This is a genomic window from Flavobacterium sp. RHBU_24 (assembly GCF_046613695.1).
In the GTDB taxonomy this organism is placed as follows: Bacteria; Bacteroidota; Bacteroidia; order Flavobacteriales; family Flavobacteriaceae; genus Flavobacterium.
Map to the genome: position 1 here is coordinate 57,672 of NZ_JBKJHD010000009.1, position 57,671 is coordinate 115,342.

Genomic DNA, 57,671 nt, shown 5'->3' on the forward strand with positions numbered 1-57,671 from the left:
TCCTTCCTGCCATGGGCCTTGTATCTGAAATTATGACATCAAACGCCCGTAAGCCGATATTTGGCTACCGTGCCATGATTGCTTCAATACTTGCCATCGCGTTCCTTTCTACCATCGTTTGGGGCCACCACATGTTCATCTCAGGTATGAACCCGTTCCTTGGTTCGGTATTTACCTTTACAACATTGCTTATCGCTATACCATCTGCGGTAAAAGCCTTCAACTGGATTACTACATTATGGAGGGGTAACCTCCAGATGAACCCTGCGATGCTTTTCTCTATAGGTTTCGTTTCAACGTTCATCACAGGTGGCCTTACAGGTATCATCCTGGGAGACAGTACGCTGGATATTAACGTACACGACACCTACTTTGTAGTTGCCCACTTCCACCTTGTAATGGGTATATCTGCCCTTTACGGTATGTTTGCGGGTATCTACCACTGGTTCCCTAAACTTTACGGCAGGATGATGAACAAAACACTTGGTTATATCCACTTCTGGGTAACAGCCGTGTGTGCTTATGGCGTATTCTTCCCAATGCACTTTATAGGTATGGCCGGATTGCCACGCCGTTACTATACTAACTCGGCGTTCCCGTTATTTGACGACCTTGCCGATGTTAACGTTATCATTACCATGTTTGCCCTTATCGGTGCAGCCTTCCAGCTGGTATTCCTGTGGAACTTCTTCTACAGCATATTTAAAGGCAAACGTGCGGTACAAAACCCATGGAGGGCTAACACCCTAGAGTGGACTACCCCTGTAGAGCACATACACGGTAACTGGCCGGGCGAAATTCCGGAAGTTTACAGGTGGCCGTATGACTACAGCAAACCGGGCCATGATGACGACTTTGTTCCGCAAACCGTGCCAATGAAAGACGGCGAGGAACAGCTTCACCACTAAGAAATAAACAAAAACAAATACAGTTAAGGGACGGTCGTAAGATTGTCCCTTTTTCTTTTTAGGCATATTACCACAAATAGTATATCTTTAGCGTATTAACCACACTATTATGCACGACGAACACGAAAACACACACTTAAAGCGCGAGCTTGGCCTGCTCGACGGTACCATGCTTGTGGTAGGCTCTATGATAGGGTCCGGAATATTTATAGTGAGCGCCGGTATGGTGCAAAACATAGGCAGCGCCGGGTGGCTTACACTCATCTGGATCGTCTCGGGCTTAATGACTATGATTGCCGCCATCAGCTACGGCGAACTAAGTGCCATGTTCCCTAAAGCGGGTGGGCAGTATGTATACCTTAAAGAATCTTATAACAAGCTCATTGCGTTCTTGTACGGGTGGAGTTTTTTCGCGGTAATACAAACGGGCACCATAGCGGCGGTAGGTGTGGCATTTGGTAAATTTACCGCCTATCTTATCCCTGAACTGGGCGACCAGAACATCTTATATGAGGCAGGCAGCTTTACACTGAATGCCGCGCAGCTGGTTTCTATCGTTACCATAGTACTGCTCACGTTCATCAACAGCCGTGGCGTTAAGAACGGCAAGTATATACAAACGGTTTTTACCATAACCAAGATAGTATCACTTTTTGGGCTTGTTATTTTCGGGCTGATACTTGCCGCTAAAGCCGATATATGGAATGCCAACTGGGCCGATGCCTGGACGGCGCGTTCCTACAACAAAGAGTCGGGCAATTGGTACACCATCGGGGGCAGTGCATTACTTTCGGCCATTGCAGCCAGCATGGTGGGTTCGCTATTTAGCAGTGATGCCTGGAACGGCGTTACCTTTATTTCGGGCGAAATTAAAAACCCGCAGCGCAATGTAGGACTGAGCCTGTTTTTAGGAACCCTTATAGTAACCATTATTTACATCACCGCAAACCTTATGTATGTTGCCGTTTTGCCTATGGAATCAATCGCCTTCGCGCCGTCTGAAAGGGTGGCGGTAGAAGCTTCCCAGCATATTTTTGGCACTACCGGCACGTATATCATAGCCGTTATGATTATGATATCAACCTTTGGCTGCAACAATGGGCTTATACTTGCCGGGGCAAGGGTGTACTACACTATGGCTAAAGACGGGCTTTTCTTTAAAAAAGCGGGCGGGCTTAATAAAGCCAGCGTACCGGGCTGGGGGCTTTGGGCGCAATGCATCTGGGCATCGGCACTGTGCCTTACCGGCAAGTATGGCGACCTGCTCGATTATGTAATGATTATTGTGATGATATTTTATATCCTTACCATATTCGGTATTTTCATTTTACGAAAAAAGCGCCCCGATGCCGAGCGCCCGTATAAAGCATTTGGCTACCCTGTTTTGCCCTTTATTTATATACTGCTCGCTGCCGCGTTTTGTATAGGCCTGCTTGTGGCACGCCCCGAAACGTGCGGATGGGGTGTGCTTATCATGCTTGCAGGCATACCGGTGTATTACTTAACAAAAGGGAAACAGCAAAGTGCCGCCGATATTGACTAATTTTTGTAACTTACAGAAAAAACACACAATGATTATTTCTAATTTTAAGAATAACGAGGCAGAAAGCCAGTTTGAAGTTGAAGTTGACGGAGCGCTTGCTTTTATCGAATATTACACAAAAGACAGCAAACTCTTCCTTACCCATACCGAAGTACCGGAAGCGTTAAGGGGGCAGGGCGCTGCCGGCAGCCTGGTAGAAAGCACCCTTAAATATGCCAGGGAGAACGGCCTTGCTGTAGTGCCGCTGTGTTCTTATGTGGCATATTATGTAAACAACCACCCTGAGTGGGCAAGCGTGCTTTCTGAAGGGTATCAAATGTAAGCTAACGCTATTTGCGTTATATTTGCGTTATGAACCCGAATTTAGACCCTACAGCTAATAATTTTAACCCCGAAGAGCTTGACCTGGAGAAAAAGCTCCGGCCCCTCTCGTTCGACGATTTTACCGGGCAGGAGCAGGTGCTGGAAAACCTTAAGGTGTTTGTGCAGGCTGCCAATATGCGTGGCGAAGCGCTGGACCATACACTGTTTCACGGCCCTCCGGGACTGGGTAAAACCACGCTGGCTAATATACTGGCAAGCGAACTTGGCGTAGGTATTAAAATTACATCAGGCCCGGTGCTGGACAAGCCGGGCGACCTTGCCGGGCTATTAACCGGGCTCGATGAGCGCGACATCCTTTTTATAGACGAAATTCACCGCCTTAGCCCCGTGGTAGAGGAGTACCTCTACTCTGCCATGGAGGATTTTAAGATAGACATTATGATAGAGAGCGGCCCTAACGCCCGCTCGGTACAGATAGGCCTCAGCCCGTTTACGCTGGTGGGCGCTACCACGCGTTCGGGTTTGCTTACCGCGCCTATGCGTGCGCGTTTTGGCATACAAAGCCGCCTGCAGTACTACACAAAAGAACTTTTAACTACTATTGTAGAGCGCAGCTCCGGAATACTTAAAATGCCCATAACCATGGAGGCTGCTATAGAAATCGCCGGCCGCAGCCGTGGTACGCCGCGTATTGCGAATGCGCTCCTGCGACGCGTGCGCGACTTTGCCCAGATAAAAGGCAACGGAAAAATAGACATTGAGATAGCACGCTACTCGCTTAAGGCGCTGCACGTAGACGCTCATGGCCTCGACGAAATGGATAATAAAATACTCACCACTATTATTGATAAATTTAAGGGTGGCCCCGTAGGCTTGTCTACATTGGCGACTGCCGTATCTGAAAGCGGCGAAACCATAGAGGAAGTCTACGAGCCATTCCTGATACAGGAGGGTTTTATCATACGTACACCTCGCGGCAGGGAAGTTACTGAAAAAGGGTATAAGCACCTTAACCGGGTAAGGCCGGGTATACAGGGTGGACTTTTTTGATTTAAGATTTATGACTTAAGATTTAAGATTGAGCTTCGGTTGACGGATGCGTATGTAAATTAATTGAGTAGTTATGACGTCAGATGAGTTGAAATTCAGGACAAAAAGATTCTCCTTAATGATAATTGATTTAGTAGATAAGTTACCAAATACTATAGCGGGACGGGCGGTTGCAAACCAGATTGTAAGAAGCGGAACATCTGTTGGAGCTAATTACCGCGCGGTTTGCAGGGCAAGAAGCGACAGGGAGTTTATTGCAAAGATGACTATTGTTGCTGAAGAATCTGATGAAACATTGTTTTGGCTGGAAATAATTATGGACAAGCAATGGCTAAATAAAAGTGAAGTTGAATTTATTTAGAAAGAAGGAAATGAACTAACAGCAATATTTGTAAGTTCATTAAAGACAATCAAAGCGAAATCGTAACTGCATAGGCTACAGATTTGTTTTTTTATTTGAAGTGGATGTCGGGTCTGAGTGAAGTTCAATCTTAAATCTTAAATCATAAATCATAAATATCAATATTCTGCATTCATAAAGGAAGAAGCAAAACGCCTCGGCTTCATGTCCTGCGGTATATCGAAAGCCGGTTTCCTCGAAGAAGAAGCGCCACGCCTTGAGGCCTGGCTTAACGAAAACCGCCACGGCCAAATGCAGTATATGGAGAACCATTTTGACAAACGGCTCAACCCTACGCTGCTGGTGGAAGGATGCAAAAGCGTAATATCGCTGTTGCTGAATTACTATCCTGAAGAACAGCAAACCGACGACACTTATAAAATTTCTAAATACGCTTACGGGCAGGATTACCATTTTGTGATCAAAGAGAAACTTAAAGAGCTGCTGCATTCCATAAACGAAACTATAGGCGAAGTAGGGGGCAGGGCGTTCGTAGACTCGGCTCCCGTATTAGACAAAGCCTGGGCGGCCAAGAGCGGCCTGGGCTGGATAGGCAAAAACAGCAATTTGCTGAGCAAGCAAGTGGGATCCTTCTTTTTTATTGCCGAACTCATTGTGGACATCGAACTGGAGTACGACCATGCGGTGACCGACCATTGCGGTTCCTGCACCGCCTGTCTTGATGCCTGCCCCACCGGGGCCATTATAGCGCCCTACGTGGTAGACGGCAGCAAATGCATCTCCTATTTTACTATAGAACTTAAAGAAAGCATTCCCGAGAGCATGAAGGGCAGTTTTGGCGACTGGGCTTTTGGCTGCGATGTATGCCAGGATGTTTGCCCGTGGAACCGCTTCTCTAAGCCGCACCGCGAACCGCTGTTTAATCCGCACCCCGATTTGCTTTCCATGACTAAAAAGGACTGGATAGAAATTACCGAGGAAACCTTTAGGGCGGTGTTTAAAAACTCAGCAGTAAAGCGCACCAAGTTTGAGGGGCTGAAACGGAATATCGATTTTTTGAGGTAACTAAACGAAACGACTATTATGGATAATGAAGCCAAATTGAGTAAGCTGATTGAAGAGAGAGATCTTTTGCGAAAGAAACATGGTGATATTTCATTTCCTGATAAAGAAGATATTTTACTTTATATAGAAACTAACAAGGAAGATATTTTAAGGCTAAAAGAGTTAATTAAAAATATTAGAATTCTTGAGTTTGAAATGTTATCTGAAAGAGAAAAAGAGGATTATCTACTGGAACAAGAGAAAATAAAGGAAAAATATTCTGAATAATTTTTTACCTTTTGCAACTCTTCAACTATATAATAGGAAATCGAGATAAAGAGAGATTATTATGACCGAGCAAATGTAGATATGAGGGAGCTGTTTCCTTCTCTGAGAGGGGATAATAGTGTATTATTGGGAATTGCCTGAAAATCATAATCTTTCACTATATATAAAAACACCTGACAGGTTTTAAAACCTGTCAGGTGTTTTTATATAATCAGTGTAAATCCTTTAAATCTGTGTCATCAGTGTTGCTTTTTCTCTATCCACTTATTTATCTTACTCTCTAAAACACTTAGCGGCAGGCAGCCCGCATCAAGCACCTGGTCGTGGAATTCTTTAATGTCAAATTTACTGCCCAGTTCCTTTTCGGCTTTGGCGCGCAGTTCGCGAATTTTAAGCTGGCCTATTTTATACGATACCGCCTGTCCGGGTATTGCCATATAGCGCTCCACCTCGGCGGTAATACTTTCTTCGCTTTCGGCTTCATTATCCAGCGAATATTGTATGGCCTGCTCGCGCGTCCAGCCCTTGGTATGCAGGCCGGTATCTACCACCAGGCGAATGGCGCGGTGCATTTCGGCGCTCAGCATGCCAAAATACTGGTAGGGGTCGGTATACAGCCCCAGCTCTTTGCCCAGCGACTCGGTATACAATGCCCAGCCCTCGCCATAGGCGTTGAACCATATCGTTTTACGGAACTCCGGTAAATCTTTATTTTCCTGTTGCAGCGATATCTGGTAGTGGTGCCCCGGTATGGCCTCATGTAAAAATAGGTCTTCATCGGCAAAGGTGTTATACGTTTTTACATCCGGTATCGGTACATAGAAAACCCCCGGACGGGTGCCGTCTACGCTGCCCTGGTTGTACTCGGCGCTGGCACTGGCCTCACGGAATGCTTCGGTACGCTTTACCTCAAAGCCTGTTTTCGGCTTTTTGCCAAACAGCTTTTCAAGGTTCGGCTTCATGGTTTCGTGTATTTTATTAAAGTGGTCTATAACCTGTTGAGGCTCGGTAAAAGGCATCAACTCTTTTTTAGTACGCACATGGTCAAAGAATGCCTTCAGGTCTCCGGTAAAGCCGGTTTCTTTCTTAATATTTTCCATTTCAGCTTTTATACGTGCCACTTCCTTAAGCCCCAGCTGGTGAATTTCATCGGCGGTCATATCGGTAGTGGTGTAGCCTTTTATCAGGGTTTTGTAGTACTTGTCGCCATTGGTAATGCCCGATATGCCGCTTGTAGCACGGCTCGCAGCAAGATAATCAGTACTCAGGTAGTTATATAAATTTTGGAAAGACGGGATTAGCTTTTCGCTGATTATTTTAGTGTATTTTGCATCAAGGTCTTTTTTCTCGGCATCCGTAAACGTTTTTGGAAACAATTTTATCGGGCTGTAATACAAGTGGCTTTTTACATCGATACCCGTCATGGCTTCCATTTGCGGCAGCACTTTAAGGGTAAGGGCTTTTGGCAGTACATAGCCTTTAGCCACGCCTTCCTTCATTTTTGGTACCGCCATTTGCAGCCAGGTGTTAAAGCCTTCAAGGCGCGCCAGCCAGTCGTTATAATCTTTTACGGTTTTAAAGGGCTGTGAGCTGGTACCGCTTGCCAGCTGCCCCATCATCAGCGGGGTGCTCCAAAACTGGCTTATCGGCATAAGGTCTTCCCTAAAGTTGAGCTGCTCCAGGTTTTTATCGCATTCAAAGGCCAGTACCTGTTTGCTTATCAGGTCGTTTTCGTTAAGTTCTTCGTCTTTATAAGCACTAAGCTCTTTTTTATATTTATTAAAAAAGTCTTTTTGCTCCTGTATGTATTTTTCGTCAAGGTTATTCTTAAAAATATTGTTATAGCGGTTATCGCCGGCGGTGGTGGCATCAAACGGGTACAGCTTCAGGCGTTCCTGGTAGTATTGTTCAAACAGGTTGTTAAGTGCTTTGTTTGGTGTGGTTGCCGCTTCCTCCTTTTTCTGGCAGGACTGCAGTGCAATTGTGCAAATCAGTAATAGTGTTGTTATTTTTTTCATGGCTATGGTTAAAATTCAAAATAAAGGTAATGAATTTAGGTTTCAAACGATTTTTAAAAGAATGTTGTTAAATATTTCCCAGTTAAAAGCATAGCCTTACCTTTGTGGGCTTTACAAATATACCTTGTTATGAATCAATACAGCAAGCGCCGCGAGGCACTGTTATACCATGCCAAACCGCACCCCGGCAAAATACAGGTAGTGCCTACAAAGGCTTATGCTACCCAGCGTGACCTCTCATTAGCCTATTCACCCGGCGTGGCAGAACCCTGCCTTGAAATTGCAAAAGACATAAACAACGTATATAAATATACAGCCAAGGGCAACCTTGTGGCGGTAATATCTAACGGTACCGCGGTGCTGGGCCTGGGCGACATAGGCCCAGAGGCCAGTAAACCCGTAATGGAAGGCAAGGGCCTGCTGTTTAAGATATTTGCCGATATTGATGTGTTTGATATTGAAGTAGACACCAAGGATATCGACAAGTTTGTAGAAACCGTAAAAAACATAGCCCCTACCTTTGGTGGTATTAACCTTGAGGATATTAAAGCGCCGGAGTCGTTTGAAATAGAGCGCCGCCTGGTAGAAGAGCTTAATATACCGGTAATGCACGACGACCAGCACGGTACGGCAATTATATCGTCTGCCGCGTTGCTTAATGCCGTAGAGCTTGCCGGAAAAAAGGTTGAAGACATAAAGATTGTGGTTAGCGGCGCCGGGTCGGCGGCGCTGGCCTGTGCTAATTTATATGTGCTACTGGGTGTAAAGACAGAAAACATTACCATGTTTGACGTAAACGGCATGCTGGTGCAAAGTCGTACCGACCTCCTGGGCTTCCAGATGAAATATGCCCAGCCGGGCGAGGCCAAAACGCTTGCTGAAGCCGTAGCAGGGGCAGATATGTTCCTCGGCCTTTCGGTAGGTAATGTACTAAGCCCCGAAATGCTGCTTAGCATGGCTAACGACCCCATAGTATTTGCCATGGCTAACCCGGTTCCCGAAATTGATTACCATACAGCTGTAAATACACGCCAGGACGTTATAATGGCTACGGGCCGCAGCGATAACCCTAACCAGGTTAACAATGTGCTGGGCTTTCCCTATATTTTCCGTGGGGCGCTTGATGTACGGGCTACCAAGATAAACGAAGCCATGAAAATGGCTGCCGTGCACGCCCTTGCAGAACTTGCAAAAGCATCGGTGCCAGAGCAGGTAAACATAGCATACGGCGAAACCAAGCTTATATTTGGGCGTGATTACATAATACCTAAACCTTTTGACCCACGGCTTATTGCAGTGGTGGCACCCGCTGTAGCCCGCGCGGCAATGGAAAGCGGCGTAGCGCAAAAACCCATAGCCGACTGGGATAAGTATAACGAGGAGCTGTTAGAGCGCCTGGGCAACGATAATAAGATGGCAAGGCTGCTTACTAACCGTGCCAAAAGCGAGCCTAAAAAAGTGGTGTTTGCCGAGGCAGACCAGCTGGATGTGCTAAAAGCAGCGCAGATAGTAATGGAAGAAGGCATTGCCGAACCCATACTGTTAGGCAACCGTGAAACCATTGAAGAACTGAAACACGAAATAGGCTTTGATAATGATGTGCTTATTGTAGACCCGCGCAGCCAGGCCGAAGACGAACGCCTTAACCGGTATGCACATGCGTTCTGGAAGGCGCGCCGCCGCCGTGGCATTAGCGAGCTCGATGCGCAAAAAATGATGACCCAGCGCAATTACTTTGCCGCCATGATGGTTACCCAGGGCGATGCCGACGGTATGATAACAGGCTATTCGCGAAATTATCCGGTAACGGTAAAGCCCATATTGCAGGTTATAAACAGGACAAACGGTGTAAGCCGTATTGCCACAACGAACCTGATGCTTACCAAGCGCGGCCCGCTGTTTTTATCGGATACTGCCATAAACCCGGACCCTACTGCCGAAGACCTTGCAAAGATAGCGCTGCTTACCGCACGCACCGCACGCATGTTTGGCGTAGAGCCGGTAATTGCCATGGTGTCTTACAGTAACTTTGGCTCATCGCAGGAGCCCAGCGCCCTTAAAGTGCGCGAGGCGGTTGCAATATTGCATAAAAACAATCCTGAGCTAATAGTAGACGGTGAGGTGCAGGCAGATTTTGCCCTCAACCAGGAAATGCACCAGGATAAATTCCCCTTCTCTAAGCTGGCAGGTAAAAAGGTTAATGTTATGATATTCCCTAACCTGGAGGCGTCAAACATTACCTATAAACTGCTTAAGGAACTGAATAAAACCGTGTCTATAGGCCCTATAATAATGGGGCTGGAGAAGCCGGTACACATAGTACAGTTTGGCGCCAGTGTAGCAGAGATGGTAAACATGGCCGCGGTAACCGTGGTTGATGCCCAGGAAAAAGAGAAACGCCTTAAAATGGTGCAAAAGTAAGCCGCGCGTTGCACGTAAAATAATTTTGTTATTTTTGGATTTGCTTAAAAAACAGATATGATAGCACACCTTGAAGGGAGAATGGTAGAAAAATCGCCTACCGAAGTGGTAATAGACTGCCACGGCGTAGGGTATTCGGTACATATATCGCTGCATACTTTTTCACTGCTGCCCGATTCTGAAAATGTAAAGCTGTTTACATATTTACAGATAAAAGAAGATGCGCACACGTTGTTTGGCTTTGTAGAAAAGGCCGAACGCGAACTGTTTAAGCTGCTACTTTCGGTATCAGGCGTGGGTGCCAGTACGGCGCGCACCATGCTTTCGTCGCTCGAGCCGCGGCAGATAATCGGCTATATCGGGTCGGGCAATACCGGCGCCATACAATCCATAAAGGGTATTGGCACAAAAACAGCAGCCCGCGTAATACTCGACCTTAAGGATAAAGTGTTAAAACTGTACGACCTGGAAGAAGTTTCGGTTCCCGGCTACAATACAAACCGGGATGAAGCGTTATCTGCCTTGGAAGTACTCGGCTTTAATAAAAAGCTTGCCGAGAAAGCAATAGAAAAGGTGCTGCACGCAACGCCGGCAGCCAATGTGGAGACAATTATAAAACAAGCATTAAAAAACTTATAGTCCTTGAAATCAAAGTACTCAAAAGGCTTTTGTAACACTATCAGATATACCCTCTCAATCCTGTTCTTATTTATAGGCCTGGTTGCCCGGGCGCAGGTTACTGAGGAGGAAGAAGATAGCGAGGCGAGCCAGGATACGGTTAAAGGCTATAATGCAGGCAAAGTGGAACTTAAAAACCCTTCGAGCATTGTAGACGCTTACACGTATGACCCTGTTACCGATATGTATATATTAAATTCCACGTTTGAGGGCTTTAATATTACCTATCCCGTGCTGCTCACACCAGACCAGTACCAGCAGCTGGTACTGCGCGAATCGATGCGCGAATACTACCAGCAAAAAAGCAAGGCCATTGACGCTAAGGATAATAAGGAACAACAGCGCGACCTTTTGCCCCGGTACTATGTAAATTCCAGCTGGTTTGAAAGCATTTTTGGAGGCAATACCATCGATATAAAACCGCAGGGGTCTGTTGAGATGGACCTGGGCATACGGTTTACAAAGCAGGATAACCCCTCGCTGTCGCCACGCAACAGGCGCACCTTTACCTTTGATTTTAACCAGCGCATCAGTATGAGCCTGCAGGGCAAGGTGGGTACCCGCCTTAATGTAAACGCTAACTATGATACCCAGAGCACTTTTGCGTTCCAAAACCTTATAAAGCTGGAGTATGCCCCTACCGAGGATGACATAATACAAAAAATAGAAATAGGTAATGTAAGTTTCCCGCTGAGCAACTCGCTGGTGCGTGGCGCGCAGAGCCTTTTTGGGGTAAAGGCACAGTTACAGTTTGGCAAAACCACCGTAACGGGTATTTATTCTGAGCAAAAATCGCAAACAAAAACCGTAACCGCGCAGGGTGGCAGCACCATTCAGGATTTCTCCATCTTCGCGCTGGAGTATGATTCAGACAGGCACTACTTCCTGTCGCAGTTTTTCCGCAACCGGTATGATGTGGCGTTGCGCAACTACCCGCTTATAGACAGCCGCGTACAGATAACCCGCATTGAGGTATGGGTAACCAATAAGCAAAACCGCATAAACGCCGCCGAAAATAACTCCCGCAACATTATAGCGCTACAGGATTTAGGTGAAGGCCGCCTTACAAAAACAAGCCCGTTAAACGTGCAGGGCAACGGCGAAGAGATAACCCAGTATACTGTGGCATTTGCAGGCGCTGCCGACTTCTTTAAGCAAAACGGCCAGGTGTTAAATGCCTATCCGGATAATAACAACAATAAGCTGGACCCGGAAGATATAGAAACCGGCGCCGGCTACCTTGACCCCAGCATCCGGGAGATAGTTACTACAGCACCGGGCAGCTTTATAGGCCCGCTTGCCGGTACTGCCAGTGAAGGCCGCGACTATGCCAAGCTGGAAAATGCCCGCAAGCTTACCACCAGCGAGTATACCTATAACCCGCAATTGGGCTATATATCATTAAACCAAAAGCTTAATAACGACGAGGTACTCGCCGTGGCCTACCAGTATACGGTGGGCGACAGGGTGTTCCAGGTGGGTGAGTTTGGTACAGATGGTGTAGAAACCACCACTGCTACTACCGACGAAACATCCGGCGCGGTAACTGATGTAAGTACCAAGAGCCTTATGCTAAAGATGCTTAAGAGCAGCCTGGTAAATACCGAAGAGCCTGTGTGGGACCTGATGATGAAAAACATCTACCAGATACCTAACGCCTACCAGTTGAGCCAGGAAGATTTTACCTTCAACATTTTATATACCGACCCTTCTCCGCTTAACTATATTACACCGGCAGCCGATAATAACGGAAACGTTCCGCTTCAGCTTCCTGATGGTTCGGGTTTTCCGTCGCAGGATGAGGATATGTACCGCGTGGCCGATAACCCGCTGCTAAAAGTATTTAACCTGGACAGGCTTACCTATGCTGGCGACCCGCAGGTGGGCGGCGACGGTTTCTTCGACTTTGTGCCGGGCCTTACCATCGACCAGCAAAACGGCCGTATCATCTTTACCACGGTAGAGCCCTTTGGCGAATACCTGTATGATAAGCTGGGCACTAACACGCCCGGGGGTGTAAACCAGGATTATAACAACGACAGCGCCGCAACCCAGGCCCTTTATAACGAGAACCAGAAAAAGTATGTATTCCGCAGGCTGTATAAAAGCACCCAGGCCGATGCATTGCAGGAAAGCAGTAAAAACAAGTTCCAGCTGCGCGGCCGCTTTAAGAGTACCGGCGGCGGGGGCATATCGCTTGGCGCGTTTAACGTGCCGCAGGGCTCGGTTGTAGTAACGGCAGGGGGGCGTACCCTGGTAGAGGGTATAGACTATACCGTAAATTACCAGGCAGGTACCGTGCAGATATTAGACCCCTCGCTACAGGCATCGAGCACCCCTATAGAGGTTTCGGTAGAGAACAACAATACCTTTGGCCAGCAAACACGCCGTTTCGCGGGTATTAACGTAGAGCATAAATTCAACGATAAATTTTTGGTAGGCGGTACCATGATACGCATGTCCGAAAGGCCGTTTACCAGCAAAACAAACTACGGGCAGGAGTCGGTTAACAATACCATTGTGGGCCTTAATACTAACTTTAGTACTGAGGTACCGTTGTTTACCAGGCTGGTAAACAAGCTGCCCAATATGGATACCGATGCGCCTTCAAACCTTTCGTTCCGTGGCGAGATGGCCTACCTGAAACCGGGCGCCAGCAAGGCCGACCAGTTTAACGGCGAGGCTACCACCTATGTTGAGGATTTTGAGGGCTCGCAAACCACTATAGACATGCGTGGTGCACAGGGCTGGTCGCTATCCAGCGCGCCAATAGGCCTGGGAGGTGAAATAGACGGCAATACCACCGAAAGCGGTGCACGCCGTGCAAAACTGGCGTGGTACAGCATAGACCCTGTTTTTTACGCCTCGTCTTCAAGGCCTACCGGCATTAATGCGGGGTCGGTTTCTACAAACCAGACCCGGCGTATTTATTATGACGAGCTGTACCCGGATACCGATGTGGTGCCCGGCCAGAGCCGCGTGGTAACTACCTTAGACCTTTCTTATTTCCCAAGGGAAAGGGGGCCGTACAACTATAGTACCGATGGTATCAGCGGTACATTTACCGAAGCCAGGGCTACGCAAAACTGGGGAGGTATAATGCGCGCCATCAGTTCTACAAACTTTGAACAGACCAATGTAGAGTACATCCAGTTCTGGATGCTCGACCCGTATGTGGCAAACCCAGGGGATGTTACAGACTCTAATAACACCGGTACGCTGGAGATTGACCTGGGCGAAATATCTGAAGATATATTACGGGACAACCGTAAGCAATATGAAAACGGGCTTCCGGGAGCCGATGGCACTTCCCCGGTATTTACTACCGCCTGGGGCAAGGTGCCGGTATCGCAGTCGCTTATCTACGCTTTTGATACCGAGGGAGGCAACCGCGAGTTTCAGGATGTAGGGCTTGACGGCCTTGATGACGCTGCCGAAGCGGCAATGTTTCCCGGTTTTCCGGCAAATGACCCGGCAGCAGATAACTACCAGTTTTACCTGAGTGTAGACGGTGGCATTGTAGACCGGTATAAAAACTATAACGGTACCGAGAATAACTCACCCATAGATGTGGGCGATACAAACCGTGGTAACACCACATTGCCCGATGTTGAAGACATCAACAAGGACAATACCATGAACACCATTGATGCCTATTATAAGTATGAAATACCCATAGGCCCCAATGCCATACCCGGTACGGGCTATGTGGTAGACGCGCGCTATAATGCTTCGGAATCTATGGAAGAAGGTACCACGCCGCGCAGGTGGCTGTTGTATAAAATTCCGGTAAAAAATGCTACCGAAGCGGTAGGGGGTATTAACAGTGTGCGCTCCATCCGTTTTATGAGAATGGTGGTTACCGGCTTCAGGGATGATATTACACTGCGCTTTGGCGCGCTCGACCTTGTAAGGAGCGAATGGAGGCAGTATGAAAACACGCTTGACCTTGATGAAGATAATTCTGATGACGAAGCCACTGCCTTTACCGGCTTTGATGTCGTATCATTAAATATACAGGAAAATGCCCAGCGCAGCCCCATAGGCTACCAGTCGCCGCCGGGTGTAATGCGCGAGCAGCTGTACAGCAACAACGCGGTTATCAACCAGAACGAGCAGGCGCTTTCGCTGCGCGTATATGCTACAAACGGAATCTCGTCTGATTCTTACGGGCTTGAGCCGGGCGACTCGCGTGCGGTATTTAAGAACGTAAATGTGGATATGCGCCAGTATAAAAAACTACGCATGTTCCTGCACGCCGAAGCACTGCCTAAAAACACCAGCGGATCCAGCGATAACTCTAATGTTGTTTTAGAGGAAGACTTTAAATTGCAGGATGACGAAATGAGCGGCTTTTTGCGCTTTGGTACTGACTTTACCGATAACTATTACCAGGTAACCAAGCCGCTTAAGGTAACGCCGTATACTAATGTAACCGCTGAGAGCATCTGGCCGGAGGAAAATGAAATTGTAGTAACCCTTGCCGCGCTTACCAGGCTTAAGCTGATGGCCCTGGGCGGCACTATCCCTCAAAATGAGGATGGCAGCTACAGCATGGATGCTAACCTTTTAGATGCATCGCTGGCGCCGGGCATGATAATATCCGTAAGGGGTAACCCTAACTTTGGCTTTATACGCACGCTTATGGTGGGTGTTAAAAACAACTACGATGCACGCGGTGGCACCGGCAGGCACATTAGGGGCGAGGTGTGGTTTAATGAACTTCGCCTTAGCGATATGGACAGCGAGGGAGGCTGGGCTGCTGTAGCGAGCCTGGATACTAACTTTGCCGATTTTGCCACGCTTTCAGCTACCGGAAATGTAAGTACTATAGGCTTTGGTAATGTAGACCAGGGGCCTAACGAGCGCAGTAGGGAAGATACCAAGCAATATAATGTGGTTACTAATATTAACGCCGGTAAACTATTACCTAAAACATGGCATTTTAATATACCGTTTAACTACAGCGTGGGCGAAACCACCATTACGCCTAAGTACGACCCGTATTACCAGGATATTACCATAGACCAGGCACTGTCAGTAGCGGCTACTGAGGCAGAAAGGGACGGTATACTAAACCGGTCGGTAGATTATACCAAGACAAAGAGTATTAACTTTATAGGCGTTAAAAAAGACCGTGGCCCAGAGCAGAAACCGCACCTGTACGACCCGGAAAACATTACGCTTACCTATTCGTATAACCAGACTGACCACCACGATTTCCAGATTGAAGATTTGCTGGACCAGCAGGTAAGGGCAGGGGCAGACTATAACTATACCTTTAAAAACAAGCCGGTAGAGCCGTTTAAAAACACGGCCTTTATGAAAAAGAGCCAGTACTGGAAAATGCTGAGCGATTTTAACTTTAACTACCTGCCCAGCAACCTGTCGTTTAGCAGTAACATTATACGTCAGTACAACAGGCAGCAGTTTCGTAACATAGATGTAGAGGGTATAGCCATAAGCCCGCTTTACAGGCGCAATTACTTCTTTAACTACCAATATGGCTTTAACTATAACATAACAAAATCGCTTAAATTTAACTACGCGGTTTCTACCAGCAATATTGTGCGGAACTACCTTGATGAAGATGGACGCCCTATAGATGATTATACCGTGTTTGAGGATTTCTGGAACATAGGCACGCCCAATACCCACACCCAGCAGTTTGTGGTAAATTATGACCTGCCGCTTAACAAGCTGCCGTTCCTTAGCTTTGTAAAAAGCACCTATAGTTATACGGCTAATTACAACTGGCAACGCAGTACCGATGCACTTGCCTACGCGCCGGATGGCACCCCGCTGGGCAACACCATACAGAATGCCAATTCGCACAAGCTGAATACCACCCTGAGCATGGATATGTTCTATAAATATATAGGCCTTACCGCAAAGAAAAAACCGGCGGTAAAGAACGCGCCGCCTTCTGGGCCGCCAAAACCGGGAGAAAAAGTTACGGCAGCCCCTAAAGCACAGCAAAGCGGCAACTCATTTGTTAACGGGCTTATAGGTGTGGCTACCAGCGTAAAAACCATACAGGTTAATTATAACGAAACTAACGGTACCGTGCTTCCGGGCTTTTTACCCTCTATAGGGTTTTTAGGTACAACCAAGCCTACCATAGGCTTTATAATAGGCAGCCAGGCAGACGACATCCGCTATGAGGCGGCAAAGCAGGGCTACCTTACTACCTACAACGAGTTTAACCAAACGTTTACACAGGTTAATACCAAGCAGCTTAACCTTACCGCGTCGGTAGATTTGTTCCCTGATTTTAAAATCGACCTTACCGCCGATAAAACATCGTCGTTAAATACATCAGAGCAGTATGATGCTTATGATCAGGACAACGATATATACCGCTACCAGCCGCTTTCGCCAAACACTTACGGTAATTACCAGATATCTACCATACTGATAAAAACTGCGTTCCAGAAAAGCGATATTAACGGCTCTGCTGCGTTTGACCAGTTCAGGGAAAACAGGCTTACGGTAGCTAACAGGCTTGCCGAGCAGTACTACGGCAATACTACATTCGCTCGCTACCAGGCTACTGATACCAATGAGTTTGCACAGGCAAACGCAGGCTACCCGGTGGGCTTTGGCCGCAACAGCCAGGCGGTACTGCTACCGGCGTTTATAGCGGCCTACCAGGGCCAGGATGCCGGCAAAACGAATACCGGCCTGTTCCGCAACGTGCCGCTGCCTAACTGGGTGATGAAGTATACCGGGCTTATGCGCTATAAGTTCTTTAAAGACAGGTTTAAGCGTTTTTCACTGCAAAGTGGTTACAGGGCTTCTTACAACATTAACTCCTATCGTTCTAATTTTGCATTTACAAACCCCGAAATAGATGAGTCTACTAACCTGCCTATCCTCCAGGACAATGGCAACAGGGGTAACTTTTATAATAAATACATTATAAGTAACGTAAACCTTACCGAGCAGTTTAACCCGCTTATCCGTTTTGATGTTGAAATGAAAAGCTCGTTTAAGATACTTGCTGAGGTTAAAAAAGACCGTACCCTTAATATGAGTTTTGACAACAACCTGCTTACCGAGGTTAAGGGTAATGATTATACCCTGGGGCTGGGCTACCGCATTAAAGATGTTATTATACACTCAAGGCTGGCAGATAACCCTACCAACACCATAAAAAGCGATGTAAACCTTAAGGCCGACCTTACCCTGAGGAAGAACGAAACCATTATACGGTACCTGGATTATGACAACAACCAGCTGGGTGGCGGGCAAAACATCTGGACACTTAAGCTAACGGCAGATTATGCCTTCAGTAAAAACCTTACAGCTATTTTCTATTATGACCATTCGTTCAGCCAGGCGGTAATTTCTACGTCATACCCGCTAACCACCATACGCACCGGCTTTACGCTGCGGTATAATTTTGGAAATTAATTTAAATAAAACATTTTTTCAAATAGCCGATAAAAGCTACATTTGCCTAAAAACACACAAACATGAATATTCCTGCTGAACTTAAGTACACAAAAGACCACGAGTGGGTAAAAATTGAAGGCGATACGGCTACCGTAGGCATTACCGATTTTGCACAGAAAGAACTGGGCGATATTGTATATGTAGAGGTAGAAACCCTTGACCAGACCCTGGGTAAAGACGAAGTTTTTGGTACGGTTGAGGCTGTGAAAACAGTTTCAGACCTTTTCCTGCCGCTAAGTGGCGAAATAACAGCGTTTAACGACGCGCTTGAAACCAACCCAGAAAGTGTAAATACCGACCCTTATGGCGCAGGCTGGATGGTAAAGGTTAACATAGCTGACGCTTCAGAAATAGAAAGTTTACTAAGCAGCGAACAATATAAAGCTCTTATTGGTGCGTAAAGTATACTTTTGGGCAGCACTGTCACTTACCGTTTTTATAACGGTTACCTGCCTGATGAGTATGCAAAATTTTAAAAACATGGAGGTTGTAAACAATACTGATAAGTATGTACACCTCTCGTTTTACCTGCTTTTTACTGTAGTGTGGTACCAGTACCTTGTAAGGAAGCTGGAAAACAGTACAAAATTCCGGGTACGGCTTTACACTTTTTTATGGGCCTGCTCTTACGGTATCGGCATAGAAATTTGCCAGGGTGCTTTTACAAAAGACCGAAGTGCCGATTTTCATGATATTATTGCAAATTCATCCGGGGCATTGCTGGCGGTTGCAGTATTATGGCTTGCGGATAAATTAAAAAAATGATAAATAAATCCCGATGTTTTTCGGGATTTATTATTTTTATGGCTATGGATGACATCAGGCAATATTTAGATTCTACCTACCTTAAAACCGCCGCCCAGGCAGGGCTTACCGATGCGCAAAACCGCGAGGTGGTAAGGCATGTGGTTACCGAGGCTATTGAAGAAAATTTTAAGCTCGTTATGGTACGGCCTGATATGGTGGCCATGGCCTGCGAGATGGTGCGGCAGGCAGGCAGCCCGTTATATGTGGGTACGGTTATCGATTTTCCTGAAGGCAGCGGTGGGCTGGAAGCAAAGCGTGCCGAAGCTGCACAGGCTATAAAAGATGGTGCGGATGAGCTTGATTTTGTTGTAGACTATACCGCCTACAAAGCCGGTAACCTCTCAAAAGTAGAGGAGGAGGTAGGCCAGTGTACCCGGCTGGCATTACAGCGGGGCCGGGTAATAAAATGGATAATAGAAGTGGCCGCACTTACTGCCGAAGAAATTAAGGGGCTGTGCGGGCTGGTGCGCGGCGCGGTTACTGCTAATGCTGATGTTACTGATTATGGCAGTGTATTTATAAAATCGTCTACCGGGTTTTACCAGGCTGACGGCGGAAAGCCCAATGGCGCAACGCCTGAGTCCATAAAAATAATGATGGAGTGCGCCGCACCGTTACCGGTTAAGGCTGCGGGTGGTGTACGCAGTTATGATGAGGCCATGGCCATGATAAACCTGGGCGTAAAGCGTATAGGTACATCATCGGCAAAGGCTATAGCGAACGGCAGGCCCGCTACAGAGGGGTATTAAATCAAAAAACCTTCCGCTGTTAACGGAAGGCTCTTCTTCATAGCAATTAATCGATAGTTTTTTTCTTTTTCATAGCACAGTCAAAAACCTTTTCAGGCGTTTGTCTGTTATATAGATGTAAAAAGAAATAAAAGGTTGCGTAGGGTTGCAAAAAAAAATAAAAATATTTTTACGGCAGGTTTTTTCCCGAATAAGGGCTGCCTGCAGCCCGCTAAAAAAATTGGGCAAGAGCGTGTAAATGTTTTTTGATGCAAGATATTTTGGGCTATCTTTGCGGCAGTTTTTAAAACCCATGAAAATCACTTTGAACGCTTCAGATAACGCGATTTCTATCAGGTCAGTTTTTGCCGATTTTAAGTCCATAACTAAATCGGGCCTTGCCATCAGTGTGGTATTTTCCTCTATGATGGCCTACCTCCTTGGGGTGTCTGAGAGCAACCCCTTCAACACCGTTACTTTTATACTGCTGGCCCTGGGCGGCTATTGCATGGTAGGCGCCAGCAACGTGTTTAACCAGGTAATAGAAAGAGACCTCGACGCCCTTATGGACCGCACTAAAAACCGACTTTTGCCTTCAGGTAAAATGTCGGTACGCAATGCCTTTATACTGGGTGTGGCGCTTACCATTGCGGGCCTGGGCATACTGTACAGCATCAACCCTAAAACGGCCATGTTTGGTGCCATAAGCATATTTTTATATACCAGTGTATATACGCCGCTAAAAACCGTTACCCCGCTTGCGGTATTTGTAGGCGCGTTTCCGGGCGCTATACCTTATATGCTGGGCTGGGTGGCCGCCACTAACGATTTTGGTATAGAGGCCGGCACGCTGTTCCTTATACAATTCTTCTGGCAGTTCCCGCACTTTTGGGCCATCGGCTGGTTTTTGTTTGAAGATTACCAGAAAGGCGGCTTCTTTATGCTGCCCACGGGTAAGAAGGATAAAAAAACAGCGCTGCAAATTATACTGTACACTACCTGGTTAATTTTAGCATCGCTATTGCCGGCCACCGGGCTTACCGGCGCGCTGCACCTTAGCTACTGGGCCGCCGCGGTGGTACTGCTGCTGGGCATCTGGATGCTGGTGTATGCCATAAAACTATATAAAAATATGGATGCCGCTACAGCAAAAAAGTTAATGCTTGTAAGTGTTTCTTATATATCGCTGCTGCAGGTTATTTATGTATTAGATAAATTTTTACGATAAGAATATGGAAAATATAAAAATGTCTGCCGTGGAGTATGCTGAAAGGAGCGGCAGGTCGAAAAAAATGCTGTTATGGTTTGCCATGATAAGCATTGTGATGATGTTTGCCGGCCTTACCAGCGCCTATGTGGTAAGCTCAACAAGGCGCGACTGGCTAAACGACCTTACCCTGCCGGTTGCTTTTGTTGTAAGTACAATATTACTTTTATTAAGCAGCGGTACTTTTATACTGGCAAAAAACGCGGTTAAAAAAGGCAACCACCAGGCGGCTTCCGGGCTGCTTTTGCTTACGCTGGCACTGGGTGTGGGCTTTGTAATATCGCAGTTTTACGGCTTTAGCCAGATTATAGATATGGGCTATTATTTAACGGGTGAGGGCAGCACTGTTACGGCTTCTTTTATATATGTAATTATCGTTGCGCACATAGGTCACGTTTTTGCCGGGCTTGTTGTGCTTTCGGTAGTAATTTATAATCATTTTAAACATAAATATAACCCTTCTCAAACCCTTGGTATAGAGTTAGGTGCAATGTTTTGGCACTTTCTCGATATTTTATGGCTTTATTTGTTTTTATTTTTCTATTTCTATTAAAATAAAAAAATGTAAATTTGGGAACTTTTTAACCTAATAACGTTTTATGGCAGCGACAGTTACTACTACAGCCACTACAGGCAAAACATGGGACGGCGGCAATGAGCCTATGGCAGCAAGCTATGGCAAATTGATGATGTGGTTCTTCATCGTTTCAGATGCCCTTACATTCTCAGGATTTCTTGCAGCGTATGGCTTTTCAAGGTTTAAATTTATAGGTACATGGCCTATTGCAGACGAGGTGTTTACCCACTTTCCGTTTATGCATGGTGTAGATGCCCCTATGTATTATGTGGCCTTGATGACGTTTATCCTTATCTTTTCGTCTGTAACGATGGTGCTTGCGGTAGATGCCGGCCATAAACTTCAAAAAAACAAAGTTGCTGTTTATATGCTGCTTACCATAGTGGGCGGCCTTATATTTGTAGGCTCTCAGGCATGGGAGTGGAAAAACTTTATAGGCGGCGAATATGGCGCTGTAGAATCTAAAGGTGGTTCTATCCTTCAGTTTGTTGATAGTAACACAGGTAAACGTATTGCCCTTGAAGATTTTGCCGCACACCTGCCTACAGACCGCCAGGAAAAAAGGAAAAGCAACGGTATATGGTTTGAAACCGCGCCTGCGCTTCCTGAATTTACTGTTGAGGAAGTAGCGGCCGGCCTTAAGGCTAATCCTAATGTTGTTATAAAAACAGAGAATATAACTAAAGATAAAACGAAAGAAATACTGTCTCACGAAGCATCGGTTGCTAAGATAGCTGATTTTGGCATGGTGGTAAAAGGCGCTAACCTTGAGCACAACGAATACGGCCACAAGCTGTTTGCCGATTTCTTCTTCTTTATAACAGGCTTTCACGGTTTCCACGTATTCTCCGGTGTTTGCTTTAACATCCTGATTTTCTTTAATGTTGTGTTAGGCACATACGAAAAAAGGAGGAGTTATGAAATGGTAGAGAAAGTAGGCCTTTACTGGCACTTTGTAGACCTTGTTTGGGTATTTGTATTCACTTTCTTCTATCTGGTTTAATCTTTAAAAAAATATAGGATCATGGCACATACGCACGAATCTAATACAAAAAGGATATGGTTTGTTTTTGCACTCCTGTCTGTAGTAACAATAGTTGAGGTATTTTTAGGTATCGTTAAGCCCGATGCCCTGTTTAAAACAGACTTGCTTCGCCTTAACCTTCTTAACTGGATATTCATTATCCTTACCGTATTTAAGGCTTATTATATAATGTGGGCGTTTATGCACCTTGAAGGCGAAAAAAGCAGCCTTAGGTGGTCTATAGTTGCCCCGCTGGTATTCCTGATTATCTATCTGGTGTTCATCTTACTTGTTGAAGGTAATTATATTTTTGATGTGTTTGCACAATCTCACTACAAGTGGATTTTTTAAGGCATATTAATTCATAAAAAAGGCGGTTATATCAACCGCCTTTTTTAATTTTGTACCATTACTGCACACCCTTTATGAAACGTAAAATAGTTTTGCTTGGCCTTCTTGTACTTCCATTGGTTTTGTATGTCTATTTTTCGCTGGTAAAGCACAATCAGCTCTTTCTCCCGGTAATTACAAAAAACCTTAAAGAACTCCCCGTGCATACCGCGCTTGATGGCAAACCTGTAGCGCTTAAAGGCAAAATTTCTATAGTGGGGTTTTTTGGCACTACCATCAACAGGCGCAAAGAGGCCATCTTTAACCTGAACCAGAAGATAAACAACAAATACAAAGGTTTTACCGATTTCCAGATGGTAATGCTGGTGCCAAACGGCGACCAAAGCGCCGTAAAGGCGCTCGAAGAAAGCCTTAAGCACATGGGCGACATTAGCACATGGCGCTTTGTGTTTGCATCTCCCAAAGCAATACAGGACTTTTACACCTCTTTTGGTACAAAAGAAAAACTTGATGATACCGGCGGCAGCGATTATGTTTTTATAGTAGATAAAAGCCGCAGCCTGAGGGGCAGGAGGGGGCAAAATAAAAAAGGCGAGCACGAATATAAAGACGGCTACAACACTTTTATAGTATCTGAACTGCACAACGACATGACCGATGATGTAAAGATACTGCTGCGCGAATACCGCCTGGCACTGCGCCGTAATATGCCAAAAGGTTTTAAAAAAGAAAAACTAAGCAATGAAGAATAGATCATACATAGGCATTTCGTTTATTATACTTGTTTTTGGTATCTATACGGTATACCAGCTGTCAAACAGGTGCGAAAACGGCACAATAGTAGTACAGGACCGCCTTAGCGCGGGAGAGCCTGCCCAAAAAGAATCGGGGCTTTATGTGGTGGGCAAGGCACCCGACTTTAAGCTCACAAACCATGAAGGCATGGCTGTTACCCAAAATTTTTATAAGGGTAAGGTTTATGTAGTAGAGTTCTTTTTTTCTACCTGCCCTTCTATATGCCCAGTAATGAACCGTAACCTGATTGAAATACAGGAGGCGCTGGCTAATGAAAAAGATTTTGGTATAGCCTCTATAACCATCAACCCTGAGTTTGATACACCTGAAGTGTTAAAAGAGCACCGTGAGCTGCTGGGCATAACCTCGCCCAACTGGAACTTTTTAACCGGAGATAAAGAATACATTTACAGCATTGCAAACAAAGGATTTAAAATATATGCCGGGGAGGGCAGCCCGGCGGCCGGCGGCTTTGAGCACAGTGGCCTCTATGCCTTAATAGATAAGCAGTGTAACATCCGCTGCAGGAAAGATGCCTCAGGAAACCCGATTATGTATTATTCGGGCATTAACTATAAAAGCCCTGAAGGTTTAGAAGAAGACCTGGGTGGTAAATACCACCCGGGGGTTGACGCAATTAAAGAAGACATTATAAAATTACTTGACGAATAATGGAAGATACACTACAGGCAGAAAAAAAATACAAGAATTGGATTATTGCACTTTCTATAATCATCCCCGTAGCGGTAGCGGCGCTTTTTGGCTTGAGCCTTAAAGATTTGGGTTACGATGTAAAGCCACTTTCATTTCTACCGCCCGCTTATGCCACTATAAATGGCTTTACGGCCATAGTGCTGGTAGTGGCGGTGCAGGCCATTAAAAACGGTAACCAAAAGCTGCATGAAAAGCTTATAAAGCTGGCCATAGTCCTTTCGGTGGCCTTTTTGGTTATGTATGTAGCCTACCACATGACGTCTGACCCTACGCCTTATGGCGGTAAAGGGTTCTTAAAATACCTGTACTATTTTATACTGATTACACACATCATGCTGTCGGTTATAATTATACCGTTTGTGCTTGTAACCTATGTAAGGGGCATAACGGGCAACTATGAGCGCCACCGTAAAATTGCCCGCATTACCTATCCTATGTGGCTGTATGTGGCTATAACAGGGGTTATTGTATATGCCATGATTTCGCCTTATTACCCTTACTAAATGAAAAGCCGTTTTACTAAATATACGCTTATTCTTGCTTTTGTATTTGCCGGATTGCAGGCCAGCGCCCAGTGCGCCATGTGCCGCGCCGCGCTGGAGACTAACGAGCAGGGGATACAGCCGGAATCGGTTAATGACGGTATTGTATACCTTATGGTATTCCCTTACCTGCTGGTAGCCGTAGTGGGCTATGCGGTATACCGCCTCCGGAAAAAGTCGGTAGCTAAAAAAGAAGAAGCGCAGGTGTAACACCGCGCTTCACTATTTTATATTTATATTAATGTGATTTTAACTGGTGGAATCAAACCATCCAATCCCAAAAATAAAATTACTTCATCCCGTCTACCTTCAGGTTTATCTTTCCTGAGCCTTTTATAAAGGCAATGATGGCGTTATCGGTTAGGGTAACTTTGTCAAACTCAAAATCATCCAGCGTGCCGTTTACAAACACACCCGCCATAGGCGAATAGTTGTTAAGGTAGGGCAGCATGCTCTTTTTGCCTTCCTCAAGGTTGGCTTGTATAGAGTAGCGGCAGTTTTCCTGTATTTTTTTAAGTATAATACCGCTTGCCATCCAGTTTGCGGTACGCATCAGCGCGCTTTTAGTATCCAGCACGTAGTCCATCTGGTCAAAGTAAATTTCCTTTGTTACCGCATTATAATTCGGTATGCCGCTCAGGTATATGGTACCGGTAATACTGCCCATCATTTCGAGCGCTACTATCATTTTACCATCTTTGCTCCACAGGTCTACCTTTTGTATGGTAACCTTGCGCTTGCCATCGCCAAATTCCTGCCCCTGAAAGTTCTTGGTAATAATAGCCGACGCGCTCTGGTAAGTAGATACCGCAGCCACAACCGCACTAACTTTCTCAGGCATGCTGCTTACCGCCTTTAATACCACGGCATCTTTTTTAAGCACTGCTTTTGGCGCCTGGCCTACGGTGGTTTCCATAGTGCACTTAAGGCCCATGTTCATGGTAATCTGTTTTTTGTTCAGTTTGGCATCGGTAACATATAGTTCCTCCGGCATCAGCTGGAACCATGTTTCATACTGCTCGCTGGTTAAAAACGGCTTGCTGAGTGTTTCCAGCGCATCCAGCACCTGCGGCTTAAAGTCAACCGACTGCTTTATGGCATTGTCAAGCTCATCTTCTATACGGGTTTTAAACAGTTTTATGGTAGGGTTTATCAGGTAAGTAATGGGTATTTTTTTACCGGCCACGGTAATGCTGGGGCTTTCGGTCCATTCCAGGTTTTGTAGCTTTGTATCGGTAGTCATCTGCCAGTTGCGCAGGCCTATACTGCTGTCAAACGTAATATTTGCGGCAAGGTTAAACTCGCGTGTGTCGTGCAGGTCTATGCCCATGGTGGTAGTGCCGTAACGCACATTGCCATTCACCTTTATGGGTATAATAATTTGCAGGCGGCCATTCTTCTCGCTGAATTTAATGGGTGCCGTTTTCCATACCTTAAGGGTAACATCGTCGTCTTTAATATTGTTGTCTTCATACACCAGGCCGGTTACAAACTTATTGGTTTGCGTTTCAAGGTCGGCTACGGCTATGCTTACCGGCAGGCTTATAAACGAGGTGCTTTTTTGGTACACTACATCGGTAGTGTTGCCGGGTTCGGGCTTTAGAGCCTGGATGCGGCTGCTCGTGGCGCAGCTTGTAAGTAAAAGGCCTGTGGCTAACAGGCTAATTAGTAAGGTTTTCATAGTATCAGGGAAAATTTTGCCGCAAATGTAGGACTTAATTGTAACAAAAAACAACAGCAGGAGTCTAATTGTAAAACAAAACCGGCCGCGTGCGATTATATTTTAATAAATTTGTTACCACATAGCGTTAACCAACTTATGAAGAACACAATAAGCATACTATTAACCCTTGCGGTTGCCCTGCTTTCGCTAAGTGTGGCGGCACAGCAAAAAAAGTGGAGCCTTAAGGAATGTGTGGAATATGCGTTGAAAAACAATATCCAGATAAAGCTTACCGACCTGGATGTGCAAACGGCTGCCGTGAGTACCAGCGATGCGCGAATGGCCTTTTTTCCTACAGTAAACGCGCAGGGCTCGCACTCGTGGAATATAGGACTTAACCAGAATATTACCACAGGTTTGCTTCAAAACCAGACCACCCAGTTTACATCTGTGGGCGCAAATGTGGGCTTTGATATTTATAACGGCCTGCAAAACCAGAACCGTTTTAGCCGGGCACGCCTTGCTGCCGTGGCCGCGCAGTACCAGCTTACAAAGATGAAGGAAGACGTGGCGCTTAATGTAGCAAATGCTTACCTACAGATACTGTTTAATAAAGAAAACCTGAAAGTGCAGGAACAGCAGCTGGCCTATGACCAGCAGCAGCTAACCCGTACGCAGCAACTGGTAGATGCCGGCAACGTGCCAAAGGGCGACCTGCTGGATGTACAGGCTACCGTGGCTACCGACAACCAAAACAAGATAGCGGCGCAAAATACCCTACTGATATCTAAACTCAGCCTGGCACAAATGATGCAGCTGGAAGACTTTCAGGATTTTGATACCGATGACAGCGATTACCCTACTGATGAAACAGGGGTACTGCTGCGCAACGCCGCCGAGATTTATGACAAGGCAAAAGAGCAGCGTACCGAAATAAAGGTAGCGCAGGCTAACGTAGCTGTAGCCGAAAAAGATGTAAAAATAGCTAAAGGGGCTTACCAGCCTTCGTTACAGGGTTTTTACAGTTTTACAACCCGCGCAGCTTATTCTGACAGGATTATAGGCTACGGGCCAAATTTGGAAAACCCTACAACCGTAGTGGGTTATGTAGACGGTACCAACCAGGCGGTGCTTCAGAACAACTTCGCGCCAATATTAGGAAGAAGGGAGCCCATATTAGACCAGTTTGACCAAAACAAAGGGCACTCTTTCGGATTGTCAATCAATGTTCCTATTTTTAATGGTTTTTCGGCGCGCAATGGTGTAGAGCGCGCTAAAATAGCGCTTGACCGTACTAAGATAACACTGCAGCAGCAGGAATTAGACCTGGAGCAGAATGTGTATAAAGCCTATACCGATGCACAGGGCGCCTGGAATACCTACGAGGCAGCAAAGGCTACCGTTGCCGCGCGCGAAGGGGCTATGAACTATGCCCGCGAGCGCTACAATGTAGGGCTTATAAACGTGTTTGACTTTAACCAGACACAAACGCTTTTTGTAAATGCGCAAAGCGAATTGCTGCGCAGTAAGTATGACTTTATCTTTAAGGTTAAGATTCTTGAATTTTATTTTGGTATACCCATTTCCCAGATAACTGAAAAAAAGTAATTATGTCAAAAAAGACTATTTATTATCTATTAGGCGGCGCTGTTGTGCTGATAATCGCGCTTGTTGTATTAAAGCAAACCGGTGCCATAGGCAAAAAAGATGAAGGCAAGGAAGTAGAAATTGCCGTTGCCAATAAAATTACCCTCACAGAATCCGTTTCGGCCACGGGCAAAATACAGCCTGAGGTAGAGGTAAAAATATCGTCGGAGGTTTCAGGGGAAATTATAGAGCTGCCTATTAAGGAGGGCCAGGCCATTAAAAAAGGCCAGCTGCTGGTGCGCATCAACCCCGATTTATATGAGTCGGGCGTGAGCCGCAGCTCGGCTTCCATGAGTACCGCCAAGGCGGGGCTGAGCCAAAGCGAGGCACAGCTTAAGGAGGCTAAGGCAAACTACGACCGTAACAAAACATTATTTGATAAAGGGGTTATCTCAAAATCGGAATGGGATAAGATAGTGTCAGCTTATGAAGTGGCACAGGCCAGTAAGCAATCGGCATACTTCCAGGTGCAGAGCGCCGGTGCCAGCGTTACCGAGGCACGCGATAACCTTAACCGTACCACCATATACTCTCCTGTAGACGGTACTATATCTAAGCTTGATACTGAACTTGGCGAAAGGGTAGTGGGCACCCAACAGATGACGGGTACTGAAATTTTACGTGTGGCCAACCTTAACAATATGGAGGTAGAGGTAGACGTAAACGAAAATGATATTGTAAAAGTGCAGGTAGGCAACGATGCCGAAATAGAGGTGGATGCCTATCTGAAGCGCAAGTTTAAGGGCACAGTTACCAGCATATCTAACTCGGCAAGTAGCGAGCTTACCGCCGACCAGGTGACAAACTTTAAGGTAAAGGTGCGTATTTTAAAAGAGTCATATGAAGATATGCTACAGGGCAAGCCGTCTAACTATTCGCCATTCAGGCCGGGCATGACCGCAACGGTAGACATTATTACCAATAAAAAATCAGGTATACTTGCCGTGCCCATTAGCGCGGTGGTTATAAAAACAGATACTACCGGTGCTAAGGTAGACCCTGTAGCCGAACTGGAGCAAAAGGAAAAAGAGAAAGAAACCGGTAAGGTAGAAAAGAAATACGAGTGCGTGTATGTTAAGCGGGGGGATAAAGCGGTGCTACGCCCCATAACTACAGGCATTCAGGATGATACTAACATAGAAGTACTTACCGGCCTTAAGCCCGGCGATGAAGTAATAACGGGGCCTTATACTACCGTAACCAAAGAACTGAACGCGGGCGATAAGGTTAACGCAAAAGGCAAGGAAGCTAAAAAATAGCATGGCATATATTTTAAATATTGAAACGGCAACCAGGAACTGCTCCGTTTCAATAGCTAAAGGAGGTGAAACCGTGGCGCTAAAGGAATATGCCGGCGAAGGCTATGCCCATGCCGAAAAGTTGCACGTGTTTATTGGCGATGTACTTAAACAGGCAGATATATCTATAGAAGACCTTGATGCCGTGGCGGTAAGCCAGGGTCCCGGTTCTTATACAGGGTTGCGCATAGGTGTTTCGGCTGCCAAAGGGCTGTGTTATGCGCTGGCCATCCCTCTTATTGCCATAGATACACTAGAACTCCTTGCCCGTAAAATAACGATAAATACCGGCGTTATCATCCCCCTTATTGATGCCCGCCGCATGGAGGCATACACAGCAGTGTATGATACGGATTATAATAAAATCCGTGATACTAAAGCAGAAATAATTACAGAAGAATCTTTTAATGAAATTAGTGTGCCTATCCACATTATGGGCGATGGTGCTGCCAAATGCATTGGTATACTGCCGGATGGTAAAATACGGCACCACGCCGATGTGCTGTATCCTTCCGCTGCGGAAATGGGGGCGTTATCATATGCCAAATATCAGGTAAGCGACACGGTAGATGTTGCTTATTTTGAGCCTTTTTACCTTAAGGATTTTATTGCGGGTAAATAACGGGGGTTACTCTACAGCACTTTCAATACCCTTATCAGGATACCTGTGGTTGATATCGCGCTGCGGGAACGGGATTTCGATGCCTTCTTTATCAAACTCATTTTTAACGGCTTCTTTTACATCAGAAAGCATTTGCCAAAAGTTTTCGTTAGTAGCCCATAATAACACCTGGAAATTTACTGAACTGTCTCCCAGCGTTTTTACCCGGATAACAGGGGCAGGATCTTTAAGCACCTTGTCATCATTTTCCAGCACCCTGTTTATTACCTCTTTTACCTTTTTAAGGTTACTGCCGTAGGCCACCCCAAAAATAAGCTCTTCCTTGCGTAGCGGCTCCCGCGAAAAATTTTTGATGTTGCCGTTTGCTAACGCACCATTTGGTATATATACCACCTGGTTGTTTGGTGTTAATAAGCGTGTATATAATATCTGGATTTCATTTACCGTGCCACCTTCTCCCTGCACCTCTACATATTCGCCTACGCGAAAAGGCTTGAATACTATAATAAGCACTCCGCCTGCAAAGTTACTAAGCGAACCCTGCAGCGAAAGGCCTATGGCCAGGCCAGCAGCACCCAGCATAGCAGCAAAAGCCGTGGTTTCTACGCCCAGCTGGTTAATTACAACGATAAGCAGTACTATACGCAGTGCCCAGGTACCTACATCTTTAAGGAACTGTATGAGCGTGGGGTCCATATCCGGCTTTCTTATAAGTAAGCGGTTCATAAAGCGCCTGAAAAATTTTATGACCAGCAAGCCTATAACAAGCACTACTATACCGCCTATAAGATTAGGAACATAGTCGGCTACGTTAGTGGTAAGGCGTTCTAAAAAAGTATCAATATCAAATCCTTTCATAACAAAATCTATAGTTTTAAATCGTGCAGGGCGTCAAAAAGCGACGATTTTGGCAAGTTACACGCCTTATTTTGGCAAACATAAAACATTAAATTATTTTTAACAAAGCGGTTTTGTAGAAAAGGGATTACACTTTCGCGAATACTGCCTGCTGTAATTACGTGCGGGAGGTAGGTTTTGTTTACTTCTTTTATATTAGCTATGGCATCCTCGCCACATATGGCCAGCTCGCGGTTATCGGCAGATAAATCCAGCCAAAGGTTAAGCCAGTTGCTAAACGCCGAAGGGTAATCCATTGCGGGAATCATCTGGTAAAGCATTTGCAGTGCTACCTTTTCATAATGCGCATTATCAAACAGTAGGCTCAGCTTATACAGCACATTTGCGATAACCGAGTTTGATGCCGCGATTACATTATCCTCAGTTTCATAGTGCTTCGCTACCAGCTGCGACCCTCCAAGTTCATTATAGGCAAAGAACTGCTTTTCGGTGTCATAAAAATGTTCCAAAGTATAGTCGGCCAACTGTTTTGCATACAGCAGCCATTTTTCATCCAGTGTGCACTGGTACAGCGAAATAAACGCATTGGCTGTATGGGCATAATCTTCAAGAAAGCCGTTTATTTTAGCAGCGCCGTTTTTATAGGTACGCCATAACCGGCCGCTCTCATCCCAAAGTTTGTTGCATATAAAATTGGCATTTTGCAGCGCGGCATCCAGATAAACAGCATCAGTAGTAGCCTTATACGCATCCGTATAGCCCTTTAGCATCAACGCGTTCCACGAGGTGAGTATCTTATCGTCAAGGCCGGGTTTGCTGCGTTTTCCCCGTTCAGTATAGAGCAATTTTTCCCAGGCCTGTTTTTTTTTAGAAAGCGTTTCGGGGGGTAGGCCAAAATCTTTAGCCAGTTTTTCGAGGGTTTTGGTCTGGATGAGTACGTACTGCCCGTTTTCCCAAAAGCCAAATTCGTTAATGTTAAATACTTTTTTAAACAGGGGGAAATCATTACCCAGCAAATCTTTCAACTCCTGTTTCTCCCAGGTATAAAAAGCGCCCTCTTCCTTATGGCCGGTAAGCGTAAGGCTGTCGGCATCCCACGCGCTGTAAAAGCCACCTTCAGGCGAAGTGAGTTCGGTACTGATAAAAAAGTGCGTTTTCTCCATTACCTCTTTATACAGCGGGTTTTGGGTGCGCTTATATCCCTCGGCATACAGGCTCATGAGCTGGCCGTTATCATACAGCATCTTTTCAAAGTGCGGCACATGCCAGTGCAGGTCGACCGAGTAGCGGGAAAAGCCGCCGCCCACAGTGTCAAACAATCCGCCCCATGCCATGCGCGTAAGGGTGAGGTCGGTAAAATCCAGCAGCTCCTGTGTACCGGTCTGGTAGCCGTAGCGTTGCAGGAACAGGTAATTGTCAGGCATCATAAACTTGGGCGCACGGGCATAGCCGCCAAAATCCCAGTCGAAACTCTTTGCCCACTTTTCTACCAATGGCTTTATGTGCGATGGGTCCTGAAGTGCCCCTTCTTCATTAGGAGGCAGCAATGAGAGCGAATTAATTCCGTCCAAAAGTTTAATGGCGTAATCTTCCATACGGTCACGGTCGGTTTGGTACAATTCGGCAAGCTGGGCCAGGCTTTCCATCCATTGCCCCTTACGGAAGTATGTTCCGCCCCATACCGGCCGGCCATCGGGCAGTAGTACCACATTCATGGGCCAGCCGCCCTGGCGTGTCATCAATTGCACGGCTTTCATATAGGTGGCATCTACATCGGGGCGCTCCTCGCGGTCTACTTTTATCGATATATAATGTTCGTTCATCAAAGCGGCCACCTCGTTATCCTCAAAGCTTTCGTGCTCCATAACATGGCACCAGTGGCAGGCCGAATAGCCCACGCTCAGTATAATCAGCTTGTCGTGTTTTACGGCTTCGGCTAATACTTCGGGCTTCCAGGCCTTCCAGTAAATGGGGTTGCCGGCGTGTTGTAAAAGGTAAGGGCTGGTTTCGAGGTGCAGTTCATTCATGTGGAAAATTTAAAGTTTAAAGATACTACAAAGGGACTACGGGAGCAATGTGCAGGCTGGTTTAATATAAAACATGATGTGTTAAAGGTCTATTAAAACTGTTAAAGTATTAACAAGTGTTTCTTAAATTTGGAACACACAATCATCAGCAATCATCATGGAAAAATTAAAAAGGCCGAGCTACCTCAAGCCTGATGCAACTGATTTTTTCCGCAAAATGCACAAAGAGGTAGAAGAAACTGTACTGAACAATAACAAACTTTACCGGCTTAACGTAACCAAGGCAATAGGGCTGCTCGCTGCATATTTTATTTTCTACGCGTGCATACTCATATTTGGCAATAACACACCGCTGCTTTTCCTGTTTTATATACTGTGCGGGTTTACCATGATTGTGCTGTTTATAAACGCCTTTCATGATGCCGCCCACGGGGCATTGTTTAAAAAGCCAAAACACAACGACAACTTTACCTGGGTGCTCGAAGCCTTTGGCAGTAACCGCTGGCTCTGGATACGCCGCCACATAAGCCTGCACCATGCTTACCCTAATGTGCAGGACTGGGACATCGACGTAAAGCAAAGCGATATGGTGCGTATTTTTCCTAACGCCCCCTGGTTTAACGTGCACCGCTATCAGCACATTTATATGTGGCTCATTTACCCGCTGTATAGCCTCAACTGGCTTTTTATCCGCGACTTTAAAGACTTTTTTGGTACAAAGGATAATTATGTAAAGCGCGTGGTAACCATCCCGAAAAAAGAATACTACCGGCTTTTTGCTACCAAGCTTATCAACGTGCTGTATATGGTAGTACTGCCTATGGCCGTACTTAACCAGCCGTGGCAAATGGTGCTGGCCGCCTGGCTGTGCATGCACCTGTTTGGCAGTATGCTTGCGGTTATAGCTTTGGTAAGCACTCATGTAGATGAGGAAGCTTATTTCCCGAAGGCAGATGAAAATGGCAAGCTGGGTACTACCTGGGCGGTGCACCAAATGCTGGTAACTAAGGATTTTAGCACAGATAGCCCACTGGCTAATTTTTTATATGGAGGGTTTACGCACCACGTGGCACACCACCTGTTCCCGGCGGTAGGGCATACGTACTATCCTTATATTACACCCATTATAAAAAAATATGCAGCCGAAAACAACCTGCCTTATACCTCATATCCTTTCCACGCTGCGGTGCGGTCGCACTTTAACCTGTTGAAAAATAACGGGCTTAAGGAGAATATACTATTTACAGGTGAAATATAGCGGGCAAACATTTTGCGTACAAACCCACTTTTTCAAATTGCTTTTTTGTAGGAAAAATATATATTTGTCATGAACCAATTAACATTGCACCATGCGGATACTATACATTTTAGCTACAATTACATTACTGGCATCCTGTAAACGAAACCCGCCTAACATGGACTGGGCTAAAGACACCGAATTGCCCGGAAACGTGGTGGCCCAATTTTACCGTAAACCTGCTATGGATACCCTTATAGCAAAAATAAATGCCACACCGGAAATGGAAGGCGACTTTAAAGCGGCCCACCTGGATACTATAGCTACCGACTATGCACTGCTGCAAACGCTTGCCCGCATAGGAGATACAGAGCGCACACCTTTTACAGACTCTCAGGGGAGTACTTTTTTAATAATTGCCAGTGATAAGAATGCCTCCCCAACATGGGAGCGCGGTAATAACGACTTTGGTTTCCGAGTGAAGAAAATAGACCCTGCTGATATATGGTTGTTTACCGAAATGGAATTGTGGAAGTATCATGCCGGGGAGTATGCGCCGGAGAAAAGCTTCGACTCTATACGAAAAGATGAGGTTAAGGAGCTTAAATCGATACTTGAAACCGAAAAAGGCGAATTTAACAGGGCTAAATACCTGGTTACTGTGTGCGACATAGGGCTGAGAATGCCACAGGTGCATGAAAATAATATGTTTGACGGAGGCTTGCTGCTAACTGAAGTTAAGGTATATGACCGTGCAACAGGCGCCAGGGTAGGAAGGGCTGTATTAATGTGTAAAAACACCGATGAGATACCCGATACTTCCTCGGCGGTGGTTAAGGAAGGTAAGCAAATGGTATTATTAGACGACCTGCTGCGGTCCCGCAATATTAAGGTTATGGATTTTCTGCAAAATAAAAAAGACGATAAAGATCCCGACAATTCTCAACTTAAAAAAACATTTACAGGCGGCCGCGACTACTACAATAACAGGTAGCGGTTTAAATTAATTAAAAAAGAAAATGAAAAAAATATTCTGTTTAGTATATATACTGCTACTGGTATCCTGCGTAAAGCAAAAAAATGAGTCTGAACAAAATGTAGGCCTGCGTGGCGATATTATAGCCGGCTACTACAGCAAGCCTTTTATGGACAGCCTTATTTCTAAAATAAATGCCATACCCGAACTTACCGGCGATATTAAAACAATAAAGCTAAAAACCATTGCCGCCGACAGCATACCTACAGAGGAAATTGTGGCGCGGGCCGGTATGGAAACCATACCATTTGCCAAAGGCTTTGTACAGGAGGAGTTTATGCTGGTTAATAATAATGAAAATGCCGTAAAGCTGCATGAGGGCGTGATAAACGACTACGGGTACAACCTGCAGCGTATTGATACCGCCTACCCGCCAAAGCCGTTTAACGAAATAGAAACATGGAGGTATCATTCCGGCGCATATTCTTACCCGCACCAGCCCGACTCTATTGACGCTTTCTATGCGAACCTGCTAAAAGAAGATTTAGAAAAGGAACAGGTTGCAGTAAAAAAGGTAAAGTACTTTGTATCCGTGTGCGATATAATGCTGCTCAAACCTCATGCGGTAGACGATAAAACCTTTGAGGGTGGCCTGCTCATGTTTGAAATAAAGGTGTATGATGCGGCTACGGGCAAAAAGGAAGCACAATCGGTAATCATGTCTAAAAACTCTGACAAAGCCACCAGTATGATGGACAGTAAGCTGGGTGAAAGCATGCAGGACGAACTTTTGTATGAAGACCTTTTGAAAAACCGTGTAAATGATATTTTGAACTTCCTTCAAAATAAAAAAGATGCGAAGGGTAATGAAAAGCCTGAACCGTCAAAATAACTATAATTATGATGAGTAAAGCTTAAACTATCGTAATTATAATAATTGCCTTTGCTGGTTCTTCTTTAACTTCTCTGCCATAATCTGTGCTATAGGCCTGTCCTGTATGTTGCTTTCCAGCCAGGAAAGCAGGTCGAGGTACAGGAACGCGCGTCGCTCAAACGGATCCTTTTCCAGCAGGCTCAGCGTGGCATGCAGTTTTTTAAATTCAGCCTTAATGCGCAGTGGTGAAATGTTAGACATGTTCCTCAAAAAACCTATAAGTGCCTTTTGCACCTCGTGCAGGTCGTTCATTTTTATCAGGAAGTTATAGGTAGACCGCACCAGAGCCTCCAACCTGAAGTCAAGCCCCGCCTGGTAGTGGGCGGCAAGGTTAAGCACGTGCGCAAAACACATCAGGTCTTCGCGTATCTGGGTGGTCTTGCTGTTGATGATTTTCTTCAGGTAAAAGATGCATTTTGCATATTCTACCGCGCCAAAATGGTAGCACGCTATCTTGTAATACAGCACCATAATGTGGTGCTCGTCTATCTTATCCTTATAGCGGTCCAGTTTTTTATGTATGGTGTCCAGCAGTTCTTCGCCGCCGCTAAAATCCGCTTTCATAAAGCGCAAATTCAGCCGGTTAGAGTAGATGTAGAGGAACGACAGCACAATGATATTATCATCTTCCGGTATCTGCTCGTTGCTCATTATGTGCTCAAACTGGTCAAGCGCCTGCTCAAACTGCGCCACACGGTTCAGGTAATACAGCGATTCAAGCACGTAGTGGTTGCCCTTAATGTAAAACACCGGGTGTACGGCAATAAGGTGGGTGTTCTTTTCAAACAAGCCTACCCAGCGTATGGCATAGCGGTAGCTGGCCACAAAATCCTGGGTGATAAAGCTGTACCATAAATAGGCCTGGTACAGCCACAGTTTTTCGCGGAAGCCCAGTTTTTCGGCATCAAAATCGGGCAGGTTTTTAAAAAAGTGCTTTGATACCGCCTGGGTTTCCCCATCGGTACGGGCATAGCCATTTTTCAGGAAGGTATTATACATATCCAGCGCCAGGTTGCTCAGCTGGCTGGCTATATTGTTCAGGTAGGTAAGTTCATTGGTCTGGGCTATCAGAAGGTCGGCGCGGTTGTTACGGCTGCGTGTTATGTACTGGCTCTCAATAATCTTCTCCAGGTCGAGTATCTCATAGCCTATGTTTTTTTCCTCAAAGGCTATGGCCTGTGTTTTTACCTTATCTAATAGTTTCAGGCATTGCTGGTAAAGGCCCTTGCGGTACAGTATCATGGCAAAATCAAACTGCTCGCGCAACTGCAGCGGAATGTTGCGTTTGCTGGGGTTAAGCCGCAGGCTGGTAAGTACCTGGTTGTACAGGTGGGCCTTAACGTTGCTCAACTGTTCCTTGCTGATGCCGGTGCTTTTAAGTATCGCCTCCTCGTTATATTCTTTTTGCAGCGATAATACTTTAAAAAGCGCTATGAACTTACTGTCACTATTGGCCGAAATACGCCCTACATATACCGAGAACTGACGCTTTTCTGATGCCGTAAGCGATTTTATGAGTGCCCAGAGGTTATCGGTAAGTATATTGCGGTTTTTCATGGTGTTACGTCGAAGTGCTGTATCCAAAAATAGTAATTATGCAGGAATAAAATAGCAATAATTGTAAATAAATTTTGCTAAGGCATTGTAATTTATTTGTGTTTAAAATACTGATTATTATAATTTTAAATGTTTAAAATAAGTTTTTGATGTCGTAATAGCTTTTTTTGTAATACCTTCTCGCTCCTGTAAAATACTATTTTAGCATAATAAATTTTGGACTATGAGTAATAAGATAGAAATTTTCGACACCACATTGCGTGATGGAGAACAGGTTCCCGGCTGTAAGCTGAATACTGCGCAGAAGCTAAAAATAGCCGAAGCACTGGATAGCCTGGGTGTGGATGTTATCGAGGCCGGTTTCCCCATATCAAGCCCCGGCGACTTCCTGTCGGTTACCGAAATTTCAAAAGTGGTAAAAAACGCAACCGTGTGTGCGCTGAGCCGCGCTGTTAAAAAAGATATAGAAACTGCTGCCGAAGCCCTTAAATATGCCGTAAAGCCGCGCATCCATACGGGTATCGGCACCAGCGAATCGCATATAAAATATAAGTTCAATTCTACGCCCGATAAAATTATCGAGCAGGCCATTGAGGCGGTTAAGTTGGCCAAAACCTTTGTGGAGGATGTAGAATTCTACGCCGAAGACGCCGGCCGTACTGATAATGCCTTCCTTGCTAAAGTATGCAGCGCCGCCGTAAAAGCAGGCGCAACCGTGCTTAACATCCCCGATACTACAGGCTACTGCCTGCCTGATGAATATGGCGCCAAGATAAAATACCTTACCGAGCACGTGGTAGGTATTGAGAAAGTAAAGCTCTCATGCCACTGCCATAACGACCTTGGCCTGGCTACGGCCAATGCCATTTCGGGCGTTATAAACGGTGCCCGCCAGATAGAATGCACCATAAACGGCATAGGCGAACGCGCCGGTAATACTGCCTTGGAAGAAGTCGTAATGATATTGCGTCAGCACCCGGCCCTGAACCTTACCACCAATATCAAGACCCGGCAACTGCTTGCCATGAGCAAAATGGTATCGCAGGAAATGGGTATGTTTGTGCAGGCCAACAAAGCCATAGTGGGCGATAATGCCTTTGCGCACAGCAGCGGCATCCACCAGGACGGGGTGATAAAAAACCGCGAAACGTATGAGATCATTAACCCGTCAGACATTGGGGTTACAGAGTCGAGCATCGTGCTTACCGCCCGTAGCGGACGCTCTGCGTTGGCGTACCGTGCTAAGAAAGTAGGCTATGAGCTTACCAAGAACGACCTGGATATTGTGTACCTGGAGTTCCTTAAACTTGCCGATAACACTAAGGAAGTAAAAGACGACGACCTGCACCGTTTGATAGAAATGAGTAAAGCCAGGCTTGAGATAAACATTTAATTTGTAATGAAAAAGACACTTTTTGATAAAGTATGGGACGCGCACGTGGTAGAATCGATACCTAACGGCCCCAGCGTATTATATATAGACAAGCACCTGATACACGAGGTTACCAGCCCGCAGGCGTTTAGCGAACTGGAAGAGCGCGGCCTAAAGGTATTCCGTACGGAGCGTATTGTTGCCACGGCCGACCATAACACGCCTACTAAAGACCAGCACCTGCCTATAAAAGACGACATGTCGCGCAGGCAGATAGAACAGCTAACTGAAAATTGCGAGAAGAACGGTATTACTTTTTATGGCCTGGGGCATCCGTATAACGGCATTGTACACGTTATTGCACCGGAACTGGGCATTACCCAGCCGGGCATGACCATAGTATGCGGCGACAGCCACACCAGTACGCACGGGGCGTTTGGCACTATTGCGTTTGGTATTGGTACCAGCCAGGTAGCTCAAGTGTTTGCCAGCCAGTGCCTGCTTATAGAGAAACCTAAAAAACTACGTGTTAACGTTAACGGTACCCTTAAAAAAGGTGTTACCCCTAAGGATGTTATCTTATATATTATTGCCAAGTTGGGTACCAATAGTGGCACCGGGTATTTTTGCGAATACGCCGGCAATGTATTTGAAGAAATGACCATGGAAGGCCGCATGACCGTATGCAACATGAGCATTGAGATGGGAGCCCGTGGCGGACTCATTGCTCCAGATCAGGTTACATATGATTACATCCAAGGGCGTGAGTTTGCCCCGAAAGGTGAAGCATTTGAAGCAAAGAAAAAATACTGGAACAGCCTTAAAACCGATGAAGGCGCCGAATTTGACAAAGAATACCATATTGATGCCGCCGACATAGCCCCGATGATTACCTATGGTACTAATCCGGGGATGGGCATCAGGATTACTGATAATATTCCCCACAGTGACGATGCCTCTGCCGAAAAGGCATTGGCCTATATGGGCTTTACGGGTAAAGATTCCCTTTTGGGCCAACCCATAAACTATGTTTTCATTGGCAGCTGTACCAACTCCCGTATTGAAGATTTCAGGCAGGTAGCCGATTATATTAAAGGCAAGACCAAGGCCGGTAACATCACCGCGCTTATTGTGCCCGGCTCACAGCAGGTGGTAAAGCAAATCGCCGAAGAAGGCCTGGAGAAGATATTTACCGATGCCGGTTTTGAAATACGTGAACCCGGCTGTTCGGCGTGCCTGGCCATGAACGAAGATAAGATTCCCCCGGGCGAGTACTGCGTTTCTACAAGCAACAGGAACTTTGAGGGCAGGCAGGGCCCCGGCGCGCGCACCATATTGGCCAGCCCGCTTACCGCCGCCGCCATAGCTATTGAAGGAAAGATTATTGATTATACCCAAAACCTGAATTAATGGAGAAGTTTGTTTCGTATACCGATACCGTGGTACCTCTGGAGATTGAAAATGTAGATACCGACCAGATTATCCCGGCGCGTTTTTTAAAATCGACCGATAAGGCGGGTTTTGGTGATAACCTTTTCCGCGACTGGCGGTACGACAAGGCCGGTAACCCCGTGCCTGATTTTAACCTGAACAAAGGCATTTATAAAGGCACCATCCTCGTGGCCGGCGATAATTTTGGCTGCGGGTCGAGCCGCGAACATGCCGCATGGGCGCTTGCCGGTTACGGGTTTAAGGTAATTGTATCAAGCTATTTTGCAGATATTTTTAAAGGCAATTCGCTTAATAATGGATTGCTTCCGATACAGGTAAGCCCTGAATTTTTAAAGAAACTTTTTGCGGAGGTAACCCGCGATCCTGCCACGGCAGTTACCGTGGACCTTGAGGCACAAAAGATAACCTTTATTGGAGGAAGCGAGCATTTTGATATTGATCCCTATAAAAGATTATGCCTGCTGAACGGCTATGACGATATGGACTTTTTAGTGAGCAGGCTGGATGCCATAACCGAATTTGAAAAAAAACACGCACAGCTATGAAATTAAAAATTGCAGTTTTATCCGGAGACGGCATCGGGCCGGAAGTAACCGCCGAGGCCATTAAAACGCTTGATGCCATAGCACAGCGTTTTGACCATAAGTTTGAATACCATGCCGCCCCCGTGGGCGCTATTGCCATAGACGAATTTAACGACCCGCTGCCGGAAGCCACACTTACCGTGTGTAAAACCACCGACGCGGTATTGTTTGGTGCCATTGGCCACCCAAAATATGACAACAACCCCGATGCGCCCGTACGCCCGGAACAGGGATTGCTAAAGCTGCGTAAGGAACTGGGCTTGTTTGCTAACATCCGCCCTACAACTATATATGCCAAGCTGGCCGACCAAAGTCCGCTACGCCCTGAGCGTATTGCCGGGGTAGATCTTACCATTTACCGCGAACTTACCGGCGGTATTTACTTTGGCGAAAAGACACTAAGCGACGATAAAACTTCGGCTTCCGACCTGTGCAGCTATAGCCAGGAAGAAGTAGAGCGCATTGCCCACATGGCGTTTAAAACCGCGCAAAACCGCCGCAAAAAACTAACCCTGGTAGACAAGGCAAACGTGCTGGAAACATCGCGCCTTTGGCGCAGGGTGGTAACCGAGATCAGTAAAGCCTATCCTGATGTAGCGCTCGACTTCTTGTTTGTAGACAATGCGGCTATGCAGCTGATACTAAACCCTGCCCAGTTTGACGTAATGCTTACCGAAAACATGTTTGGCGATATATTGTCGGATGAAGCCAGTGTGTTGGGAGGCAGTATCGGGCTTGCGGCATCGGCATCGGTGGGGAACAAATTTGCTATGTTTGAGCCCATACACGGGTCGTACCCGCAGGCGGCAGGTAAAGGTATTGCCAACCCGGTAGCGTCAATACTTTCGGCGGCCATGCTGCTGGAGCATTTTAATCTTTTGGAAGAAGCAAATGCCATTAAAGAGGCGGTTACCGCGAGTATTGATAAGGAAGTTTCGACATCAGATATCATCCCCGGCAGCAACTACAGCACTGCGGATGTGGGTAATTTTATAACCCGCTATATCCTTGCCGATGAGGTAACCGTTTCAGGAACCGATAACAGGGCATTAGGCCGCTCAACCATAATTTAATGAATTACTTTAACGATAATACCCTTGTATACCTTAACGGCGAGTGGCTGCCCGCAGCCAGTGCGCAGGTAACGCTGTACAACCAGACAATGCATTACGGTAATGGTATTTTTGAGGGCATACGTTCCTATAAAACGCCTGGTGGTGTAAAAATATTCAAGGCAAAAGAACATTACGAACGGTTTATCAAATCGGCGGAGCTGATGTATATTCCCGTGTACCATACGGTGGAGGAGTTTACAGACATAACCTACCAATTGCTTGAAAAGAACAATATGGGCGATGCATATATCCGTCCGCTACTGTTCCTGGACCCGAATATGAGCCTGGTGCCGGTGGAGAAATCAAACCTGTTTATGTGCGCCTGGGAGTGGGGCAAGTATCTGGGCAGCGGCCTGCTGCGCATCGGTATCTCAAAATTTGAGCGGCCTAACCCAAAATCCTGCCATATAGAAGCGAAGGCGGTAGGGCATTATACCAACTCAATACTGGCGAGTACCGAGGCCAAACGCCGCGGTTACGACGAAGCCCTGCTGCTGGACAGTAGCGGTCACATTGCCGAAGGGCCGGGTGCCAACTTTTTTTACGAGAAAAACGGCGTGCTCTATACCTGCCCGTTGGGAAATATACTGCCGGGCATTACCCGCAACACCATAATTGAACTGGCCAAAGAAAACGATATTGAAGTAATTGTGAAACTATCTACCCCTGATGAGGTAAAAACCGCCGACAGTGCCTTCTTTACCGGTACCGCCGCTGAAGTGGCCGGCATACAGTCGTTGGATGACTATATTTTTCCGATGGATTGGGATAAGAGTATTGGCAGGGCACTGCAACAAAAATATAGTGAAAGGGTGCTGGTTTAAGCGACCTTTTTTATTCAGCTAATCGTCATCAGGTGTTTCCTCGATATATTCCATTATAAAAACCTGGTAGTTATAGTGCGCTTCGAGCGGGCGGGCATGGTTAGTAGTTTTTAGGAATGCGATAAGCCCGCTAATAAAATCGGGGCTCTCAGGGTTGGCTTCAACAGCGTTCCTGCCTGCAATGGCATAGCTTGAAAACGCGCCTGGGATATTGAGTTTCTCATGCATTTCGTTAGAGAGTACAAACCCGCCTTCATAGGTCTCAACCAGGTCGGCAGGTGTAAGTTGTTGCAGGGCTTCAAAAAATGCATCGGGCACATATCCGTTGCGGGCTTGTAATGCTGTGCCTCCGGGTATATGAAAAATGGCTTTGTAGTGCGGCATTTATCTAAGTTTTGTGTCAAAAACCTAAAGTTAATCATTTTCCATTAAAAAACAAAAACCCGCTGCGTGGGCGGGTTTAGTATGTAATGTGGATTTTCTTTATTCCTCTCCAGCTACTATCTTGGCAGCGCTGCGGTATAAAAATGCCCCGTGTATGTTGCGTCGTGCAAAACGTGCGGGCGACTCTGCATTTACCATTTTAATGTATAATGCCTTTGGTACGCCAAAGTATTCGTAGCTGTGGCCATCCACAAAGTTGATGTACAGCACCTGGTTGTCATAATGAAAATCGTGTATCGCCTGGGTGGCTGTAGTGGTATTGTATTCTGCCTTAGTTTTTTCAAGGGTTTCAGGCGCTATGCTTACTAAAAAGTGGTAGGCCTCTATAATAGCGGCGCTGCGTTCTTCGGCAGCAAGCCTTTCCGCATCATCAGCAATAGTATCAGGATGGTGGTCCTTCATGCTGTTGCGGTAAATTGTTTTCAGCTCTTTTAGTGTTGCTGTTTTAGTAACGTCGAGTAGTTTGCGGTACTCAACAATCTTTTTCATATTCATAATGCTGTATTTTTCTTTGGGTTAGCCCGTATTCGGTGTGCCTTAAAACGCGTGCAAAGGTAATGCTAAATAATTAATAGCCAAATTGTTTATTAAAGCTTTATAAAACGGTAAAGGATTATTTAACCCGTTGCTTAATTTTCGGGCAATTATAAGGCTGTAAAATACTATACCGCATTAATAGTGGGTTTTGCTTCTACGCTATTTATATTTATATTTTCATTCAGATAAACAGTGTAAATAACTGTAAATAACCATATTAAAGAAATTATAATTATATAAGCTATCCAAATGCTATAATCATACCCTGCTATTATAAGAATACTCAAAGCATTTAAAACTCCTGCTATTTTTGGGATTATGAGTGCAGCAATTGCTTTATGATAAATTTTATTAACAAGGGGAGTATGCAGCCATAACTTCTCTTTAAAAGAATTATATAATGTGTAATCAAATGCAGTAAATATCATTAAAAAAATGATATTTACTGATATATTTATTTTAGCCAGTAGAAAAACAGGAATCAATATTGCTAAAATTGGCTGCAAAATCAAACCGCGCTTATCTTTTAGGTATTTAAGGGCTATTGGTGTAATCATTAGTTGGCAAAGAATTGATAATATAGCACCTGACTGGTAAAAATCGGCTAAAAACCCACTTGCTTCCTCAATAGTGTTTTTGTAATCAGCCTGTTGCTGTACAAGCCAGTTTATAGATCTTCCAAAAACGGATCCTATTAAGATTAAAAATAACAAAGTTTTGATATAAGGGCTAAAGCCTTTTTTTAATTGTTGTTCAATAGTATTGACTTTTTGTGCTTCTTCAGGATAGAAACCATCAAACTTTGTTCCTTCACAGGAAAATTTTTTAATGCAACGTGTAATTAAAAGAAAAATAATTATATACATACCTCCTATTAACGCCGGAATTTCCTCTTTAATATTTACAACCATTACTTGACCTATATAGGCTCCCACATATACACCCAATTGGGCGCCCATCCCCACAATACTTAAGGTAATCCAGCTTTTTTTAAAAGCAGTGCTAATCACTAGCATCCAGATATTATATGTAGCAATAAAAATTAGAATATTGCCAATTAATCCTACTATAATGAGTATTATATTACCCTCGTCCCATAACGGTGTGGCAGAAATTAAAACTACATTGAAGAGTAAGCTTATATAACTTATACTTTTAGATATTTTAACCTTTTTTGTTCTTAAAATGAATATTAAGATAACTAATATGATGGCTAAAAGTGCATCACCAATATCAAACCACGGTGTTTTCATCGCAGAGAAAGTTTTAATCAGTAATCCGCCAATACCGGCTTTATAAATATAATGCACTACCATTGTAAGGAAAAAAATTACTGAAAGCATAATTGAACGGATTACGCTTTCTTTGTATGTGAGGATGCTGTTTTTCATTTCCTGTTAGTTTTATTAGCCTTGTTCTAAAATAGGTTTTTCATATAAAATCGACCATTCTGCCACTTCATCTGTTGTCATTTCTGCCATTGTATTAATTAGTTCGAGTATCTCTATCACTCTGCTGCCTTTATCGGGTTCGCGTTCAATATCCTGAATTTTTTCCTGTAGCTTGTCAGAAATAGATTTAATCTGGTCAAAAGCTAATTGCGACCTGAAAGCTATACGACGTGCCTCTGTTTGAAAAATCATACTGTTAATAGTTGTAACAATTGCCGGTGCCAGTATAATAATGCCTAAAATAAATGGGCTTAATATACCTGCAATATGTTCAAAATCGTGATTTGTAATTTTTATAGTAACTATAGTTATCTCAAATGCTATAACTACCAGTACAGATTTACTTATAAATTCTACAATTTTTTCAAGTCCCGAATGCATTACCGACATTCTCTTTTTCTCTTCTTCATGATATTTTATCTGTCCCAAAAGCCATTCAGAATTAATAAACCGGGTAATGTTTAGTAAATGGGTTTTGTCTATAATAATTTTAAACTGATTATGAGATAAAGAAGAAATTAAGGTTTGATAATTAATTTCCCCGGAATATTGAGATATATAGTTTTGAATATGGCTTCCTAATTCGGGATTCGGCGATTTAAGTATACCAAAAAAGGATAGATAATAGTTTACACGCAATCTTTCGGCTATGTACCTGTATTCGATAGCCTTTTTATTATACTTATTCTTATTTACCCGATTGGTGTTTTTTATAATGCCCGTAATTAAAGCTATTTTAATAACACTCACCAAAATAATTATATATAGGGGTATATGAGATGAATCCGGCAAATTCCATGAGTTTAATACATCTGAAATATGATGTTTAAGGGAATAAATTAGCATTGTGATAACAGCAAAAAAAACTGCAAGCAGTGCAAATAAAAAATTTAATAAATAAGCACCCCTATATTGCGTTTGGTATATACCAGAACTTTTTCGTTTATCACTTCGTATTGCACTTATTTCCTGTGTGAGTTTGTTGAAATCTATATCAACAGCTTTGTGTTCTGAGGGTTCAACTATTTTCCTCTGTAAAAACATACGCTCATATCTCTTACATAAAAGAGCCCTTAGCTTAAAAAAAACATCACGGTTAATTTCATTGCTTTCTAAATCACCTGGCTTAAATAAAAATTTCGATTTAACAAAATCTGTTATAACCTTTAACGTGCATGGTTTTTTATCCTCAATAGTAAATGATGCCAGGTCTTTAAACAAATAAAAATGGCTGTCATCAAGATTAAGAAATATAACGGGCTTTTTTTTGTGTAGTGCATATAAAGCAGTGTCAAAACTTTTTGAAGTAACTTCGCTGTCTAGTCGTGTAGCTACAATTAATATATCCGAAAATAAAGCCAGTATCTTACCCTGTTGCGCATACGCCTCTTCCCTAAATCTTTTTCCTATATCACCCTCCATATATTTACCGTCAAGTTCTGCCACCTGGCTAGCATAATTATATAGAGTTGTAAATTTTTTTGTATTCTCAACAGTTTTTAAGAAATCATTTTTTTTAAATGCTAAGACCGAGGTAAGAGAACCGGTATTCCCGCTGTTTAATTTTGTGTTTATAAATGTTTCTGCTGCTAATTGGTCTGCCCCGTCAGCCAATCCATTAATAAGCTGAAAATGAGTTTTCTCAAATTGTAAGTTAAGAAGGCTAAAAAGGTTATTCAGGCCGGTAGCTATTATCAAATTATCTGATTCATTTACAGCTCTTTTTCCTGCAAACCCTATAAAAATTTTATTATTGGATATCATTAATCAAATCATTTATATCAATTATGTGTATATTATCTCTAAATTCTATCGAGTCGTCTTCTAATAGTAGGTGTTCAAGAGTGCGTTTAAAATTAAACGTTTCTCTAAGTTCAAGTTTTTGTATGTCACCCTTTGGTGCTGTAATCGGCATTGCCATCCTTATAGCTTCAAAAGATGAATTAAGGGTAGTAGGTAGGTCATAAAGCTTTATCCTCCCATCAATTATATCAGAACTTACAAAAAATGGAAATTTCCTTGGACTTTTTTTAGATAAGCTGTCTATCTGGATAAGGTTTCTGTTTTTGACAAATTTTTTATAAGCCTGATGGCTAGGTTTTACACCTTTACTTGGAATTATAATATAAAAGTCGAATATATCCTTTGTCAGGTCGTAAGAATTGTCATTAATTGTAAAATTATCATTCGCAGAAAGTTCAGAACAGGCTGGTAGTATAAAATTTCTGAAATATCCTATAGCTAGAGGTGTTGACGGCAGCAGTGATAAAGAAATATTACTGTTAATGTCTAAAATGTGGTCTTTTATTTTTTCGCAGGCATTAATTATTGAAGCCTTATTTAACTCATTTTCTTTTAAAGAGAAATCAGTATTAAATTCCAGTTTCATGTGGGCTCTCTTTATCCCGTCCAAATCGCTTGGCAGCTTTAATTTATTAAATTTTATGTCTGGTTTGATAACGTCTATAACTAGGAAGTAGGCCCTCTTGAGCCCTAAAGCTCCAACGAACATTCCCAGTTCAAATATTACATTATCCCGCGTAGTATATCCACGACTCCCTTTTTTTTCAATTTTATCATCAGGAAAAATTATAAAAAGGCCAAAATCTGAGAAAAACAATTCCTTATATAATGCTTCTAAAAAATATTCATTAGGCTTAATAGAATCCCAAACCTTTATCTCTAATTCGTGGCTTAGTATTTTCTGTATGTTTTTTGCTAAAAACAAAGAATTTGAAGAAGAACCTATAAATAGTGAAGGTTTCATAAATTGGTGCTTTAAAAAAGTATACATTTAAACATCTATATAGCAGAGGTTTAGTGCTTACAATTTTAACATTTTTTTATTATTTAAAAAATACCTATAAATAGGTATTTTTTAAATAATAAAGCCTTTAGCATATTAAATTGCTAAAGGCTTTATTATTGTGGTACCTCCAGGAATCGAACCAGGGACACATGGATTTTCAGTCCATTGCTCTACCAACTGAGCTAAGGTACCGTGCAATAAATATAGTTGCGCGCAATGTGCGGCTTCTTAAAAAGAAAACCCACTCGTTGAGTGGGTTTGTGGTACCTCCAGGAATCGAACCAGGGACACATGGATTTTCAGTCCATTGCTCTACCAACTGAGCTAAGGTACCATTCTAATTTCGCTTACAAATTCCCGTTTGCCGTGCGGCGTTCCGTGAACTTGTTAGCGGGTGCAAATATAAGGGCATTTTTATATTATCCAAAACAATTATTAAAAAAAATCAATTGCTATCTTTGCCCCACCAATAAAGGAAAAATGCTCTTAGCTGTTGATATAGGCAATACAAAAATTAAAGCCGCTGTTTTTGAGGGTGCTGCACTACTGGAGCGGTTTTCCTTTAGCCCAGGCGGGGCTTTGGCGGAGGCCGAAAAAATTATAGTACGTTACCCCGGCTTGGCAAACAGCATCATTTCTACAGTAGGGAAAGAAGATAGCACACTGTTATTATGGCTAAGGGAGCATACTGAGGTAACCGAAGTAAGCCACGAAATGGTGTTCCCGTTTATTAATAAGTATGCCACACCGCACACGCTGGGCATAGACCGTATGGTACTGGCGGCGGGTGCTGTGCTAAGGCACCCCGGGCAAAACAGGCTCGTTATAGATGCGGGCACCTGCGTTACCTACGATTTTACAGATGCCGGTGATAACTATCTGGGCGGCGCTATTTCGCCGGGGTTACAGTTAAGATATAATGCCATGCACACTTTTACGGCAAAACTTCCGTTGTTATATCCGGAAATGCCGCAAAGTTACATAGGCAACGCTACCGCGATGAGCATACATGTAGGAGCTGTAAACGGCCTGTTGTATGAAATACAGGGATTTATAGATGCCTACAGCAAAGAGTATCAGCCGTTAACTGTAATATTAACCGGAGGCGATGCCGATTTTTTGGCTAAAAGATTAAAAAGCACCATATTTGCCAATTCAAATTTCATGCTGGAAAGCCTGAACCAATTATATTTATATACTATTACAAACCTGAAATGATAAAAAAGATTATTGCCGGCCTTTGCCTTGTTTTTTCTACCATAGCATTCTCACAGGAAAACAATGCTTCTCCTTATTCCTTTTACGGCATTGGCGATGCCAAGTTTAAAGGAACAGCAGAAAACAGGAGCATGGGCGGACTGGGCATACTACCCGATAGTATCCACTTAAATCTTCAAAACCCGGCTACTTACAGTGCTTTAAAGTTAACCACCTGGACCGTGGGTGCTACTAACAGCAGGACTACCCTTAAAACAGCTGCCGAAAGCGCCGATGCCGGCCGCACCTCTATAGATTACCTGGCTATGGCCCTGCCATTTAAAAAATTAGCAGTGTCATTTGGCATAATGCCTTATACAGCCACCGGATACCGGATACAACGCACGGAGCAGGAAGAGCTTGATGCCACCCGCGACATAACAACAGTTACCAGGTTTTTAGGCAGCGGCGGGCTTAACCGTGTATATGGCGGGGCATCCTACAAAGTGAATAAAAACTTTGGCATTGGCGCAAACGTAAGTTATTACTTTGGCGATATTGAAACGCAAAGCCTTATTGAGCAAACAATATCTTTAAAGCCATTAACCCCCGGTGATACCGTTAGCCAGTTTCCCATGCAGTATGCTACCCGGGAAGTAAATACCAGTAGGTACCACGCCCTGGGGGTAGACATAGGCGCCTATTACCAAACTACGGTAAATTCAAAATATACCTGGACTACCAGTGCCACCTTTACACCCGAAACCACATTAAGGGGTAACACGAGGCGAACGGTTGCCACCGTTTTTGAAGGTACCGACGGGAGCTTCAACGTAATTGACGACCGCGAATACACAAATATATCGGCAGATAATAAAATACCGATGAAAATTACCGCCGGTACCGGCTTTGGCCTTGCCCGCAAATGGTTTGCCGGTATAGAATATACCCACATGGGCAACAGCGCGCTCTCTAACCGTTTTGATGGAGTTTCGGTATCGTCGTATAAAAACGGCCAAAAAATAACGGTGGGCGGCTATTATATACCTAATTATTTTTCATACACCAGCTACCTGAGCCGTATTACCTACAGGGGCGGGCTGCGGTATGAAAACACAGGCCTTGTTGTAAACGGCCAGGATATAAACGATATGGGCGTAAGCCTGGGCATTGGCCTGCCGCTAAGCGGTACCATAGGCGGCTCTAACCTTAACATTGGTGCAGAGTACGGCCAGCGCGGTACTACATCAGCCGGGCTGATAAAGGAAAATTATTTTAGTATCTTTATAGGCCTTTCACTAAACGATAAATGGTTTGTGAAACGTAAATACGAATAAAAAATAAGCGCTATGAAAAATGCATGTATAGTACTACTTTTTATAACGGCGCTGCTGGGTAATACGCAGGTTAGTGCACAGGAAAAGTGCGCTAAGGCATTCGCCGTGTTAACAGAGCGTTCGGCTACTCCGGCAGGGTATGATGAAGCGTTGGCAGCCCTTACCGGCCTTCGCAAAGACTGCCCTAAGTATGATATTGGCATATACTCTACAGGTGATAAACTATTGAGCTATAAATATAAAACCACAAAAACTGCAGCTGATAAAGACGCCATAGCAGATAATCTTATAAAGCTCTACAACGAGCAGCAGTCAAATTTTCCGGGTAGTGGTGCCCAGGTAAAAAAGGCGCTGTTTTTAAACGATAACAAAAAAGCCGACGATAAAGACACGTTTAAAACACTGGATGAAGCCTTTACCGCAAACAGCGCGCAGTTTACCGATTACCGCGAGCTGGAGCTGTACTTTAACCTGTACCTAAAGCAGTATGAGGCAAAAGCCCCCGGCATTACACTGGAAAGCTTTATAAAAACGTATGGTGATATAACTGCTCAGATAGCCACCGCAGGTAGTAATATTGCTAAAAACCGCGGGCAGTTGCAAAAAAAGATTGAAGATGGTACTGCCTTAGAGCCTGCTGAAAAAGCATACCTGACCAATACAAAGACAACTGAAGAAGCCCTTAGTGCTGTGGCAGATAATATGGCTAAGCAGGTTTCGGTTATTTTCAGTTGTGAGAAGATGGAGGCGTATTACACTGAAAACTTTGAAAAAAACAAAGACAACGCCGCCTGGATAGGGGGTATGGTGCATACGCTTAAGGCCATGCGCTGCAACAAAAGCCCATTACTGTTTAAGGGTGTAAGCATGCTTTACAAGCTAAACCCGACATACGATAACACTTACGAACTGGGCTACTTTACCCAAAAGCAGGGCGATGCCAAAGCAGCTACCGAGCTATATCTTGAAGCTGCCGAAAAACAGCCTGTGCCCGCTAAAAAGGCCGGTATTTATATGACAGTCGCACAGCTGTACCGCAATAACGATAAGGCCAGGGCCAAAGAATATGCCCTAAGGGCCGCGCAAACGGATGTAAAGCTGGGCAGCCCGTACCTGTTTATTGCCGAAATGTATATGAACGCAGGCGCGGAGTGCAAGTTGAGCGCCCTTGAGAAAAAAGCGTTGGTTTTCCCTGCGCTGGAGCTTCTTAAAAAAGCCGAAGCCGCCGAGCCAAAATATAAGGCTACCGTAGCCAGCCTGGAAGAGCAATATGTAAAGAGCATTCCCACAAAAAAAGAGGCCAGGGCAGAGAAAAAAAGTAAAGGCGACGCCATATCTTACGGCTGCTGGATTAATGAAACCGTTACCCTGCCTAAACTTAAATAATGAAAAAGCTGCACTATATAGCATCGCTTATTATGTTAACTGTGGTTTTGCTTTCGTGCGAAAGCAACTTTCATGATGTGCAGCGTTTTAACAGCGTGGCGTTTAATCCTATAGGCGAATCTGAGAATATCAACCTTAAGTATACCGATTCCGGCCGTGTAAGCGCCATACTGGTAAGCCCCCTGATGAAGGATTATACCCAGCTTGAAAACGGCTACAATGAGTTCCCCAAAGGGGTAGATATAACATTGTTTGATAAAGGGGTGCAAAAAACACGCGTACTTGCAGATTATGGTATACGCTATGAAAATACCGATATTATCGACCTGCAGGGCAATGTAAGGGTATCTACCTTAGATGGAAAGCTGCTTACTACAGACCAATTATACTTCGACCAGAAAAACGAATGGTTTTATACCGAAAAATATTTTAAATTTACCGATGGCAGGGGCAGTAACCTTGAAGGCCCGGGTGTTGACTTTAGTAAAGATTTTAAAGTCTTTAATATGCAGCAAAACCAGGGCATCATCAATAATGTGCAATAAACATGGTTTATACTAAATACATACCGTATCTTTTTTTAATTATCGCCTTGGTTTTTGGCTATACATCTGTAGAGCGTTACCGCGAAGGGGGAGACGGTTTACCACACCTGCTGCTTTCGGTATGTGCCGTTGGCTACTTTTTTGTAAAACGCTATATGTATAAGCAGCGTTACAATAACCCCAAACAGTAGCCCGCTATGGAGGCAGTAATTATTATAGGGTGCCTCTTGCTTTCAGCCTTTTTTTCGGGCATGGAAATAGCCTATGTTTCTTCAAATAAAGTATACCTTAGTGTAGAGAGTATGCAGCATACCCTGCTGAGCCGCATACTTACCCGCCTTACCCAAAACCCCATACAGTTTATTACCGCCATGCTGGTGGGCAACAGTATAGCCCTGGTGCTGTACGGCTACAATATGGGCAATGCCGTAATGCGGTGGTTTACGTTAAACCAGTATGGCATCCCTTCTTTTTGGCAAATAATAATACAGGTTGCCATCTCTACCGTTATCATACTTATTACGGCAGAATTTATCCCTAAGGTGTTTTTTCAGGTATATGCTAACCGGCTTATAAAAGTGCTGGCCGTACCTGCTTATATTTTCTACTCGCTTTTCTACTGGGTTACCCTTGCACTTATAAGCATTGCTGATTTTATTTTGGTTAAGGTATTACATACCCGGGCAGATATAAGGCAGGCTTACTTTACGCGAGGTGAGTTGGGTACATATCTTAACGAGCAACTTACCGGTGCCCACGGCGAAGAAGAAGAAATGGATACCGAAATACAGATATTTAAAAATGCGCTGGGCTTTTCATCGCTCAGGGCGCGCGATATCATGACGCCGCGGGCCGAGATAGCCGCGGTAGAAATAGGCGATAGCCTTGAGGTGCTGAAACAGCATTTTATAGCAACCGATTACAGTAAGCTCGCGGTGTATACTAACAATATTGACGGGCTGGTGGGCTATGTGCACTCTTTTTCACTTTTTAAAAATCCGGCCGACATTGCTTCAATAATGGTGGCTATAGAGCACGTGCCCGAAACCATTTATATTAAAGACCTGCTGGATATACTTACCCGTAAACGTAAGAGCATGGCGGTTATAACCGATGCGCACGGCGGCACCGCGGGCATTATTACTACCGAAGACATAATAGAGCAGCTTTTTGGCGAAATAGAAGATGAGCATGATGACGATTAAAGCCTTTACAGGCAGGCGTAAAAATAAAAAAGGCTTTGGCGCTAAAAATATACCCCACTATTTTTATTATTAAACAGATAATTGTATTTTCGCCCACTGAAATAAAAAATAACATATAAAAAATGGCGGTTTTATCTAAAATTAGAGAACGTTCAATATTACTGATAGGTATCATTGGTTTTTGCCTTCTTGCCTTTATAATAGGCGATGTAGTGCGCAACGGTGGCTTTGGTGTAGAGAAAAATGTAGGTAGCGTTAACGGCGAAGACATTGCTTTTGTAGAATTTAACCAAAAAGTGTCGCAAAGGCAGGCGCAAATGCAGGGCAGCGGAAGCGTGGGCCAGGCGGTAAGCAACGTTTGGGATATGGAGGTTAACAACCTGCTGTTTGAAGAAAGGTATGAAAAAGCCGGTATACGTGTAGGTAAAGACCAGATAATAGACCTTTATGGCCAGATGATGGGCCAGGTACCTGAGGTGCTAAACGCCGCAGGAAAATTTGATAAGGGTAAATTTAACGACTACCTTATAAACATGAAAACTGCCGACCCGCAGCGCTATGCCATGTTTGAAGATTCTAAAGATGAGGTTGCCGCCGGGGCTAAAAAGCAGTTTTATGCTACCATGCTTAAGGCAGGCTATTTTACTACAAACTTTGAGGCGGAGCAAAAATATGCCCAGGAAAGCGATAAGGTAAACTTTGATTATGTTTACGTTCCGTATACAACTATAAATGATGAAGACCCTAATGTAAAGGTTACAGACGACGAACTTGTGGCCTACATGAAGAAAAACGAAAAAAAGTATAAAGCCGAAGCTTCACGCGATATAGAGTTTGTTTATCTTGAAAATAAAGCATCTGCCCAGGATGAAGCGGAAATAAAAAAAGAGGTAGAGGCTTACATGCTGCCAAAGGTTACGGCTAACGATACCATACCTTCTTTTGCTAATATGCCTGCAGAAGATGTTGCTGATTTTGTAAACTCAAATTCGGAGATAAAATACGATACTACTTTTGTAACTAAAGCACAGTTGCCTGTAGAGTTTGCACAGCAAATTACAGCGCTTGCCCCAGGCCAGGTATTTGGCCCGTATAACAATAACGGCTACTATACCATAACCCGTATGATGGCTAAAAAACCGGGGGCAAGCACTAAGGTAATCCACGTGCTTGTGGCATATAAAGGCGCAATGAGGGCTACCGCAACCAGGACTGAGGCAGAAGCCAAAGCCCTTGCCGACACCTACCTTGCACAAACAAATGCCAACCCGGACGCGATAACCATGCTGGCGCGCACTAATAATGATGACCCGGGCGCCATGCAAAACGGCGGTGTGTATGACATTACCCCCGACGGAGCATGGGCACAGGAATTTAAAGATTTTGCAATAGCAAGCCCTAAAGGCAAAACAGGTGTGGTAAAAACCGATTTTGGTTACCATGTTATGAAAATACTCGATAAAGAAGACGCGGTACGTGTGGCTAACCTTGCACAAAAAATTCTTGCAAGCGATGAAACCATTGACGCTAACTTTACAAAAGCCACCAAGCTTGAAATGGATGCAAGGGATACTAAAAAACCTTTTGCAGACCTTGCCAAGGCAGCCGGGCTAACAGTAACGCCGGCAAACGGCATAGGCGAAAATGAAGAGAATATACCCGGCGTAGGCCCGGAGAGAGATATTGTACGCTGGATATACAATAAAGATACTAATGTGGGCGATGTTAAAAAATTCGACTCATCAAGGGGTACAGTGGTAGCTTCGCTTAAAGCCATAAATGAAAAAGGCGTGCTGCCGCTTGAGCAGGCAAAACAAACGGTACTGCCTATACTGCGTAATGAGAAAAAAGCTAAGCTTATACACGATAAGATGAAAGGCGCAACCCTTGAGGCAGTGGCGCAAAGCTCGGGCTCAACCGTAGCTAATGCTACCGGCCTTACCATGGCTAACCCTATGATTAACGCTGTAGGCCCCGAAACAAAAGTGGTAGGTAAAGCCTTTGGCCTTGCCGCTAATAAAACATCCGGGCTTATAGACGGTAACAGTGGTGTATTTATGATACGTACCAAGAGCATTGAAAAAGCTGCTAAACTGGCTACACCGGCCGCAATGGTTACCCGCCTTAACAACCAGGGCAGGGCAGGTATAGAAAACAGGCTTACCTTTGCGCTTAAAGAAAAAGCGGATATAGAAGACCAAAGGAGCACATTCTATTAGTAGAGAACAAATTATATAAAAAATCCCCGTTGTGTATGCAGCGGGGATTTTTTGCTTAGGTATATTTGACATGCAGTTAATGTTTACCGTTAACCAGTCTCATATTTTTCAGGTTGGGGCTCTGCCTTAAAAAAGCAGATAAATGGCGCATTGTACTGCCGGCTTTTTAATGAAATTATCACCGCAGCCCTATTGTAAAAAAGTTCCGCAATACGCATTAGAGGCGTTACTGCGGAACTTTTAGATTTTATGGAACGGGAATTTACTTAAGGAACTTTTTCAGGAATTGGGTTAGCTCTCCCGCCATAAGTTTGTCGTCTTCTATCTGCGGGTGATAGCCGCATCCGTGCGGGGTAATATCGCTGTAGGTAAATACTTCTACAGGCTTGTGCCCCGGCAGCTTGTTTACTTCATCCTTAACGCGGTTAAGGCATTTTATAAACGTTGCGCTTTTGGCTCCTTTTACCATAGGGCTGTCAGTAAGTACCACCTGGGTTTTTGGCGCATGGGTGTATACCGAGTTTATAAAGGCAACATAGGCTGCCACATAAGCGTCTTCGTTAAAAGGGAGGCGGACTTTTTTGCCATCACCGTCGCTAAAGTCGTTTGTACCCAGTGCAATACACGTAACATCTGGCACAAACCCAAAGTCGTATTTCTTAGAGGCATCTTTGTTCAGGTATAAGTTAGCGTACGCATCCGGCATAGTAGGCTCAGTTTTATGCTCGTCGTTCCAGTTACGGTAAATCCCGATGCCGGAAACCGAACTTAATACATAATCGGCATTTAAGGCCCGTGCGGTTATAGGCGCATACGAGTAGTAGGCGTTGTGCTGGTCATACCACTCGCCCTGTCCGCAGGGTATTTCATCAACATCATTACCCATGCCGCACGTAATGCTGTCGCCTATAAATTCAATCTTCTTTTTTGGCTTGTTCGGCGCGGCGGTTATATTGCCCTCGGCATTTACAAAAACCACCGTTCCTACAGATGCTTCGGTAGCTTTGTAAATACTAACCGAATGTATTTTATTGCCCGGCAGCATAATAAATAGCTTTGTGCCCGATGGCTGCACCTTATTGCGGCTGTAGTACTGCCCGTCTACTTCTATTACCACATAATTGCTGTGCTGCGTTTTATCTTCTGCACGAACGTTTACCGAACATTTATCGCCCCTAAAGCCAAAACTAACGGACGATGCCGCCCCTATCAGTGCGATGTTGTTGTTTTCGAGGATTTCAGTACGCCCTTTTGCAAGGTAGGGCGAATCTTTAACGGGATCGGCAGCGCTGGCCGGTACATACAGCGTGGCGGCTATAAAAAAGCACGCGAGTTTTTGAGTTATAAGCATAATAAGGTTTGTTTTTTGCGCAAGTTATGCAAAAAGCCTTTTGTGTAGTTATCAATTTTATTAAAATCCTTTGCTATTAATAGGGGTTGTTAACGTTTGTTTGTAGTAGCTGCCAAAATTGCCTTA

Annotated in this window: 50 protein-coding genes and 2 tRNA genes (1 of these 52 only partly in view); 39 read left to right on the plus strand and 13 right to left on the minus strand. The window is 44.6% G+C overall.

All coding sequences use genetic code 11. From position 1 onward, the window contains the following. The 7 genes from ACLI09_RS10560 to ACLI09_RS10590 all read left to right on the plus strand — a co-directional run. Window positions 1-908, plus strand: partial view of a cbb3-type cytochrome c oxidase subunit I gene (locus ACLI09_RS10560; RefSeq protein ID WP_411419588.1) — the 3' portion only. 901 nt of this gene lie to the left of the window's left edge; the window shows 908 of its 1,809 coding nt (coding positions 902-1,809); its start codon lies off the left edge, out of view; its stop codon occupies window positions 906-908. Between the two features lie 109 nt (window positions 909-1,017). Further along, complete coding sequence (locus ACLI09_RS10565) at window positions 1,018-2,451, plus strand: APC family permease (RefSeq protein WP_411419589.1); 1,434 nt, start codon at window positions 1,018-1,020, stop codon at window positions 2,449-2,451. A gap of 28 nt (window positions 2,452-2,479) precedes the next feature. Next, window positions 2,480-2,773: a GNAT family N-acetyltransferase gene (locus ACLI09_RS10570; protein ID WP_411419590.1), complete on the plus strand. Its 294-nt coding sequence runs from the start codon at window positions 2,480-2,482 to the stop codon at window positions 2,771-2,773. A 29-nt stretch (window positions 2,774-2,802) separates the two neighbouring features. Further along, entirely contained in the window at window positions 2,803-3,825 is a 1,023-nt protein-coding gene (gene ruvB, locus ACLI09_RS10575) for a Holliday junction branch migration DNA helicase RuvB (protein ID WP_411419591.1), read from the plus strand. 73 nt (window positions 3,826-3,898) lie between these two features. Next, on the plus strand, window positions 3,899-4,186 hold the full coding sequence (locus tag ACLI09_RS10580; protein ID WP_411419592.1) for a four helix bundle protein: 288 nt from the start codon (window positions 3,899-3,901) through the stop codon (window positions 4,184-4,186). Window positions 4,187-4,327: 141 nt separating this feature from the next. Then, window positions 4,328-5,251: a tRNA epoxyqueuosine(34) reductase QueG gene (gene queG, locus ACLI09_RS10585; RefSeq protein ID WP_411419683.1), complete on the plus strand. Its 924-nt coding sequence runs from the start codon at window positions 4,328-4,330 to the stop codon at window positions 5,249-5,251. Window positions 5,252-5,269: 18 nt separating this feature from the next. Continuing rightward, window positions 5,270-5,518 carry a hypothetical protein gene (locus ACLI09_RS10590; RefSeq protein WP_411419593.1) on the plus strand — a complete coding sequence of 83 codons (249 nt, stop codon included), beginning with the start codon at window positions 5,270-5,272 and terminating at the stop codon, window positions 5,516-5,518. Window positions 5,519-5,757: 239 nt separating this feature from the next. Here the strand turns inward: ACLI09_RS10590 and ACLI09_RS10595 are convergent, their stop codons facing one another. Continuing rightward, window positions 5,758-7,536 (minus strand): DUF885 domain-containing protein, encoded by a 1,779-nt coding sequence (locus ACLI09_RS10595; RefSeq protein ID WP_411419594.1) that lies wholly within the window; start codon window positions 7,534-7,536, stop codon window positions 5,758-5,760. Window positions 7,537-7,665: 129 nt separating this feature from the next. Here ACLI09_RS10595 and ACLI09_RS10600 point away from each other — a divergent pair, with 129 nt between their 5' ends. The 14 genes from ACLI09_RS10600 (at window position 7,666) to ACLI09_RS10665 (ending at window position 25,108) form a co-directional block, all read left to right on the plus strand. Then, entirely contained in the window at window positions 7,666-9,957 is a 2,292-nt protein-coding gene (locus tag ACLI09_RS10600; RefSeq protein WP_411419595.1) for an NADP-dependent malic enzyme, read from the plus strand. Between the two features lie 57 nt (window positions 9,958-10,014). Next, window positions 10,015-10,596 (plus strand): Holliday junction branch migration protein RuvA, encoded by a 582-nt coding sequence (ruvA, locus tag ACLI09_RS10605; RefSeq protein WP_411419596.1) that lies wholly within the window; start codon window positions 10,015-10,017, stop codon window positions 10,594-10,596. A 3-nt stretch (window positions 10,597-10,599) separates the two neighbouring features. Further along, window positions 10,600-18,051, plus strand: a complete 7,452-nt coding sequence (sprA, locus tag ACLI09_RS10610; protein WP_411419597.1) for a cell surface protein SprA — start codon at window positions 10,600-10,602, stop codon at window positions 18,049-18,051. Between the two features lie 62 nt (window positions 18,052-18,113). Beyond that, a complete protein-coding gene (gene gcvH, locus ACLI09_RS10615; protein WP_411419598.1) occupies window positions 18,114-18,494 on the plus strand; it encodes a glycine cleavage system protein GcvH in 381 nt (126 codons plus the stop codon). Further along, window positions 18,487-18,858, plus strand: a complete 372-nt coding sequence (locus ACLI09_RS10620; RefSeq protein ID WP_411419599.1) for a VanZ family protein — start codon at window positions 18,487-18,489, stop codon at window positions 18,856-18,858. Before gcvH ends, ACLI09_RS10620 begins: the two co-directional genes overlap by 8 nt. A gap of 44 nt (window positions 18,859-18,902) precedes the next feature. Then, window positions 18,903-19,649, plus strand: a complete 747-nt coding sequence (deoC, locus tag ACLI09_RS10625; protein ID WP_411419684.1) for a deoxyribose-phosphate aldolase — start codon at window positions 18,903-18,905, stop codon at window positions 19,647-19,649. A 304-nt stretch (window positions 19,650-19,953) separates the two neighbouring features. Further along, entirely contained in the window at window positions 19,954-20,856 is a 903-nt protein-coding gene (cyoE, locus tag ACLI09_RS10630) for a heme o synthase (RefSeq protein ID WP_411419685.1), read from the plus strand. A gap of 4 nt (window positions 20,857-20,860) precedes the next feature. Then, window positions 20,861-21,448 carry a heme-copper oxidase subunit III gene (locus ACLI09_RS10635; RefSeq protein ID WP_411419600.1) on the plus strand — a complete coding sequence of 196 codons (588 nt, stop codon included), beginning with the start codon at window positions 20,861-20,863 and terminating at the stop codon, window positions 21,446-21,448. A 46-nt stretch (window positions 21,449-21,494) separates the two neighbouring features. Continuing rightward, window positions 21,495-22,475, plus strand: coding sequence for a cytochrome c oxidase subunit 3 (locus ACLI09_RS10640; RefSeq protein ID WP_411419601.1), 981 nt, complete (start codon window positions 21,495-21,497; stop codon window positions 22,473-22,475). A 21-nt stretch (window positions 22,476-22,496) separates the two neighbouring features. Continuing rightward, window positions 22,497-22,847, plus strand: a complete 351-nt coding sequence (locus ACLI09_RS10645) for a cytochrome C oxidase subunit IV family protein (RefSeq protein WP_411419602.1) — start codon at window positions 22,497-22,499, stop codon at window positions 22,845-22,847. 74 nt (window positions 22,848-22,921) lie between these two features. Next, window positions 22,922-23,599, plus strand: a complete 678-nt coding sequence (locus ACLI09_RS10650) for a hypothetical protein (protein ID WP_411419603.1) — start codon at window positions 22,922-22,924, stop codon at window positions 23,597-23,599. Next, window positions 23,589-24,314: an SCO family protein gene (locus ACLI09_RS10655; RefSeq protein ID WP_411419604.1), complete on the plus strand. Its 726-nt coding sequence runs from the start codon at window positions 23,589-23,591 to the stop codon at window positions 24,312-24,314. Before ACLI09_RS10650 ends, ACLI09_RS10655 begins: the two co-directional genes overlap by 11 nt. After that, a complete protein-coding gene (locus ACLI09_RS10660; RefSeq protein WP_411419605.1) occupies window positions 24,314-24,859 on the plus strand; it encodes a DUF420 domain-containing protein in 546 nt (181 codons plus the stop codon). Before ACLI09_RS10655 ends, ACLI09_RS10660 begins: the two co-directional genes overlap by 1 nt. After that, window positions 24,860-25,108 carry a hypothetical protein gene (locus ACLI09_RS10665; protein ID WP_411419606.1) on the plus strand — a complete coding sequence of 83 codons (249 nt, stop codon included), beginning with the start codon at window positions 24,860-24,862 and terminating at the stop codon, window positions 25,106-25,108. 79 nt (window positions 25,109-25,187) lie between these two features. Here ACLI09_RS10665 and ACLI09_RS10670 read toward each other — a convergent pair whose 3' ends face one another. Continuing rightward, window positions 25,188-26,579, minus strand: coding sequence for a DUF4403 family protein (locus ACLI09_RS10670; RefSeq protein WP_411419607.1), 1,392 nt, complete (start codon window positions 26,577-26,579; stop codon window positions 25,188-25,190). Window positions 26,580-26,717: 138 nt separating this feature from the next. On the opposite strand from ACLI09_RS10670, the gene ACLI09_RS10675 reads away from it, so the two are divergent. Genes ACLI09_RS10675 through tsaB form a run of 3 tightly spaced genes read left to right on the plus strand, consistent with a single transcriptional unit; the run spans window position 26,718 to window position 30,128 of the window. Next, the gene (locus tag ACLI09_RS10675) at window positions 26,718-28,169 is read left to right on the plus strand and encodes a TolC family protein (RefSeq protein ID WP_411419608.1); all 1,452 of its coding nucleotides are present in this window, start codon (window positions 26,718-26,720) and stop codon (window positions 28,167-28,169) included. A gap of 2 nt (window positions 28,170-28,171) precedes the next feature. Beyond that, a complete protein-coding gene (locus ACLI09_RS10680) occupies window positions 28,172-29,467 on the plus strand; it encodes an efflux RND transporter periplasmic adaptor subunit (protein ID WP_411419609.1) in 1,296 nt (431 codons plus the stop codon). A gap of 1 nt (window position 29,468) precedes the next feature. Then, on the plus strand, window positions 29,469-30,128 hold the full coding sequence (gene tsaB, locus ACLI09_RS10685) for a tRNA (adenosine(37)-N6)-threonylcarbamoyltransferase complex dimerization subunit type 1 TsaB (RefSeq protein ID WP_411419610.1): 660 nt from the start codon (window positions 29,469-29,471) through the stop codon (window positions 30,126-30,128). A 6-nt stretch (window positions 30,129-30,134) separates the two neighbouring features. Here the strand turns inward: tsaB and ACLI09_RS10690 are convergent, their stop codons facing one another. Both ACLI09_RS10690 and ACLI09_RS10695 read right to left on the minus strand, forming a co-directional pair. Next, the gene (locus tag ACLI09_RS10690) at window positions 30,135-30,986 is read right to left on the minus strand and encodes a mechanosensitive ion channel family protein (RefSeq protein ID WP_411419611.1); all 852 of its coding nucleotides are present in this window, start codon (window positions 30,984-30,986) and stop codon (window positions 30,135-30,137) included. 8 nt (window positions 30,987-30,994) lie between these two features. Then, window positions 30,995-33,013, minus strand: coding sequence for a thioredoxin domain-containing protein (locus ACLI09_RS10695; protein WP_411419612.1), 2,019 nt, complete (start codon window positions 33,011-33,013; stop codon window positions 30,995-30,997). A 157-nt stretch (window positions 33,014-33,170) separates the two neighbouring features. On the opposite strand from ACLI09_RS10695, the gene ACLI09_RS10700 reads away from it, so the two are divergent. The 3 genes from ACLI09_RS10700 (at window position 33,171) to ACLI09_RS10710 (ending at window position 36,118) form a co-directional block, all read left to right on the plus strand. Next, a complete protein-coding gene (locus ACLI09_RS10700) occupies window positions 33,171-34,271 on the plus strand; it encodes a fatty acid desaturase family protein (protein WP_411419613.1) in 1,101 nt (366 codons plus the stop codon). Window positions 34,272-34,428: 157 nt separating this feature from the next. After that, window positions 34,429-35,244 carry a hypothetical protein gene (locus ACLI09_RS10705; RefSeq protein ID WP_411419614.1) on the plus strand — a complete coding sequence of 272 codons (816 nt, stop codon included), beginning with the start codon at window positions 34,429-34,431 and terminating at the stop codon, window positions 35,242-35,244. A 25-nt stretch (window positions 35,245-35,269) separates the two neighbouring features. After that, window positions 35,270-36,118 carry a hypothetical protein gene (locus tag ACLI09_RS10710; protein WP_411419615.1) on the plus strand — a complete coding sequence of 283 codons (849 nt, stop codon included), beginning with the start codon at window positions 35,270-35,272 and terminating at the stop codon, window positions 36,116-36,118. 36 nt (window positions 36,119-36,154) lie between these two features. Here ACLI09_RS10710 and ACLI09_RS10715 read toward each other — a convergent pair whose 3' ends face one another. Continuing rightward, the gene (locus tag ACLI09_RS10715; protein WP_411419616.1) at window positions 36,155-37,717 is read right to left on the minus strand and encodes a hypothetical protein; all 1,563 of its coding nucleotides are present in this window, start codon (window positions 37,715-37,717) and stop codon (window positions 36,155-36,157) included. A gap of 223 nt (window positions 37,718-37,940) precedes the next feature. On the opposite strand from ACLI09_RS10715, the gene ACLI09_RS10720 reads away from it, so the two are divergent. Genes ACLI09_RS10720 through ACLI09_RS10740 form a run of 5 tightly spaced genes read left to right on the plus strand, consistent with a single transcriptional unit; the run spans window position 37,941 to window position 43,064 of the window. Then, window positions 37,941-39,110 (plus strand): 2-isopropylmalate synthase, encoded by a 1,170-nt coding sequence (locus tag ACLI09_RS10720; protein WP_411419617.1) that lies wholly within the window; start codon window positions 37,941-37,943, stop codon window positions 39,108-39,110. A 6-nt stretch (window positions 39,111-39,116) separates the two neighbouring features. After that, the gene (gene leuC / locus ACLI09_RS10725; RefSeq protein ID WP_411419618.1) at window positions 39,117-40,499 is read left to right on the plus strand and encodes a 3-isopropylmalate dehydratase large subunit; all 1,383 of its coding nucleotides are present in this window, start codon (window positions 39,117-39,119) and stop codon (window positions 40,497-40,499) included. After that, window positions 40,499-41,086, plus strand: coding sequence for a 3-isopropylmalate dehydratase small subunit (leuD, locus tag ACLI09_RS10730; RefSeq protein WP_411419619.1), 588 nt, complete (start codon window positions 40,499-40,501; stop codon window positions 41,084-41,086). The genes leuC and leuD overlap by 1 nt, the downstream gene beginning before the upstream one ends. After that, on the plus strand, window positions 41,083-42,198 hold the full coding sequence (gene leuB / locus ACLI09_RS10735) for a 3-isopropylmalate dehydrogenase (RefSeq protein WP_411419620.1): 1,116 nt from the start codon (window positions 41,083-41,085) through the stop codon (window positions 42,196-42,198). The genes leuD and leuB overlap by 4 nt, the downstream gene beginning before the upstream one ends. Continuing rightward, window positions 42,198-43,064 (plus strand): branched-chain amino acid transaminase, encoded by an 867-nt coding sequence (locus ACLI09_RS10740; RefSeq protein ID WP_411419621.1) that lies wholly within the window; start codon window positions 42,198-42,200, stop codon window positions 43,062-43,064. The genes leuB and ACLI09_RS10740 overlap by 1 nt, the downstream gene beginning before the upstream one ends. A gap of 18 nt (window positions 43,065-43,082) precedes the next feature. Here the strand turns inward: ACLI09_RS10740 and ACLI09_RS10745 are convergent, their stop codons facing one another. The 7 genes from ACLI09_RS10745 to ACLI09_RS10775 form a co-directional block, all read right to left on the minus strand. Then, on the minus strand, window positions 43,083-43,448 hold the full coding sequence (locus ACLI09_RS10745) for a hypothetical protein (RefSeq protein WP_411419622.1): 366 nt from the start codon (window positions 43,446-43,448) through the stop codon (window positions 43,083-43,085). Window positions 43,449-43,547: 99 nt separating this feature from the next. Next, entirely contained in the window at window positions 43,548-43,997 is a 450-nt protein-coding gene (locus ACLI09_RS10750; protein WP_411419623.1) for a KTSC domain-containing protein, read from the minus strand. Between the two features lie 173 nt (window positions 43,998-44,170). After that, on the minus strand, window positions 44,171-45,436 hold the full coding sequence (locus ACLI09_RS10755) for a hypothetical protein (RefSeq protein ID WP_411419624.1): 1,266 nt from the start codon (window positions 45,434-45,436) through the stop codon (window positions 44,171-44,173). Window positions 45,437-45,451: 15 nt separating this feature from the next. Beyond that, complete coding sequence (locus ACLI09_RS10760) at window positions 45,452-47,260, minus strand: hypothetical protein (RefSeq protein WP_411419625.1); 1,809 nt, start codon at window positions 47,258-47,260, stop codon at window positions 45,452-45,454. Further along, window positions 47,247-48,263 (minus strand): STING domain-containing protein, encoded by a 1,017-nt coding sequence (locus ACLI09_RS10765; RefSeq protein WP_411419626.1) that lies wholly within the window; start codon window positions 48,261-48,263, stop codon window positions 47,247-47,249. Before ACLI09_RS10765 ends, ACLI09_RS10760 begins: the two co-directional genes overlap by 14 nt. Before the next feature lie 161 nt (window positions 48,264-48,424). Next, window positions 48,425-48,497, minus strand: a tRNA-Phe gene (locus ACLI09_RS10770). A 69-nt stretch (window positions 48,498-48,566) separates the two neighbouring features. Beyond that, window positions 48,567-48,639 (minus strand) — tRNA-Phe (locus ACLI09_RS10775). A gap of 146 nt (window positions 48,640-48,785) precedes the next feature. Between ACLI09_RS10775 and ACLI09_RS10780 the strand changes: the two genes are divergently transcribed. From ACLI09_RS10780 to ACLI09_RS10810, 7 genes are all read left to right on the plus strand, one after another. Then, window positions 48,786-49,523 (plus strand): type III pantothenate kinase, encoded by a 738-nt coding sequence (locus ACLI09_RS10780; RefSeq protein ID WP_411419627.1) that lies wholly within the window; start codon window positions 48,786-48,788, stop codon window positions 49,521-49,523. Then, window positions 49,520-50,839, plus strand: a complete 1,320-nt coding sequence (locus ACLI09_RS10785; protein WP_411419628.1) for a hypothetical protein — start codon at window positions 49,520-49,522, stop codon at window positions 50,837-50,839. Before ACLI09_RS10780 ends, ACLI09_RS10785 begins: the two co-directional genes overlap by 4 nt. 12 nt (window positions 50,840-50,851) lie before the next feature. Beyond that, the gene (locus ACLI09_RS10790) at window positions 50,852-52,225 is read left to right on the plus strand and encodes a tetratricopeptide repeat protein (protein WP_411419629.1); all 1,374 of its coding nucleotides are present in this window, start codon (window positions 50,852-50,854) and stop codon (window positions 52,223-52,225) included. Further along, window positions 52,225-52,770, plus strand: a complete 546-nt coding sequence (gene lptC / locus ACLI09_RS10795) for an LPS export ABC transporter periplasmic protein LptC (RefSeq protein WP_411419630.1) — start codon at window positions 52,225-52,227, stop codon at window positions 52,768-52,770. The genes ACLI09_RS10790 and lptC overlap by 1 nt, the downstream gene beginning before the upstream one ends. Before the next feature lie 2 nt (window positions 52,771-52,772). Continuing rightward, entirely contained in the window at window positions 52,773-52,961 is a 189-nt protein-coding gene (locus ACLI09_RS10800) for a hypothetical protein (protein ID WP_411419631.1), read from the plus strand. 6 nt (window positions 52,962-52,967) lie between these two features. Beyond that, entirely contained in the window at window positions 52,968-53,975 is a 1,008-nt protein-coding gene (locus tag ACLI09_RS10805; RefSeq protein ID WP_411419632.1) for a hemolysin family protein, read from the plus strand. A gap of 122 nt (window positions 53,976-54,097) precedes the next feature. Next, on the plus strand, window positions 54,098-56,194 hold the full coding sequence (locus ACLI09_RS10810; protein WP_411419633.1) for a peptidylprolyl isomerase: 2,097 nt from the start codon (window positions 54,098-54,100) through the stop codon (window positions 56,192-56,194). Between the two features lie 262 nt (window positions 56,195-56,456). On the opposite strand, the gene ACLI09_RS10815 is transcribed toward ACLI09_RS10810, so the two are convergent. Beyond that, on the minus strand, window positions 56,457-57,545 hold the full coding sequence (locus ACLI09_RS10815; RefSeq protein ID WP_411419634.1) for a GDSL-type esterase/lipase family protein: 1,089 nt from the start codon (window positions 57,543-57,545) through the stop codon (window positions 56,457-56,459). Window positions 57,546-57,671 lie beyond the last annotated feature (126 nt).

Excerpts from the sequence above, each read along its gene's own strand:
- ACLI09_RS10565 (WP_411419589.1), top strand. The coding sequence starts at position 1,018 with ATGCACGACGAACACGAAAACACACACTTAAAGCGCGAGCTTGGCCTG.
- ACLI09_RS10570 (WP_411419590.1), top strand. The coding sequence starts at position 2,480 with ATGATTATTTCTAATTTTAAGAATAACGAGGCAGAAAGCCAGTTTGAA.
- ruvB (WP_411419591.1), top strand. The coding sequence starts at position 2,803 with ATGAACCCGAATTTAGACCCTACAGCTAATAATTTTAACCCCGAAGAG.
- ACLI09_RS10580 (WP_411419592.1), top strand. The coding sequence starts at position 3,899 with ATGACGTCAGATGAGTTGAAATTCAGGACAAAAAGATTCTCCTTAATG.
- ACLI09_RS10590 (WP_411419593.1), top strand. The coding sequence starts at position 5,270 with ATGGATAATGAAGCCAAATTGAGTAAGCTGATTGAAGAGAGAGATCTT.
- ACLI09_RS10595 (WP_411419594.1), bottom strand. The coding sequence starts at position 7,536 with ATGAAAAAAATAACAACACTATTACTGATTTGCACAATTGCACTGCAG.
- ACLI09_RS10600 (WP_411419595.1), top strand. The coding sequence starts at position 7,666 with ATGAATCAATACAGCAAGCGCCGCGAGGCACTGTTATACCATGCCAAA.
- ruvA (WP_411419596.1), top strand. The coding sequence starts at position 10,015 with ATGATAGCACACCTTGAAGGGAGAATGGTAGAAAAATCGCCTACCGAA.
- gcvH (WP_411419598.1), top strand. The coding sequence starts at position 18,114 with ATGAATATTCCTGCTGAACTTAAGTACACAAAAGACCACGAGTGGGTA.
- deoC (WP_411419684.1), top strand. The coding sequence starts at position 18,903 with ATGGATGACATCAGGCAATATTTAGATTCTACCTACCTTAAAACCGCC.
- ACLI09_RS10635 (WP_411419600.1), top strand. The coding sequence starts at position 20,861 with ATGGAAAATATAAAAATGTCTGCCGTGGAGTATGCTGAAAGGAGCGGC.
- ACLI09_RS10640 (WP_411419601.1), top strand. The coding sequence starts at position 21,495 with ATGGCAGCGACAGTTACTACTACAGCCACTACAGGCAAAACATGGGAC.
- ACLI09_RS10645 (WP_411419602.1), top strand. The coding sequence starts at position 22,497 with ATGGCACATACGCACGAATCTAATACAAAAAGGATATGGTTTGTTTTT.
- ACLI09_RS10650 (WP_411419603.1), top strand. The coding sequence starts at position 22,922 with ATGAAACGTAAAATAGTTTTGCTTGGCCTTCTTGTACTTCCATTGGTT.
- ACLI09_RS10655 (WP_411419604.1), top strand. The coding sequence starts at position 23,589 with ATGAAGAATAGATCATACATAGGCATTTCGTTTATTATACTTGTTTTT.
- ACLI09_RS10660 (WP_411419605.1), top strand. The coding sequence starts at position 24,314 with ATGGAAGATACACTACAGGCAGAAAAAAAATACAAGAATTGGATTATT.
- ACLI09_RS10665 (WP_411419606.1), top strand. The coding sequence starts at position 24,860 with ATGAAAAGCCGTTTTACTAAATATACGCTTATTCTTGCTTTTGTATTT.
- ACLI09_RS10670 (WP_411419607.1), bottom strand. The coding sequence starts at position 26,579 with ATGAAAACCTTACTAATTAGCCTGTTAGCCACAGGCCTTTTACTTACA.
- ACLI09_RS10675 (WP_411419608.1), top strand. The coding sequence starts at position 26,718 with ATGAAGAACACAATAAGCATACTATTAACCCTTGCGGTTGCCCTGCTT.
- ACLI09_RS10680 (WP_411419609.1), top strand. The coding sequence starts at position 28,172 with ATGTCAAAAAAGACTATTTATTATCTATTAGGCGGCGCTGTTGTGCTG.
- tsaB (WP_411419610.1), top strand. The coding sequence starts at position 29,469 with ATGGCATATATTTTAAATATTGAAACGGCAACCAGGAACTGCTCCGTT.
- ACLI09_RS10690 (WP_411419611.1), bottom strand. The coding sequence starts at position 30,986 with ATGAAAGGATTTGATATTGATACTTTTTTAGAACGCCTTACCACTAAC.
- ACLI09_RS10695 (WP_411419612.1), bottom strand. The coding sequence starts at position 33,013 with ATGAATGAACTGCACCTCGAAACCAGCCCTTACCTTTTACAACACGCC.
- ACLI09_RS10700 (WP_411419613.1), top strand. The coding sequence starts at position 33,171 with ATGGAAAAATTAAAAAGGCCGAGCTACCTCAAGCCTGATGCAACTGAT.
- ACLI09_RS10705 (WP_411419614.1), top strand. The coding sequence starts at position 34,429 with ATGGACTGGGCTAAAGACACCGAATTGCCCGGAAACGTGGTGGCCCAA.
- ACLI09_RS10710 (WP_411419615.1), top strand. The coding sequence starts at position 35,270 with ATGAAAAAAATATTCTGTTTAGTATATATACTGCTACTGGTATCCTGC.
- ACLI09_RS10715 (WP_411419616.1), bottom strand. The coding sequence starts at position 37,717 with ATGAAAAACCGCAATATACTTACCGATAACCTCTGGGCACTCATAAAA.
- ACLI09_RS10720 (WP_411419617.1), top strand. The coding sequence starts at position 37,941 with ATGAGTAATAAGATAGAAATTTTCGACACCACATTGCGTGATGGAGAA.
- leuC (WP_411419618.1), top strand. The coding sequence starts at position 39,117 with ATGAAAAAGACACTTTTTGATAAAGTATGGGACGCGCACGTGGTAGAA.
- leuD (WP_411419619.1), top strand. The coding sequence starts at position 40,499 with ATGGAGAAGTTTGTTTCGTATACCGATACCGTGGTACCTCTGGAGATT.
- leuB (WP_411419620.1), top strand. The coding sequence starts at position 41,083 with ATGAAATTAAAAATTGCAGTTTTATCCGGAGACGGCATCGGGCCGGAA.
- ACLI09_RS10740 (WP_411419621.1), top strand. The coding sequence starts at position 42,198 with ATGAATTACTTTAACGATAATACCCTTGTATACCTTAACGGCGAGTGG.
- ACLI09_RS10745 (WP_411419622.1), bottom strand. The coding sequence starts at position 43,448 with ATGCCGCACTACAAAGCCATTTTTCATATACCCGGAGGCACAGCATTA.
- ACLI09_RS10750 (WP_411419623.1), bottom strand. The coding sequence starts at position 43,997 with ATGAAAAAGATTGTTGAGTACCGCAAACTACTCGACGTTACTAAAACA.
- ACLI09_RS10755 (WP_411419624.1), bottom strand. The coding sequence starts at position 45,436 with ATGAAAAACAGCATCCTCACATACAAAGAAAGCGTAATCCGTTCAATT.
- ACLI09_RS10760 (WP_411419625.1), bottom strand. The coding sequence starts at position 47,260 with ATGATATCCAATAATAAAATTTTTATAGGGTTTGCAGGAAAAAGAGCT.
- ACLI09_RS10765 (WP_411419626.1), bottom strand. The coding sequence starts at position 48,263 with ATGAAACCTTCACTATTTATAGGTTCTTCTTCAAATTCTTTGTTTTTA.
- ACLI09_RS10780 (WP_411419627.1), top strand. The coding sequence starts at position 48,786 with ATGCTCTTAGCTGTTGATATAGGCAATACAAAAATTAAAGCCGCTGTT.
- ACLI09_RS10785 (WP_411419628.1), top strand. The coding sequence starts at position 49,520 with ATGATAAAAAAGATTATTGCCGGCCTTTGCCTTGTTTTTTCTACCATA.
- ACLI09_RS10790 (WP_411419629.1), top strand. The coding sequence starts at position 50,852 with ATGAAAAATGCATGTATAGTACTACTTTTTATAACGGCGCTGCTGGGT.
- lptC (WP_411419630.1), top strand. The coding sequence starts at position 52,225 with ATGAAAAAGCTGCACTATATAGCATCGCTTATTATGTTAACTGTGGTT.
- ACLI09_RS10800 (WP_411419631.1), top strand. The coding sequence starts at position 52,773 with ATGGTTTATACTAAATACATACCGTATCTTTTTTTAATTATCGCCTTG.
- ACLI09_RS10805 (WP_411419632.1), top strand. The coding sequence starts at position 52,968 with ATGGAGGCAGTAATTATTATAGGGTGCCTCTTGCTTTCAGCCTTTTTT.
- ACLI09_RS10810 (WP_411419633.1), top strand. The coding sequence starts at position 54,098 with ATGGCGGTTTTATCTAAAATTAGAGAACGTTCAATATTACTGATAGGT.
- ACLI09_RS10815 (WP_411419634.1), bottom strand. The coding sequence starts at position 57,545 with ATGCTTATAACTCAAAAACTCGCGTGCTTTTTTATAGCCGCCACGCTG.